A 56,750-nucleotide genomic window follows, 5' to 3' on the forward strand; every position below is an offset into this window, starting at 1 on the left:
CATGGCCGGACTGGACTGGAACGACCATGTCCGCGAACGTTCCTCGGTGCTCACCCGCAGCGGGCGACCGCTGGTGGGTGACGCGACGAGGCTGCGCGAGCGGACCGGGTGGCGCCCTTCGGTGGACTTCCACGGCATGGTGCGCGCCATGCTCGCCGCCGAGGGCGTGCGCCCGGCGGAGCAATCGAGGCCGGTACGCACCGGCGGAACGGATGGATGACGTGCCACTGAACGACGAGAATGTCCTCGCCGCCCACTTGATCTCCGTCGCCGACGGCGTCTACGAGGAGACCTCCGCGCGGATCGGCGAGATCGGCACCGAGGCGGTCGCCGACGCGGTGCTGAAGGAGATCGCCTGGCGCGCGAACTACGGATCCCGGCCGGGGCAGCCGGTCACGGCGGTGTTCGAGCTGACCCACGAGGGCAAACAGCTCGACTATCTGCTCACCTTGGGCGCCGAGGAGCCCGCGATAGCTCCCGGCTCCCTGGAGGATCCGTGGCTGGTGGTGCGGCAAGATCTGGTGGAGCTGCTGCGCGCGGTCTACGGCCCGCCCGACGCGGCGCTCGGCACCCGCGCCATCGCGATCAAGGACGAGCCGGGGCCGGGCAGTTTCGCACCCGACGACCCGTGGCGGCTGGCCCGCGACGCCGCCGCGGTCGCCGCCGACCGGATCGTCACCGCCTGCCGCCCACAGCACTACGACCTCAACGCCCTGTCGCTGCACTTCGGTTCGGACAAGTGGGGCGGCCACTGGTACACCCAGCACTACGATCGGCATTTCGCGCCGCTGCGCGACAGCCGCGTGCGCATCCTGGAACTGGGCATCGGCGGCTACACCGCACCCGATGTGGGCGGCGCGTCGCTGCGGATGTGGAAGCAGTACTTCCGCCGCGGGCTGGTGTTCGGGCTGGACTACTTCGACAAGTCCGGCATCGCCGAGCCGCGCCTGCAACCGCTGCGCGGCGATCAGGGCGACGCGGCGTTCCTCGACGAGCTCGGCAGCTCACTGGGCCCGTTCGACATCATCATCGACGACGGCAGCCACATCAGCGGTGACGTGATCGCCTCGTTCCGGGCGCTGTTCGCGCACCTGCGGCCCGGCGGGCTGTACGTGGTGGAGGACACCCAGACCTCCTACTGGTCGGGCTGGGGCGGCAGCAGCACCGCCACCGACGACCCTGCCACCAGCATCGGTTACCTGAAAACCCTGGTGGACGCCTTGCACCACCAGGAATTCGAGAAGGAATCCGGCCGCGCGACCGGCGCCTTCGACGACTGGATCGGGGCGCTGCACTTCTACCACAACATCGTGGTCGTCGAAAAACGCCGCAACGCCGAGCAATCGGCTCCATCATGGGTGCCTCGGCACACCAATCCGATGGAGTGGATGAAGCCGAAGGAGTGATCGGATGAAGTTTCTTGTCGTGCCGGTGCCCTCGTCGGGCCACCTGCTGGCGATGGTGCCGTTCTGCTGGGCGCTGCGGCTGGCCGGGCATGAAGTGCTGGTCGCCTCGCGCGACGACGTGACGGCCACCGCGCTGCGCTCGGGGCTCAACGCCGTCGAGTTGACCGCGCTCAACGTGCCGATGGACCAGTTGCGCACCCAGGTGAATCCGGGCATGTTCCCGCTTCCGCTGTTCGCCGACCGCGACCTGTCCAGCGGGCAGGGCCTGTGGCAGGTCGCCGCGCAGAACTGGCACAACCATGCCCGCCGATACCTCGAGGCGTTCGCCGCGGTGGCCACCGACTGGCAAGCGGAGGTGATCCTCACCGACCCGCTGGCCACCATCGGCCGGGCGCTGGGCGCGCACCTGGATCTGCCGGTGCTGGTGCACCGCTGGGGCATCGACCCCACCGGCGGCCCCTTCACCGAACGCACCGCCGCGCTCGCCGCCGAAGCGGGCACCCGGCTGGCCGACCCGGTCGCCGTGCTCGACATCTGCCCACCGCGGCTGCAAGCGCCCGACGCCGCGCCGGGCACCCCGCTGGGCTACGTCCCGTTCAACGGCACCGGCGCGCTGCCGCCGTGGCACCGCAACGAGCACGGCCGCAAGCGGATCGCGGTGTGCATGGGCGGCAGCACGCTGGGCCTGACCGGTCCGCGGCCGCTGGAATCGGTCCTCGCGGCGCTGGCCGACATCGACGACGCCGAGGTCGTCGTCGCGCTGTCGGCACCCGACCGGGCCACCGTCGGCGAATTGCCCGGCCATGTGCGGGTCGTGCAAGAGGTTCCGCTGAACCTGTTCCTGCCGAGCTGCGATCTGCTGGTGCACCACGGCGGCTCGACCACCGGTCTCACCGCGGGCTGGTTCGGGTTGCCGCAACTGGTGCTGCCGCAGATGTTCGACCAGTTCGACTACGCCCGCGGCCTGGTGCGCAGCGGGGCCGGGCTTGCCGCCGAGACCCCGGCGAGCCAAGGCGACATCGACGCGCTCACCACTTCGATCCGCACACTGCTGCGCGAACCCGGATTCCGCGCCGCCGCCGAACAGATCGGCGTCGACCTGCGCGCCGCACCCACCGCGAGCGACGTGGTGTCCCAGGTGGTTCCGTTGCTGACCGGGCACGCCACAGCAGCGACCAGATAGACCATCCGCGCGGCCCGGGACCGGGCGACGCGGGAACCGAAAGCCGTAGGTTGCAGATGATATCCAGGACATGGACCAGGTTCCGTGGTTCGCTCGACTACTACGCCGCGATGTACGCGGTGTTCGTCGTCGGCATTCTCGTCCCCGTCGTGATGATCGTGCTCTCGCTCACCGGCCTCCCCGGACCGGTGACCGCCGTGCTCGGCGTCGTGTGCGCGGTGGCGCTGTTCGTGTTGTTCGTGCCGACGGTGCCCGCCGAGTGGCGGGAGGTGGTGCGTGCCAAACCGATCGTGGTGCGGGTGCTGTGGAGCGTGGCCATCCTGCTCGTGGTCGCGGTGCTGGCCCGGTTGACGCAGTTCATCCTCGACGCCGACAATGTCGAGGCCTCGCTGTCGGCCGACGACGACTTCCTGGTGAAGAAGACCCACCTGTCCGGTTACATCAGCGGTGCGCTCATGGCCGAGCACGACCCGGCGAGCCTCTACGACCGCCACCGCTACGAATCACCCCGGGCGGATTCGATCCTGCCCGCGGTGACGCCGCAGGATCGCGACGCCTACCTCTACCCGCCGCCGTTCCTGCTGCTGCCCCGGTTGCTGCTGCTGTTCAGCCACGACTTCGCCACGCTGCGCGCGCTGTATTACTCGCTGTACGTGGCGATCGTGCTGGTGGCGATGTTCGCCATCGCCCGCTGGGTCGGCGGCAGGCAGGGCGGGGTGCTGGCGGCGCTGACCCCGGTGGTGTGGCTCAGCCTGCCGACCCTGGCGACTTTGCAGATCGGCAACATCCACGTGCTGGCGCTGTATGTCGGCGGGGCGGGCGCCATGGTGCTGTTCCATCTGCGGCGCGATATCTTCGGCGGCGCGGCGCTGGCGTTCGCGATCATCGCCAAGGTGTCCCCGGCGATCCTGCTGGTCTATCTGCTGGTCCAGCGGCGCTGGCGACCGGCGGTGTGGACCGCGGTGTTCGGCGTGCTGTATTCACTGGCCACGCTGGCGATCTTCGGCTGGGAACCGTGGCGGCAATTCCTGTCCGACGGCACCTGGCAGCGGCTGGCCAGCGGGGAATTCCACCAGTTCGTGCTGGTGGAGCGAGCCAACCAGCTGGTCAACTATTCACCGTTCGGGCTGCCGTACAAGGCGAACATCATGGGCTGGGACATCGGCGATCCCGTCGGGCCCGCGCGCGTGATCACCAACATCTACACGTTGTTGCTGCTGATGCTGGTGGCGGCTACCGCGGTCCGTATCCACCGGCGGCTGTCGGCCGGGGCGGAAGGGCCGCGGGTGCGCGCCGAGCAGCTGGCCATCTGGCTGGCGGTGCTGACGCTGGCGTCGTTCCGCGCTCCGTTCGGTCCGTGGGTGTACATCGCGGTGGGCGCGGTATGGATGCTGGCGGTGTACGCCGGGCTGATGCGCGGTGGCAAACGCACCGTCGCCTTGCTCACGGTGGCCTGGCTGATCGTCGCGGTCTACAACGAGAACGTCTACTTCACGCTGGTGGCGCAGACGCTCATCTACGTCGCCTGCTTCGTGGTGGCCTGGCGGGCGAGCGCGGGCACCGATCCGGAACCCGCGCCGCCGCAGGAAGACACTCCACGAACCGAACGGGTCGGCGCGGCATGAGCGGTCAGGCCCGGAGGCGGCAGCGCAGCGTGACCACGCAGGCCCCGCTCATGCCGGAAGTAGACACAGCATGAGCGGTCAGGCCCGGAGGCGGCAGCGCAGCGTGACCACGCAGGCCCCGCTCATGCCGGAAGTAGACACAGCATGAGCGGTCAGGCCCGCAGGCGGCAGCGCAGAGGGGACAGTGCATGAGCGACTATTGCGTGATCGGCGCGGGCGCGGCGGGTTTGGCGACCGCGCGTGAGTTCGCCGCGCACGGTTTGGATTTCGAGGTGCTCGAGGCGTCCGACGGGATCGGCGGGATCTGGGACGCACGGCGTCCGGACTCACCGGTCAGCCACAACACGCACGTGATCGCGTCCAAAGGTGTGCAGGCGTTTTCGGGATTCCCGATGCCCGAGGACTATCCGGACTATCCGGGGCACGAGCTCGTGCTGCGCTATCTGCACTCCTACGCCGACGCCTTCGACCTGTGGCCGCGCATCCGGTTGAACACCTCGGTGCAGCGCGTCGAACCAGCAGAAGACGGCTGGACGGTCACCCTGGCCGACGGATCCGAGCGACGCTGCGCCGGGGTGGTCGTCGCCACCGGGCACGACCGCACCCCGCGGCGCATCGATATCCCCGGGTCGGGCACGGTGCCCGTGCTGCATTCCAGCGAGTACCGCCATCCCGAACAGGTGCTAGGCAAGCGAGTGCTGGTGATCGGGGCCGGACAGTCGGCGGCCGACATCCTGTCCGACTGCGCGGTCAACGCCGCGCTGACCCTGCACAGCAGCAGGCGCGGGTTCTACTGCATGCCCAAGTACATGCTGGGCCGCCCGACCGACAGCATGCTGCAAGGCAAGATGTGGCGGCCACTGCGTAAGCGGGCCTTCGAGCGGCTGTTCTCGTATCTGCGCGGCCGCTCCCGCACGTTCGGGCTCCCGGTGCCGGATTTCACCGACGGCATCGTCATCCCGATGCTGGGCGACCAGCTGCATCACCACTACACCCACGGTGACATCACGCCCAAACCGGACGTCACCGCGATCGATGACGACCGGGTGACCTTCACCGACGGCACCGAGGAGAAAGTCGATCTGGTGGTGCTGGCCACCGGGTTCGTGCCGAACTATCCCGTCGTCGACCGGACCCATCTGAACTGGGCCGGTGACAGCCTGCGACCGGGCCTGTATCTCAACATCTTTCCGCCGCACACCCGCGACCTGTTCGTCGTGGGGATGGTGCGGCCGATCGGTTCGCACTGGGATGTCTACGAGAAACAAGCCGAGCTGGTCGCGCGGTACCTGCGGGCCAAGGCGAGCGATCCGCGGCGGGTCGAGCGTTTCGATCGCGCCACCGAGGGCCGCCAGCCCGACCTGTACGCCGGGTTGCGGCTCTACCACGCCGACCAGTACCCGCTGGTGGTGGAGAAGCAGGACTACGTGAACCAGCTGCGCAAGCACGCCAAGCTCTTGAAGTGAAAGGTCGTTCGATGAAAGCACCCGGGCCAGGTCTGGTGGAAACCGGACGCATGCTGCCGAAACTGGCGAAGAACCCGCTGACGACGGTGGGCGCGCTGCTGGAGGGCTACGGCGACGTCGTGCGGGTCAAGGCAGGCCCGATGCTGGTCTACCTCGTCGCGGACCCGGCGATGACCGAGTACGTGCTCAAGGACAACTACACCAACTACCGCAAGAGCCCGATCTACGACGAGTTCAGCATCCTGCTCGGCGAGGGGCAGCTGACCACCAACAACCTGGAGTACTGGCGCACCCAGCGCAAGCTGATCTCCCCGGCGTTCTCCCATTCGCACGTCAAGGGTTTCGCCGACGACATCACCGACAGCGCCGCGGCGATGCTCGACGGCTGGGACGCCGCGGCCGGGCAGTTCCGCGACATCTACGACGACTACGTCAAGCTACTGCTCGCGGTGACCGGCCGGATCCTGTTCGGCTTGGACCTGTCCACCGACACCAGCCAGGTGACCGACGCGATGCGCGCGGCGTTCGCGCTCATCATGAAGCGGGTGAACGCGCCGGTGAAGCTGCCGCAATCCTTCCCGACACCGGAGGCTCGCCGGGTCGCGCGCAAGGTCGGTGAACTCGACGACGTGGTACGCCATCTCATCGCCGAACGCCGTCGCGGCGGTGACACCACCGACGTGCTCACCGCGCTGGTGCGCGCCCGCGACGAAGGCGGTCAGGGCATGCGCGAGGAGGATCTGCTCAACGAGATCAAGACCCTGCTCGTGGCCGGCCACGAGTCCCCGGCCAACGCGCTGTCGTGGGCGTGCTACCTGCTGGCCACCCATCCGGAGAGCCAGGAGAAGCTGGCCGGGGAGGTGCGCGCCGTGCTCGGCGACCGCAGCCCGTCCTTCGCGGATCTGGGGCAGCTGAACTACTGCCGCATGGTGATCGAAGAGACGATGCGGCTGTATCCGCCCGCCTGGATCGTCGAGCGCACCCCCATCGCCGATGACGAGATCGGCGGTTACCATGTGCCCGCGGGCGCGCGAGTCACGTTGTGCATGTACTACGTCCACCGCGACAAGCGGCTGTGGGACGACCCGGAGGAGTTCCGTCCGGAACGTTTCGCCGACGCGGCGGTGGCCGAGCGGCACAAGTTCGCGTTCTTCCCGTTCTCCGGTGGCCCGCGCATCTGCCTCGGCAAAGACATGTCGATGACGGAGATGGTGCTGATCCTGGCCATGACGGTGCAGCGTTTCCGGCTCGAACTCGACCACACCCACCCGGTGGTGCCGCTGGCCTCGGTGAATTTGCGCCCGGAATCCGGCATCCGCATCCGTCCGGTCCGCCGCGTCACCGAGCCCGTTACGACCTGACCGGGGCTGTTCGGCCGCTCCGGCGAGCAGATCCGAAATCTCACCGGTCGGGAATGTCGTGTGCCCGCTGGAGTGTTCAGGAGGCGGGTGATCCGCGCGTGGTCGCCGCTCAGCATGGCAGGGCTGCCGCGTCCGGGCACTTCGGTCGAGGACCGGGCGCACCCGCGGCCCCGGGCCGGGTGATGCCGGTGACCTGGGCCAGTCCCCACACAACCAGTGCGGCAAGGGAGTAGGCCGCGCCGGCCCAGCAGGAGGCCTGCCATCCTCGGGTGCTGTATGCCCAGGTGGTCGTGAGTGCACCGAGGGCGGATCCGAGCGAGTAGAAGGCCATATAGGCGCCTATGACGCTGCTGGCGCGGTGCGGATGCGCCGTGGTCAGCAAATGCTGGCTACCGACATGTACTGCTTGGACGGCGAAGTCGAGGAGAACGATGCCGATGGCGAGCGGCCACAGGGTTGTTTCGGTCCGGGCGATGAGCGACCAGGAGGCGGTGAGTACCACCAGTGCGGATCCGGTGATCGCCTGTGCGTGCCCGGAGTCGGCCCATCGTCCCGCGCGGGCGGCGCCGAGAGCTCCGGCCAGGCCCGCCACTGCGAACAGGCCGATCTGCGTGGTGCCGAAGTTCCACGGGTCGGCGCCGAGGGGCAGGGCCAGCCCGCTCCAGAGGGTTCCGAAGGACGCGAAGAGGAAGAACGCGATCAGGCCTCGGCTCACAAACAGGCGATCGGTGCGCGCGAGCCGCCCCATCGATGCCAGCACCTGCGTGTACCGCGCGCCGGGAGTTCCGCGGTCCGGGTCGAGTGCCGCGCGGACGGTGAGAGCCAGAGCAAGGCACAGTACGGCGAGCAGCGCGTATACCGCACGCCAGCCGACCGTGTCGCCCAAGATCCCGGCCAGGACGCGGACGCCGAGGATGCCGATCACCACTCCGGAGGTGATCGCGCCGATATTGCGGCCCCGCTCGCCCGGCGCGGAGACGGCGGCGACGTAGGCGACAGTCACCTGAACCACGACCGCGAACAGTCCCGCCATCGCCAGCCCCGCGACCGCGACGGCACCGTTCGGGGCGGCGGCCGCGACCGCGGCTCCCGCGGCGGTGAGGACCAGATGCACGGTGATGAGCCGCCGCCGATTCACCACGTCGCCGAGCGGGACCAGCAGGATCAGACCGGCGAAGTAGCCGACCTGCCCGGCGGCGACCAGCCCGCCCAGCGACTCGGGTGCCACTCCCAGGCCGGCGCCCGCTGCTTCCAGAACCGGCTGTATCGCATAGATCGTCGATACGGCCACTGCGCACACCAGTGCCAGGACGAATCGCTGCGGCCTTGTGACTCCTGTCGCCACCACGTCTCCCATATCAGTAGCAAAATGCAACCATTCGAGGATAGGTAATAATGGTTTCGAATTGCAACTGACTGGAGGAGGCTCATGACCACGACGCTCGGTACCGGCCGCGAGTGGACCGATCCCACCTGCCCGGTCGCGCGAACCGTCGACCTCGTGGGCGACCGGTGGAGCTTGCTGATCGTGCGCGACGCCATGGACGGCGCGGCGAGCTTCACCGACTTCCAGCAGCGGCTCGGGATCGCCCGCAACATCCTCACCGATCGCCTGCGCAGGCTGGTCGACCACGGCATCCTCACCACGAGCACCGCCCCGGGCGGCAAGCGGCACAGCTACACACTCACCGGAGCCGGGCAAGACCTCTTCACGCTCGTCGTGGCGTTGCGCCAATGGGGAGAACGCCACACCTTCACCGACGGCGAACCCCACTCCACGCTCGTCGACCGTGACGGCAGCCCCGTCGCCCCCCTGCGCGCCGAAAACCACAGGGGCGAGCGCGTCACCGCGGCGACCACCCGAGTTCGCAAGGTGGGCGAACACGACATCTCGGTGGCGGACGCGTAATCGGCCGCACCGCGACTACGCCGAATCCGTTCCGCGATGCGGCTATCGGAATCCGCGGGTGTTCGCGTTCACGGCCGGTTCCCGGCACGTCTGTCGGCGATCCAACGGCCGGTCGCGGGGGCCACCGCACACAGCAGTCCTGTGCAAGAGAAAAACAGGACGGTGCCGATGAAGACGAAGTCGCTGCCGCGGCTGTCTCCGCTCAGGCTCGCCCCTAATCCGACCAGGCAGACCAGCGTGATGATCCCGGTGCCGACTGCCACGGCGATGCGGCCGGATCGTTTGCGCCGAAACAGTGCGATCGAGCCGCAGATCAGCAACAAGGCCATCGTGGTGGAGATCGCCATGGGGACGAGAAGGTCGAGGGCGACCTCACGCAGCGTCTGGCGGCGACCATATTCGATGTGCGGGGTCGTCAGCTCCATCGCTCCGCTGGCGAGGATCAGACAGAAGACCAGACCGAAGGCGAACGCGACGACGGCGCCGATTCTGGGGACGACGCCGGACGGCCGAGCCGGATCGTAGACGGGTGTGAGCGGTGGCATCGGGGGCAGCGGCTCGGCGCGCCACCTGGGCTCCGAAGGCTGGTTCAGCAAGGTCGGAGCCGACCGCGGCCAAGAGTCGATCGCCGTCGCCGAGTGGGTGGAGCGCTGGTTGACGAAGGTCGGCGCGGGCGGCACGTGGGCAGCATCGCCGCGCAGGGCCGCCGCCGCGGCTGCCGCGAACTCGCCACAGCTGGCGAATCGTTCGTCGCGGTGTTTGGCCAGCGCGCGTGCGATCACATTGTCGAGCTGCCGTGGCAGCTCCGGACGGGTGTCGCTGAGCCTCGGTACCGGCTTGGCGATGTGTCCAGCGACGATCTGACCGGGATTGGTCGAGGGGAAGGGCGGTTGCCCGGCCAGCATCGTGTAGAGGGTGCAGCCGAGGGAATATTGATCGGCGCGGTGATCGACCGGCTCACCGGACAGTTGCTCGGGTGAGGCATAGGCGAGTGTGGCGGTGAACGTCCCGGTTGCGGTGAGCTTGGTATCGGCGTCGAGCAGCCGCGCGATGCCGAAATCCGTGAGCAGAGCACGGGTTTCGCGACCGGCCTCCGCCTCGGCGATCAGGATGTTGGCGGGCTTGATGTCACGATGCAGCACCCCTCGGCCGTGGGCGTAGTCGAGAGCCTTGGCCGTATCACCGACGATGTGCAGGACATGGTCCGGACGGGTGGTCTGCGGGTCGAGCCGGGCGGCGTCGGTGCCGCGGACGTACTGCATGGAGATCCACAGGTGCCCGTCCTGGCTGCCGCGATCGTAGACGCCGACGATTCCCGGATGTTCCAGGCGAGCGACGACATTGGCCTCCAGTTCGAACCGTCTGCGCAGTTCTTCGTCCTCCGACACCGCGCGATTGAGCAGTTTGAGTGCCACCAGTCGCGGCAGCCGCGGGTGGCGGGCCAGATAGACGGTGCCCATACCGCCTTGCCCGAGTACGCCCTCGATCACGTAGTCGGCGAACGACTCGTGCTGCCTCAACATCTTTGACCCCCTTTGGATCCCAGCCCACCCGAACCGTGGGCAGCATATCCGCTTCCGGACCGCAGACCGGGCGGCGCTCGCGCATCGCGTTACGAGCCGATCCCGGATATCGAACGCTGCTCTGGGGTCCCGTCCTGCGACCGCGCTCAGCCGTGTCTTTCGTGGCTGCCGAATCCATGGGCGGCGGATCGTTCGCCACCGGCGCCGTAGAGCGACTGCGGCTCAGCCGAGCAATTCCCGGCTCAACACCAGCAGTTCGGCTGTCGAGAGAACTTCCTCGTCCGACGGTGATTCCGGTGCCATTACCGACGCAGTGGCGGTTCGGGGTGCCGGATCCGCGGCCGGGTGTAGGGGCGCGAGGCGGATGTTCAGTTCGGTGGCCAGCAGCTCGACGGTGGGGCAGCCCCAGATGATGGCGGCGGGGACGTCGATGCCCAGGCGGGCGCTGAGGCGCGCCGACAGTTCCACGGCGTGCACCGAGCCGATCCCGAGCTGGTCGAAGTTCTGCCGTGCGGGCACCCGTTCGGGTGCGATACCAACGACGTGGGCGAGTTCGGCGGTAATAAGGGCGGCGAGGTCGTGCGCGGAGTTGCTTCGCGGCTCGCTGAACGCGGGAGACGCGTGGGCTGGTGCCCGGTCCTGGACCGTAGCGGCCGGATCGACCGCTCCCTGGGTCGTCACCGGCGACACAACCAGCGCGGTCCCGACCCCGGAACCTCGAACATCAGCAGGAGCGGCGTGGTCACCTGGCGGCAAGTCGAACGAAGGCGATCCGATCGCGGCTACACCGGGTTCCTGGACCGGGGCTTGGGGCTGCGCCCAATGCCGCCGGCGCTGGAATGGATAGGTGGGCAGGGATACCGGTCGGCCCGGCGGGTTCACCGCCGCCCAGTCGGGCTCGACACCACGCTCGAACAGCACGCCCGCCGCCTCGAGCAGGTCGCGGTGGGCCACCGTGCCGGGACGCAGGGCCGCGGACAGCACCAGACTCAGCGCCTCGTGCTCGGTGTCGTCTTTCGGCGTGGTCCCGTCGAGGTAGGCGCCGAGGAAGTCGACAACCGCGCCCACATCGTCGGCCACCACCGAAAGCCGTTGCCGGAAGGGTGTTCTCGTGGCGAGGGTATGGGCGAGATCGCCCAGACCGATCCCCGGATTGTGGAGGAGATGCTCACGCAGCCGATGTGCGTGCGCGCGCAGCGCGGTCTCGGTGCGGGCGGACAGCACGACCAGCCGCTGCGAGACGCCGGCCTCGGTTACCGGCTCGGGCGGGGGCGCGGCTTCGACGATGACGTGAGCGTTGGAGCCGCCGAACCCGAACGCACTCACCGCGGCGCGCGCCGGCCGGTCGTGCTGCGGCCACGGCAGCGCGATGTCGGCGATGCGCACGCCGGCCGTCTGAGAATCCAATTCCTCTGGCAGTCGTTGGAAATGGAGGCTGCGTGGGATGCGGCGATGGGTCAGGGCGAGCGCGGCTTTCACCAGTCCCGCCATGCCCGCGGCCGCTTCGGTGTGCCCGATATTGGTCTTGATCGAGCCGACCCTCAGCGGTGCGCCGGGCGCTCTGCCGGTGCCGTAGACCTCGGCCAGCGCCGACAGTTCGGCGCGGTCGCCGACCGCGGTGCCGGTGCCGTGCGCCTCCACGTAGTCGATCGTCGAGGGGTCGACACCCGCTCGCGCGCACGCCCGCCGCAGCAGTTGCCGCTGCCCGTCGGCGCTGCTGGCGGGCATGGAGCGATGTCTGCCGTTGTTGTTGGTGGCGCTGCCCAGCAGGGTGCAGTAGACGCGGTCACCGTCGCGCAGGGCCTGTCGCAGCGGCTTGAGCACGACGACCGCGCCGCCTTCGCCGCGCACGTAGCCGTCGGCGGTGGCGTCGAAGGTGCGGGATCGGCCGCGCGCGGACAACACCCCCAGCGCGGACAATCCGATCGTGGTCTCCGGGATCAGATTCAGTTGCACCCCACCGGCGACGGCCACCGCGCTCTCACCCGCCCGCAGCGCCTGACAAGCCAGGTGCACCGCGACCAGCGATCCCGCGCAGGAGGCGTTCACCGTCATGCTGGGGCCGTCGAAACCCAGGAAGTACGACACCCGGTTGGCGATAACGCCTTCGACATCTCCGGTACTGGTGAACGGTGTGATGGCGGTGGCGCCACGGGCGAGTTTCACGGCGCGATAGTCGTTGAACTTGTTGGCGAAATACACGCCCGTCCGCGGAACCCGGTCGGGGCGGATTCCCGCGTCCTCGAATGCCTCCCAGGCCAATTCCAGCGCCAAGCGTTGCTGCGGATCCATATCGGCCGCTTCGCGTGGGGTGATGCCGAAGAATTCGGCGTCGAAACCGGCGACATCCGCCAGATACCCACCCGCGACCGACACCGTCTTGCCCGCGGCGGCACGGTCGGCGCCGCGATGGTCACCGGACCAGCGACCGGGCGGCGGTTCGTCGGCGATCGCGTCGGTCTCCTCGATCAGCAACCGCCACAACGCTTCCGGGGAATCGGCGCCTCCGGCGAAGCGACAGCTCATGCCGATCACGGCGATCGGCTCGGCGATGTCGATCGCTGTCTGCTGAGGACGGGTGCGCCGCTTGGCTTTCTTCACGCTTCTCGCCTGCCCGCGATCCACCGACCGTGCACCCGTGGAACAAGCGGTGCGGTGAATCTGCCGATCTTGTTGTGGGGTCGGGACATGTGCCGGAGACTTTACCTGTGCTGTTTTCCGAACGCCCCGTTTTCGCTCGGGTGACGTCCGCGCTGGGGGGCGAGGCACGGCGTCGAGAACTCCTCCGTTTCGCCTCCGTCGGTGCCGCCGCGTTCACGCTGGACACCGCGGTGTTCCTGACCTTGAAGAGCACCGCGCTCGAGGCGTATCCGGTCACCGCGAAAGTGGTCGCGGTGCTGGCGGCGATCACCTTGTCGTATGTGCTCAACAAGCAGTGGTCCTTCGACGGGCGCGGCGGGCGGCGCGGCCACCACGAGGCGGCGCTGTTCTACCTGGTCAGTTTCCTGGCCGTCGCGATCAACACCGCACCGCTGTGGGTGTCGCGGTATGTGCTGCATCTCGAGGTGCCCGAGGTCTCCCGTTTCACCCAGAACGTGGCCGACTTCGTGGCCGCGCAGCTGATCGGCACCGCGCTGGGCATGGTGTTCCGGTTCTGGGCATTCGTGCGGGTGGTGTTCCCCGACGAGGTCGAGCGCCCCGGCGCGGGCTGAACCGGCCGGTTGCGCTCATCCTGATGACAACCCTGTCCGGCGTGATCGCCCACTGTGCGGGCCGCGGCGCCCCGCCGCGACACCCCGGCCGCGCGTTCGCACCGCCGCGCGGGTGGTAGGAAAGGGGGCGTGTCCGCAACTGGCGAAGGAATCGACCCGAACAGAAGCTCGCGCGCGGTGTCGGAAGTGGTGGAGCTGGTCAGTACGCTGATCCGCTTCGACACCTCCAATACCGGTGATCTGGCCACCACCAAAGGGGAGCGCGAATGTGCGCAGTGGGTGGCAGACCAGCTGCACCAGGCGGGCTATGTCACCGAATACGTCGAATCCGGCGCGGAAGGTCGCGGCAATGTCTTCGCGCGGCTGGAAGGCGCCGATCGCAGTCGTGGCGCCCTGATGATCCACGGGCACCTGGACGTGGTGCCCGCCGAGGCCGCGGACTGGAGCGTGCATCCGTTCTCCGGCGCGGTGCGCGACGGCTACGTGTGGGGTCGCGGCGCGATCGACATGAAGGACATGGTCGGGATGGCGCTGGCGGTGGCCCGCCAGTTCAAACTCGAGGGGACGGTGCCGCCGCGCGATCTGGTCTTCGCGTTCCTGGCCGATGAGGAGAACGGCGGCAAGTGGGGCTCGCAGTGGCTGGTGGACAACCGCCCCGATCTGTTCGACGGCGTCACCGAGGCGGTGGGGGAGGTCGGCGGATTCTCGCTGACCGTGCCGCGCCCCGACGGCACCGAACGCAGGCTGTATCTGGTCGAGACGGCCGAGAAGGGTCTGGGCTGGATGCGGTTGCGCGCCAAGGCCCGCGCCGGCCACGGCTCGTTCCTGCACGAGGACAACGCCGTCACCATCCTCGCCGACGCCGTGTCCCGGCTGGGCAAACACACCTTCCCGTTGGTGCTGTCGGATTCGGTGGCCGCCTTCCTCGCCGCCGTCGCCGAGGAGACAGGTCTGGAATTCGATCCGTCCAGCCCCGACATCGAGGGTCAGCTGGCCAAGCTGGGCACCATTTCCCGCATCATCGGAGCCACCCTGCGCGACACCGCCAATCCCACCATGCTGCAAGCCGGGTACAAGGCCAACGTGATCCCGCAGACCGCCGAGGCGGTGGTGGACTGCCGCGTGGTTCCCGGGCGGCAGGCGGCGTTCGAACGGGAGGTGGACGAGCTGATCGGCCCCGATGTCGAACGCGAGTGGATCACCAAGCTCGACTCCTACGAGACGACCTTCGACGGCGATCTGGTCGAGGCGATGAACAACGCCGTGCTCGCCCATGATCCGCGCGGCCGCACGGTGCCGTACATGCTCTCCGGCGGAACGGACGCGAAAGCGTTCGCCCGCTTGGGTATTCGTTGCTTCGGTTTCGCCCCGCTGCAGCTGCCGCCGGAACTGGACTTCACCGCCCTGTTCCACGGCGTCGACGAGCGGGTGCCGGTGCAGGCCCTCGAATTCGGCACCCGCGTGCTGGAACACTTCCTACTGCACAGCTGATCCGATCCGCAAGAGAGAGGTTTTCATGACCTACGACCCCTACGACGCGCTTCCGAAGGTGCCGTCGTTCACCCTCACCTCCACCGATGTCACCGACGGTCAAACCTTCGGCAACGAACAGGTCAGCGGCATCTTCGGCGCGGGAGGCAAGGACATCTCCCCGCAGCTGTCCTGGTCGGACTTCCCGGCGGAGACCAAGAGTTTCGCGGTCACCGTGTACGACCCCGACGCCCCCACCGCCTCCGGCTTCTGGCACTGGGCCGTCGCCGACATCCCCGTGAGCGTGACCTCGCTGCCTGCGGGCGCGGGCAGCGGCGAGGAGGGCGGCGCTTTGCCGACCGGCGCGATCACCCTGCGCAACGACGGCGGCTTCCACGGCTTCGTCGGTGCCGCCCCGCCGCCCGGTCACGGCCCGCACCGCTACTTCATCGTCGTGCACGCCGTCGACGTCGAAAGTCTCGGCATCGACGAGAACGCCACGCCCGCCTACCTCGGCTTCAACCTGTTCTCCCACACCCTCGCCCGCGCGACCTTGATCGCCACCTACGAGCAGAACTAGAGCCGTCACGTGATTGTGGCCCTGAGCGAAATGCTCGGGGCCACAGCGCTTTCGCATGCACATCGTGGGTTTTCCAGCGGTTCGGCGGATCTGAACCACTGGTTCCGCGGCACGCTCTGGCGTCCTGTCTGCTTCTGATCGTCCGGCGCAGCGAACGACGAAACCCACGGCGGCTTCTCGCGCCGTGGGTTTCGATCTGCGAGCCTCCAGCCGCGCGGCGACACGAACTCCACCTCGGCGAGACCCGCGAGCCGCCCTAACCCGACCAGTCGGTATTCCCAGGAGTGGGTTCGTTCTCGTCGCGTCGCGACTGCCCGCAAGCGCTACGCTGCCGCTGGACAGCCGCCCAAGTGGGCGCGCGATGGACTGATGAGGGTACGAACTTGATCATTCGCACGGAAACCGCCTGGGTGCTCTTCCTCGCCGGGCTCATCTTCCTGTGGGCGCTGGTTCTCGGTGTGTGGAAATGGCAGGCGATGACCACCTCGCCGGACGGTCTGGCACACCCGTACGTCGACATCGCACACCGTGCCGCACTGCTGTACTCGTTCGCCACCGGTTTGATCGCCTGGTTCGTCGAATTGTCCGGCTGGCCGACGGCGGTGAACGCCACCGCGGCCGGGGCGATCATCGCACTGTTCGTGGTGACGATCGCGAACTACATCCGTCTGGGATTGCAGCGCGAGACCGACAACCAGATGCGCAACCCTCCGCCGTCGATGCGTTTCGTCCTCGCCGCTCTGATCATCGGCGAGATCGGCGGATTCTGCGTGCTCCTGGTCGGCTTCGCCGTAGAGCAGTTGGCGTAGTCCGGCTCACGCCACGAGCAATGTGCGAGTCCGTTCGTTGAAGTCCGCCACCAAAGGGTGCGGACCGAAGGCCACCATGCGCTGCTGTATGTCGCGCACCGCCTCGACGGAGCGGGAGGACTTGACCTTGCGCGCGAGGTCGAGTGTCCGCACACCCGCTGCGTGTGCAGCTTCGAGGTCACGCTTCTGTATGTGGGTCACCGCGAGCGCGGCGTGGGAGAGCGCACCGCGTCGCGCGCGATTCTGTGTGCGGGCGTGGGAGATCGAGTGGCGAGCGTGCGACGCGGCTTGTTCCGGTTGCCCGAGGTCACGGAATGCGTTCGCCCACTCGCCGAAGATGTATGCCTGATCGATGAAGCGCGCCCACTCGGGCTCACGGTCGGGTTCGACACGGGCGAACGCGTTCTCCGCGGCGTTGATCGCGTGCGCGGTAGCGGCCTTGTCGCCGATGACAGCCAGAGAGCGAGCTTCCAAGGTCCACAGGTCCGCCAGGCAGGCGGGCGCATCCACCTTCGACAAACCTTGGCGACCCGCTTGGGCGAGTCGCCTGCCTTCGTGCGGATGCCCGAGCAAGGTTGCCTGGTCGGCCAGCCCGGCGAGCACGTGCGCGCCGAGGGCGGGATCGCGCGACTCCTCGGCCAGGCGAAGCGCCTGGATCAGATACCGCTGCGCCGTGCCGTGTTCGCCGTTGTCGAACGCCATCCAGCCGAGCAGGTAGGTCTGTTCGGCAGCCGCACGGCAGAGCGCCAGGCGGACGTCCTCGCTGTGCGTCCGCCGCAGCAGCGGGTACACGTGCTCGTTCATGTACGCCGCCAGAACCAGCCGGCCTGAGCCGCCGCCCTGCAAGACATCCATCTCCTGGAATGTGCTGAACATGTTCCGCACGGCGGCGACGTCCTCGAGTCGCACCCGCTGCCGCTGATCCGGCAGTTGGTCGAGAGTGTTCAGCAACCAGTCGCGCGACGGCCCGATTGCCGCGACCGCCGCGAACGGAGCCGCGGACAGAAATTTCCTGCGATCCACGTCGGCCCTCCCGAGGTCTGCGACTGCGTTCAGTGTCTGTGTCCACGATGGGCTGTAGAGGAGGGCGCGGTCAACGGCCGGTATTTCGCCCAGACCGAGGTCGTAGGTCGTCACGCGATAACCGAATCGTGCCGAGAACAGGTCGGCGAGGATCGCCGGGACCGGCGGCCGTGGGCGTTCTCCCTCATCCACCCAGCGGCGCACGCTGGAGGCGTCCGGCCTGATCTGAGGTTCGCCCCATTCGAGCGCCAGTGTGCGCACCCGACGCGCCAATTCACCGCGACTCCAACCTGAACGGGCCAGCCACTCGGAGAGATGCATGTTCGCACTGTCCATCACGCCTGCCATTTCGTCACCCGGAGAGGTCGATCCACCACCTTTCAACACCCGCCGCGACCTTACTCGCCGTGACTGCGGGGTGTGTGCTGAATACGCGTCCGGTCAGGGAGTTCCGCGCAAATCACGCGGCAGGCTCGCCTTCGTTGCCGGGGCTGTTTCCGCAGTCCGCGGGACCGGGCGCATCTCCACCGTCGATCGATCTGAGCAGGGGGTTTGATGATGGGCTGGATACCTTTCGGGGATACACCACTGTCCCGGTGTGCCTACTACCGGCAGGTGTGCGACCTGCCCGCGGAGGTGGATCCACCTCAGGTGGGGCGCATCGTGCTACGTATGGGGGTGGCGTGGGCGGTGATCATGCCCGCCACGCTGGGCCAGGATGTGAAGGTCTGGATGCAGCGGCACCACCATCGGATCGGGCCGATCATGTCGCATCCCCGGTCGAAGCGGTGGACGTATCTGACGCAGCCCGACCTGCCGGACGACATCATGCTGTTCGCCGAGATGTTCCGGCTCGACGTCTCGTTGGTGCGCGCCGGCGGAACCGTGGCGCTGCCGGGCCCGGCCGATCGGGGGACCACGTTCCGCGCCTGGGTCGCTCGCCCCGACAGCGCATTTCGTCCCTCCGGAAGCGTCGTGGTGGCCGCTATCCGTGGATGCGTGGCGGAGCGGGTTGCACGACGGAAGCGAGGCTTCACGTATGCCTGAAAGGTATTGCAGGGCATGGAAGGTCTCGGCGCACTACGGGGTCGGCCCCCTCGGGCTCCGGCAGACCGATACGCACCAGAACGCGAAGGAGCGGCGGCGGTGAACGGTGCCGAGCGCCGTGGTTCTCCGCTCCCGTCCGAGCCGGATGTCCATTTGTCGGTGTTCTGGCACGGCGCTCGGATGGATTACGTCGCCTGCGTCACCGCGGCGTGCTTGTTCGTCCAGGAGTGGCGTGCCCGGCACTGGCACGACGCGGTCGAGGTGTCGATGGACGACATCGAGGGTTGTCCGCGATTGCCTTGTGAGCGTTTGTATCTGGAGCCGTGAGGGTTCACCCGGTCAGGAGGGGGCGTCGTAGACCAGGGTGTACCGCCAGAACATGCGACGGCGGATCCGGGCGCCGGGCAGTTCGCGCGCGGCGGCGGCGCGGATGTCGGCGAGGGTCTCGGTCGGCTCGGCGGTGGGTGCCGTCATGTGCGGGGGAAGAGTTTCGGCGCGAGCCGGGTGCTTGATCAGTCCCATGACGGGGTTGGCGGCTATGGCCGGGAGGTCGGCGAGGATGTCGAGGGGTCCGGCGTGGCGGTAGCAGCCGACGATCGCCAGCCGCCCGCCCGGGGCCAGACAGTCGCGCAGTTCGCGCAGGGTGGGCAGCAAGGGGAGGTGGTGCAGGACGGCGACGAGGGTGACGGCATCCCACCGTCGCTGGTGGTCGCGATCGTCGAAGCCGGCTTCGACGACGGTCACCGCGGGGTCATCGGCGAAACGTTGCGCCGCCAGGCGGGCGGTCGCGGGGTCGGGTTCGAGCGCGGTGACGGTGGTGGCGCGCTCGCGCAGCCGGGCGGCGAGGTTGCCTGTGCCGCATCCGACATCGAGGACGTGATGGGCCCCGGCCGCTGCCACCTGGCGTACGACCCACGCACCGTAGTGGTCGTTGTGGCTCCACGGATGTCGCCGATTGAACCGGTCGAGTCGAGACAGCAGCACCGTTCCATTCTCCCGGCGGCCGCGGCGGTCGGCATCCGGGGCCTCGGGGATCGGCGTGAAAAACTGTGGCCCTGGACGAAATGCCCAGGGCCACAGTGCGTTCCTACGAGTTTACTTGACGCTGATCACCCGGTCGGAGGGTTCCTTGGCGTACAGCGCGTCGATCTCGGCCTGATATTTGGCCGCAATGGGGGCGCGCTTGAGCGACATCTTCGGGGTCAGTTCGTCGCCGCCGGGCTCCCAGACGGCGCCGAGGACGGTGAAGCGTTTGATCTGCTCGACGCGGGAGAGTTTGGCGTTGCCCGCCTGGACCGCCGCCAGCACCTCGTCGATGATCTGCCCGCGGGTGGCCAGGGCGGCGATGTCCTCGCCGGTGGCGTCGAGTTCCTTGGCGCGGATGGCGGCGACGTCGGGGTCGAGCACGATCAGGGCGGCGATGTAGGGCTTGGCGTCGCCGATGGCGACGACTTGACCGACCAGCGAGGAGGCTGCCTTCACCGAGTTCTCGATGTTGGTGGGGGCGATGTTCTTGCCCGCCTCGTTGATGATCAGTTCCTTCTTGCGGTCCACGATCCGCAGGTAGCCGTCGGCGTCGAGCGTGCCGATGTCACCGGTGTGCAGCCAGCCGTCGGAGTCGATGGCCTCGGCGGTCTTGTCGGGCATGTTGCGGTAGCCGCGGGTGACGATCGGGCCGCGCACCAGCACCTCGCCGTCGGCGTCCAGGCGCAGATCGATGCCGTCCACCGGGCGCCCGACCGAGCCGGGGCGGGGCTTGTCCAACTCGGTGAAGGTGCCCACGCCGGTGGTCTCCGACATGCCCCACACCTCGCTGACGGTGAAGCCCAGGCCGAGGAAGTACTCCAGGGTCTCCGGCGGGATGGGCGCGGCGCCGGAGGAGGCGACGTGCAGCTGATCGAGCCCGAGGGCGTGGCGCAGCTTGGACAGCACCAGCGTCTCGGCGATCTTGTGCTGCGCGCCGAGCAGGGGACCGCGACCTGTGCCGGCCAGGTCGGCGCGCGCGGCCGCGATTCCGGTGCTGATCGCCCAGTTGGCCAGCGCCTTCTTGACCGGGCTCGGTTCTTCGGCGAGTTTGCCCTCCACTCCGGCCTTGATCTTCTGCCATACCCGTGGGACGCCGAAGAAGACGGTCGGTCGCGCGTCGGGCAGGGCGGCGGCGACCTCGCGCGGGTCGGGCACGGTGGTGATCTGGATGCCGGTGAGCAGGTTGATGGCGTGGGCGGAGATCCGGTCGGCGACGTGCGCGGCCGGGAGGTAGGACACCGCACGATCGTCCAGGCCGACCGGTAGCGGGCCGTTGACCAAGGCGATGATCTGGGCGAGCACGTTGCGATGGGTGATCTCCACGCCCTTGGACGGGCCGGTGGTGCCGGAGGTGTAGATCAGAGTGACCAGGTCGTCGGCGCCGACGGCCTGCCAGGCGGCGTCGAAATCGAAGTCGGCGGCGGGCGCGGCCTCGACCTGTTCGAGGGTGACGGCGCCCTCGGCGGGGCCGTCGACCATGATGATGTGCTCGACCGGCACCCCGGCCGCGGTGATCCGGTCGAGGAAGACCTGCTCGGTCACGACGACTTTGTTGCCCGCGTTGGTGAACAGGTGGGTGATCTGCTCGGGGGAGCTGGTGTTGTAGATGGAGAACGGGGTCGCGCCCAGGTGCAACGCGGCGGTGTCGACGAGGTTGAACTCGGGACGGTTGGTGAGCATGATGCCGACGGTGTCACCGTGGCCGACGCCGAGTCCGGCCAGGCCCGCGGCGATCGAGCGCACCCGTTCGGCGTACTCGCGCCAGGTGTATTCCTGCGTGCCACCCGCCTTGCGCAAGGCGATCTGGTCGGGTCGCAGCCGGGCGGTCTCCTGGAATGCGGCGGGGACGGTGTACACCGTTTTGCCCGACTGGTGCGCGTATCCGATTTCTGTTGTCGTCATATCCCTGTTCCCGATAGCGCTGGCGTGAACCGGACGCCGGTATCCACCGGCGTCCGATCCGGACTCGAATCCTGAGGCGGTGCGGCGAATGCACTGTCAGTCCCTCACGAGTCGGCGCGCCACATGTGGCGCGGCTCACTCATGGTAGCCACAGGAGGGAAGCGGGGTGGGGCAAACTTCAACAATCCTTCAGGCACCGATCAGATCCGGCGCGGGGCCGGGCCCTGGCCTCGGACGGAAGTTCTCACCAGGTGTGATGACAACCGGGTCGGCGGCAAGCGGCTCGTCGGCCGTCGGCGACATGCCGCCCGGCTCGTCGAGTGCCCACGGCGCGGCATCGGTCGGTATCCAGTGCTTGCGCCGGGTGCGCTTGGCTTCCAGATAGTCGCGAGCCCGCTCGCTGAGCGCGCGCGTGCGCAACGGCACCGCGGTGACCCGCAACCCCTCCTGCCGCAGCGCCTCCACCTTGGCGGGATTGTTGGTCAACAACTGCACCGAACGCAATCCCAGATCGGCCAGCGCACGAGCGGTGGTGACATACGTGCGGGCATCGGCCGGGTAGCCGAGTGCCTCGTAGCTGGCGAAGGTGTCCGCGCCGGAGCGCTCACTTTCCCGATAACCCAGCGCCTTGGCGATCAGTCCCGCCCCGCGGCCCTCCTGCTCCAGGTAGACCAGCACACCGCTGCCCGCGGCCTGGATGAGATCCAGCGCCTTGTCCAGCTCCGGCCCACAGTCGCAGTCCTGTGAACGCAGCGCCTCCCCATACAGGCAGCGGGAGTGCACCCGCACCAGGCAGCCGTCGGCGACCGCGCCGAACAGCAGCAGGTGCCCCCGCTCCCCGTCCCCGTTCACCTCCACCACCCGAACTCGCAGATCTTGCCCGTTGCGACGGAACCGATGTTCGGTGTCGGCAGGATCCACAACGTTGGTCAATGCTCCTCCGTAGCGAGTTTGAAGATTCGCTCGACCTCACTCACCAGTGGCATCGACCCGGGGACGTCCCCGATCGATTGCGTCGCCACCATCGCGGCGGTCGCCCAGACGTAGTCGTTGCGTGCGGCGGGGCGGCGCGTCGAAACGAGACGATATACCAGGGCCGCGGAGAAGGCAGCGTGAGCGCCGACCGAGTCCTGCAACGCTGTCGGAAAGGGCTGGAAGCGGTCGCTGACCTGCTCCGACCACACCGCGCACCGGAAATCCCGGATCGCGCAGACCGCGCCGACCCCGAGCGCGCGCAGCCGGGTGGCGGTCTGTTCGGTGTCCGGCGCCGCGCCGTCGGGCGACATCGCCAGCGCCCGCAGGTCGCTGTCGCCGCCGAGGAGGTAATCCACCACACCCAGATGCTGATACAGGTATTGGGGCCGATCCAGCCGCGGCGCGGGGTGCACCACCACCAGCGGCCGGTCGGGCAGTGCGCGCAACTGCGCCATGACCTGCTCGATGACGCCGGTGGGTTGTTCGAAGGTCAGCAGCACCGCATCCGAAGAGGCGATCGCCGAGCAGATGGCCTCGCTGCGTAGATCCTGGGCGCTCAACCGGATTCGCTCGTCTTTGCAGCCGATCGTGCTCGCCGCGCCGGTGCCCGCCACGATCACCGCGGTCACCGGAGTGGGGGCGTAAGGCACCACTTTGACCAGTTCGGTCTCGACACGTTCGCTGCGCAGGTATTCCAGGATGCGGCCCCCGGCCTCGTCGTCGCCGACCGCCGAGATCAACCGCACCCGCAACCCGAGCCGGGCCGCCGCCACAGCGCGCGTGAGCCCCTTGCCGCCGGGATGTTGCCGATAGCTGCCACGCGCGGTGCCGCCCGGCCCCGGGATCCGGTCCACCACATACATATGGTCGATGACCGCGTCGCCGATCACGGTGACCACACCGCGGCAGTCCACTGGATCCGGTTCGGCCGCAACGGTTTCGGCAGCCGCGCCGAAGTCGACGGCGTGCGCGCCGTCGAACACCGAGGCCGTGGCCAGCCGCGTGGCCAGCTCGGTGAACGCCCGGCGCTCGGGAGCCCCGCGCAGCGAACGCACCGTCAACCTGTCCGGAACCGGTTGCGCCCCAAGGGCTTCGTGCAGTACCGCCCACTGCGCGGCGAGGTATTCGCGCCGCTCACCCAGATCCGAGGCGTAGAGCCGTCCGGGATCCACACCGGCGGGCGGGTTTTCGCGCAGCAAACCCAGCGACAGCTCCGCATCCACGACCAGCCGGTCGGTGATATCCAATCGCATGCTCAGATCGCGCACCAGCGGCGGCACCGCTTGTTCCCGGTCGATGCCCGCACGCCGCGCGTACTGCCGCACGGCCAGCAGATCCAGCAGGGGCGAGACGTCGATTTCAGTGCTGCGCAACCGATCCGAACTCAGCCCCGAGCGTTTGCACAACCGGGTGAGGATATTGCGAACGGCAACCATTCCCGAATCCTGCGGGACCATGGCGATGCCACCCTTTCCATCGGCGCGACACAGGAGTGTCGGGCGCATGTTGGCCACGCAAATCGGGTTTAGCCAGCGGGCAAATTGTCAATTACCAAATTACAACGGCAATTGCGCTCGGGGAACGGCAAATGCCACACTGGAAGTGGCGATCCCCATCGCACCACCAGGCAATCGGGAGGGCTGGTGAGGAGAATGATTCTTCAGATACGGCAGCCGCGGCGGCGGCGACACCGCCCCGCCGCATCCGATATCGAGCTGGTGCCGAAGCCGGTGAGGGACTGAACGAGCCCCCGGACATCCCGCGCGACAACGCACCCGTCATCGCCCCGGCGCGCCGGTATGCCGATCACGGACCTCAGCTGCTCCCGGCCACCGCTGTGCGGCGTGTCTGCCGGACCGAACCGTAGCCGCGGCGCACTGCACCGCGACAAGACTTCGCACACCCCCATCGACGCGCAGCCGCGCCTTCAGCCACCGGCTCGCCCGAGGCTGCGGCTTCCCCGGCTGCCGCACACCTGCGAGCCATCCCTCGGACCACCCGGCCCGCCGAGCGGCTTCCTCGGCCCGGGTACCCACCACGGCCGCAGGCCCGGCGGAATTCACGGTGCGGCGCGACCACCGCGCCACACCAGCGGATGCACGACGAGAGGCATTCGTGATCATCGAACTCAGCACCCTGGAGCCGGCCTCACTCCACCTGTCGCACCGGAGACCGCGATGACCATCCACACCACCGAATGGACGATGACCAGTGACATAACCCCGGAATCGGCCTACCGTGACACCGACGCGACCGACTCCTGGCGGCTGAGCTGGTTACCGGACCGGCGGCTGACCCGCGCCCAGGCACTGGCCGGGATGTCGCTGGACGAACTGCTCAGCGACCCGCACGCCGTGCACGACCGCATGACCCAGGCCCGCGTCGAGGTCTATGCCGACCAACTGGGCATCCTGCGCGACCACGCGGTGATCCTGCTCGCCAAGGCCATGGCGGCACGCCTGGGCCGGGAACTGGGACCGAAGGGAGATCCGGCCCCGCCGGGGCACAGCACCCGGCGCGGACGCACCCGCACTGCCGAACCGCCGTTCGTGCACGGCTGAGTCCCGCTGATGTCAGGCGTGCGCTTTGTGCTCCGCGCCGACGGCTTCGCCGATGCTGCCGTACCCGCCGGCGCGCAACCGCTGCGCCAAGCCCCGATGGATCCTGCGCATCCAGAACGGGCCGCCGTAGATGAACCCGGTGTAGCCCTGCAACAGCGTCGCCCCGGCCAGAATGCGCTCCCACGCCTGGTCGACGGTCTCGATGCCACCGACCGAGATCAGCACCAGCCGGTCACCCACCCGCCGGTACAGCCGCCGCAGCACCTCGAGCGAACGGTCGGCGACCGGCGGGCCGGACAAGCCACCGGCACCCATGGCGGCCACCGCGGCGGCGTCGGTGCGCAGACCGTCGCGGCGGATGGTGGTGTTGGTGGCCACGATGCCCGCCAACCCGAGTTCGACGGCCAGGTCGGCGACCGCGTCGATGTCCTCATCCGACAGATCCGGCGCGATCTTCACCAGCACCGGCACCCGCACACTGTCGAGCACCGCCCGCAGCAGCGGGCGCAGCGATTCGACCGCCTGCAGATCACGCAGGCCCGGCGTATTGGGGGAGCTGACGTTGACCACGACAAAATCGGCCAGCGGCCCCAGCAGCGCGGCGCTGACGGCGTAGTCCTCGGCGGCGGCCCGCGGTTCGACGATCTTCGTCTTGCCGATGTTCGCCCCGATCGGCACCCCGCCGCGGCGCGCGCGCAGGCGCTCCGCCGCCGCGGCCGCACCGTGATTGTTGAAGCCCATCCGGTTGATCAGGGCGCGGTCGGCGGGCAGCCGGAACAACCGCGGCGCGGGATTGCCCGGCTGCGCCTGCGCGGTCACGGTCCCGATCTCGGCGAAACCGAACCCCAGCGGCGCCCAGGCATCGACACCGTCGGCGTTCTTGTCGAAACCGGCGGCCAGCCCCAGCGGCGCGGGGAACTCGACCCCGAATGCCTCGGCGCGCAGGATCGGATCGCGGCTGACGAGGACCTTGCTCATCACCCAGCGCAACGGCGCGACCGAGGCGGCCGACCGCATGGCCGCGAAGGCGAGATGGTGGATGCGTTCCGGCGCGAGGAGGAACATCAGTCGGAGTAGCAGGGCGTACATCGGCTCACATTCCGGGTTCGGGCTGGGGTAGTAGGGCGGATTTTCGCCGCCGCAGCAGCACCCGCCTGCTGCCGTCGGTGTAGGCGCGCACCCGCGAGAGTTCCCAGCCCCCGAACTCTGCCTGGATCGCCAGCCGCATGGACGCGCTCACCCGCGTGACATCCGGCGGCAGCCGCAACGGCACGTACTCGTAGTCGTCGCTGGTGGTTTCCCAGCCCGCGGGCAGCGCGCGCCCGCGCCCCCGGTGCGCTGCCGGATCAGCGGATGCCGCGGAATCATCGTCCGCGCGCGGTGTCGGAGCCATCACTGCCCTCTCTTCCGATCGTCCGCACCGATCCGTTGCAGACCGTCGCCGGTCGCGGACCCCACGAACAGATCTCCGGTGCGTTGCTCGACGGCCACCGCGTTCGGCTGCCGGACGGTGGCGTAGCGGCCCACTTCCTTCGGTATACCAGTCGAGAGGTCGAATCCGACGACCTCGTTGCGCTGCGTGCACGTCACCCACACGGTGTCGGACCGTTGATCGTAGGCAACTGCGTAAGGCGAAGATCCTACCGGGAAACGCTGCCGCAACACGAGTGGTCCCGCGGTGTAGACCAGCAGTTCACCGCCCGCGGTGTCGGTGACCACGAACCGGCCGCGCGTGTCGCCGATCAGCCGCGTGGCCCCGTCACCGGCCCGCAGCGCCAGCCCGGGCCGCTGCTTGCCGGGGTCGAACTCGAAGATCGCGCTCTGATGCCGGTCGAGCACCGTGAGCTTGCCGTCGGCTTCGGCGAGTTCGTCGGCGGATACCAGCCCGGACACGGTGCCGACCACCTTCCCCTCCGGCGCCAGCTCCAGCACGCGGCCGTCGGCGGTGCCGACCAGCAACCCGCCGTCCTGCCGGGCGCGCACCGAGCGGACGTCGCCGTCGACGCTCACCTCGGCGATCACCCCGGACGCGAGATCCACCCGCAGCACCCGGCCCGGCGCGGCCGCCAGCATCTCACCCGGCCTGCCCGGCGTGAGACCACTCGCGCGCGCCGGCAACCTCACCGTGCGCACCACCGGCTGCGCGGCGACCGGGTCGAAGACGGTCAGGACGTCACCGTCCAGGCCTGCCAGCAACCCGCCAGCGGAATCGGCGGCCAGCGCGGCGACCGGTCCGGCGGGCAGCACCCGCCCGACCGGCGGCGTCGTCACCGCGGGCGCGGGCGCCGCGGCGGCCGGCTCCCTGGTCGGCAGGTCGGGACCGCCGGGGCCGGAGGAGCATCCGGCCGACAGCACCAGCACCGCCGCACCCGCGAATGCCGAGACGAGCAAGGCGCGAGGGCGCATCCAGCGAACTCCTTCTACCGACGAATCTTCCGCAACCTCACCATCTGACCATGATGACGCAACCGGCCGACCGACCGGGTTCGCCTCGAGCGGAATGTCGGTGACCAGGGTTACGGTGGAGACCCCACCGTCCGATATAGGGAGAACCGGGTTGAAAGCCGACCATTCGTCGGGATTTGCCATCGACGACCTCACCGTCGGCGCGTACGCGCACGGCTTCGGCACCACCGCCGACGGCCACCCCTTCGCGTTCCGCACCATCCGCGCCACCTTGACCCTGGAGGTCTACCGCCGTGACCTCGGCGACGCCGTCCCCGGCCCGGAGGACGTACTGGCGGTCGCCGAAGCCACGGTCACCGACATCGACCTCGACGACGAACGCAGTGTCGCCGCCTTGGTGCGGGATATGATCCCCGACGCCGCGACGATCGACGCCGCCGCACAACGGGACGTCACAACCGTGCGTGCCCTACTCGGACGGCTCAGCTCCGTCATCGAAGGTATGTAGGAAGTGATGACCCACACACGACTCGCCCGCACCGCGCTCACCGCCGCGGGCCTGCTGCTGGCGGTGGCCGCCGCCGCGTGCGACAGCGGAGCCGACGAGGCCGCGGTCGACGCCGCCCGCTCCTCGGCCAACGCCTCGCTGTCGTCCTCGATCGCTGTCTCCTCCAGCGCCGCCCACCCGCCGCTGCCCACCGCCGCCGACCTCGATGCCCAGATCAAGCGGGCGCTGGACCCGGCGCTCCCCGACAGCGAACGCACCGCGCTCATCGAGGACGGGGAGTCCTTCCGTCAAGCCATCCCCGACATGTACAAGGCGCTGCAGGACAACCCGCGCGCCGTCTACGGCGTGACCGATCCGGTGTTCGACAACCACGACGGCACCCTGACCGCCACCATGCGCTTGGACAAGGACGGCACCGGCGCCGCGGTCCGCACCACCGTCGTGCACTTCGTGCTCGTCGACGGCAAGTGGAAGATCTCCCGCACCGACCTGTGCGGCATCCTGCGCTCGGCCGACTACCGCACCCCCGCCTGCGGCTGAGCGGGCCCGCCACGCGATGCGCCGTTCCGGATCACTGCGGTGGGGGCGGTTCGTCCACCGCCACCGCTTCCTCGTCCTGGGCTTCTTCGTGCTGTTCGTCCTGGTCTCCGGCTGGTACGGCCGCGACCTGGCCGGGCGGCTGACCCAGGAGGGCTGGTTCGACGAGAGCAGCGAATCGGTGGCCGCCGCCGAATTGGCCGACCGCACCTTCGGCCGCGACACCGACAGCGACCTGATCCTGCTCTACACCGCACCCGAAGGCGCCACCGTCGACGACCCGGCGGTACGCGGACCGGTCACCGCGCAACTGGCCGGACTGCTGAACGCCTATCCCGACCGCATCCAGAAGATCGACAGCTACTGGGACAGCCCGTTCTCCGCCCAGGCCACCGACACCACCCACACCCATGCCTTCGCCAGCGTCGGATTACGCGGCTCGGGCACCGCGACCGTCGAGAACTACCTGGCGATCAAGGACCATCTCGGCGCCGGACGCGCCGGCGGCGGCCCCGGCGGCACGACCGTGCAACTGGCGGGATTGCAGCCGATCGTCGAAGGCATCAACACCGGAATGCAACGCGACATCAGGCGCGCGGAGATGATCGCCCTGCCGCTGGTGGCGATCCTGCTGTATTTCGTGTTCGGCGGCGTGATCGGGGCACTGCTGCCGGTGCTCATCGGCGGCATGACGATCCTGGGCACCCAAGGCGGGCTGCGGGCACTGACCGACCACATCCAGGTCAACGTCTTCGCCAGCGCCGTGCTGACCCTGGTCAGCCTGGGCCTGGCGATCGACTACGGCCTGTTCACCGTCACCCGCTTCCGCGAGGAACTCGCCGCGGGCCACACTGTCGAAGAGGCCACCGCCCGCACCGTCGCCACCGCCGGACGCACCGTGCTGTTCTCCGCGGCGATCATCGCCCTCAGCCTCGGCGCGCTGTTCATCTTCCCCAACGGGGTGCTGCGCTCGGTGCCGCTGGGCGGCATCAGCTCGGTCCTGCTCGCGGCACTGCTGTCGGTGACGGCGTTGCCCGCCGCGCTGAGCATCGCCGGACACCGCATCGACTTCCTGGGCTGGAAACGCTTCTCCCGCAGCAAGACCGAAGCGCAGATCGACGCCGGATTCTTCTCCCGCCTGGCACTGTGGGCGATGCGCCGCCCCCTGGCGGTCGCCGTGCCGATCGTGCTCACCCTGCTGGCGCTGAGCATCCCGATGCGCCACATCGAATTCGGCGGCCTGAGCGAACGGTATCTGGCCGACGACAACTCGGCACGGGTCGCGCAGGAACGTTTCGACGTCCTGTTTCCCAGCTTCCGCACCGAACCGCTGAAACTGGTGGTGGTCGGCGCCGACGCGCGGCAACTGAGCGACATCCGCTACAGCGCCAACCAGATCCCCGGCCTGACCGGACGCTTCGAGCCCGCCGCACCCACCACCGACGGCATCAACGTTCTGGCCGCCGGGCTGACCGACAAACGCGACGCCGACCGCGTGATCGCCGCGCTGCGCGCCATCCCCGAACCACCGGGGGTGGCGGTGATGGTCGCCGGTGTGCCCGCGCTGGAACGCGACAGCATCAACGGACTGCTCGACGGCCTGCCCCTGCTGCTGGCCCTGCTGGTCTCCGCGGCGCTGGCGCTGATGTACGCGGCGTTCCGCTCGCTGGTGCTCGCGCTGAAGGCCGTGGCGATGAGCGCACTCAGCCTCGTGTCCACCCTCGGCGTGCTGACCTGGGTATTCGTCGAGGGCCACGGGGCAGGGGTCTTCCACTTCACGCCCGGACCCTTGATGTTCGCGGTCCTGGCGCTGATCGTGACAGTGGTGTTCGGGCTGTCCACCGACTACGAGGTGTTCCTGCTGTCGCGGGTGTCGGAGGCACGCACCGGCGGCGCGGACGCCCCCGAGGCCATCCGCTACGGCATCGCCCACACCGGCGGCGTGATCACCTCCGCCGCCGCCATCCTCATCGTGGTCACCGGCGCGTTCGGATTCTCGGACCTGGTGCTGATGAAATACATCGCCTACGGCATGATCGCGGCGCTGATCCTGGACGCCACCGTCATCCGCATGCTGCTGACACCCGCGGTGCTCAAACTCATCTGGCGATAGGAGCACCCGGCGGTCGAGTGCCTCCGTACCCTCCGGCGCCCGCCGCGTCGGCCACCGCCGCGGTGACACACCGATCGCCGGCCCGCCCAGCGATCGGCTCGACGGCGATCGAGCCACCGCGTCGACCCGAACCGCGCGCAGGTCCTCCGGTCGGCCGGTCTGTGCGGGTCAGCGGCGGACGGGAAGCACCAGTTGCGCCCCGGTCACCGGGTGGTCGAGCACTTCCACCGGATGCTGGTAGACGCGACTGAGCAGTTCGGTGGTGAGGACCTCACGGGGTGGACCGTCGGCGGCGATGCGACCGGCGTCCAGTACCGCCACGCGATCGGCGTACGCGGCCGCGATACCCAGATCGTGCAGGACGACGACCACCGCGGCACCGTCGGCGGCGCGGGCGGCGGCCAGGCGCAGCACGGCTTCCTGGTGGCCGAGGTCCAAGGCGGCGGTCGGCTCGTCCAGCAGCAGGGTGGCGGTGTCCTGCGCCAGCACGCGGGCCAACGCGACCCGGGCGCGTTCACCGCCGGACAGGGTGGGGAAAGCGCGGGTGGCGAGGTGTTCGATGTCGGTGGCGGCCATCGCGGCAACGATGTGTTCCTCGTCGAGCTCGCGACGCTCGGTGCGGACCCACGGCGCGCGCCCCATCGCCACCACTTCACGCGCGGTGAAGGGGAAACCGACGGTGTGGGTCTGCGGCAACACCGCCCGCCGCCGGGCCATGTCCAAGGTCGTCCAGTGCGCCAACGGCCGCCCGTCGAGTTCCACCGATCCCGCGCTGGGCGTCAATTCGCCCGCCAGCGCCGCCAGCAATGTCGACTTACCCGCGCCATTGGGCCCGACCAACGCCACGACCTGCCCCGCGACCGCTTCGAAGTCGATGCCGTCGAGCACCCGCCGCGCCTGCCCGCCGCTGCGCCGGTCCACGCTCACCCCCGCCGCGCGCACCGTCGCCTGCCCTGTGCGCGGCCACCCCGGCAACTCGTGCACCATCCGCAACACACTCACCCCACACCTCCCGGCCACCAGCACACCATCGAGGAAGCTGCCCGGCGTCCACCGCGGTCATGTGCCCCACGCACGACAGGGGCGCTCATGCCCAGCCCCCGGAGCGGGCTCGGGTGCGGCGCAACAGCCAGAAGAAGACGGGGCCGCCGATCAGGGAGGTGAGCATGCCCAACGGCAGGTCGGCGTTGTCGACCAGGGAGCGGGCGGTGACGTCGGCGGCCAGCAGCACCACCGCGCCGACGACGGCGCTCAGGGGGATCAGCACCCGATGGGCGGGCCCGACCAGCATCCGCACCAGGTGCGGCACGATCAACCCGACGAACAGGATGATGCCGGTGAACGCGACCCCAGCGGTGGCCAGCACCGCCACCACCACGATCACATTGCGCCGCAAACGCTCCACGTCGACACCCAGGTGACGGGCCGCCGACTCACCGAGCGCCAGCAGATCCAGCCGCGGCGCCAGCAGCACCGCGGCGGCGACACCGACCGCGCTCAACGGCGCCACCACACCCACCGACTCCCACGTGGCCCCGTTCAGCGAACCCAACTGCCAGAACACGATCTGATCGCGGGCGGCGGGGGAGGCCACGAACAGCAGCAGCGCGATCAACCCGCCCGCGAACGCGTTGATCGCCACACCGGTGAGCACCAGCGTCACCACCTCGGTGCGCCCACCCGAGCGCGCCAGCAGATACACCAGCGACGTGGTCGCCAGCCCCGCGACGAACGCCGCCGCCGCCACCGACCAGGCCGCCACGAACGCCCCGCCCACCACGATGACCGTGCCCGCGCCGACCGCCGCCCCCGCCGACACCCCGATCACCCCCGGCTCGGCCAAAGGGTTGGCGAACACACCCTGCAACAACGCACCCGCTGTCGCCAGCGCCGCCCCGACCAGCATCGCCAGCACCACCCGCGGGAACCGCACCTGCCACAGCGTCACCTCACCCGAGGGATGGGCGGGCATCGGCCCGATATCCCACCCGATCCGGTGCAGCACACTGCCCGCCACCTCGACGGGCGTCGTCGGCACCTGCCCGATCGCCGCCGACGCCAACGCCAACGCCACCAACCCGGCCACCGCGACCGCGAACACCAGCACCACCCGCGAACGGCTACGCGACTTCGGCACCGGCGTCACCGACGGCCGCGCCGCGTCGGTCTGCGAAACACTCATGCGTGCCCGGTGCCGTACACCGCCGCGCTCAGCGCCGCGATCACCCGGCCGGTATTGGGGCCGAAACTCAACAGCACCGCATCGGACATGTCCACCACACGCCGGTCGCGCCCGGCCGGGGTCTGCGCGATACCGGGCACCTTCTGCAACCCCTCCACACCCCCCACGGACTTCAACCCGTCCGACATCACCAGCAGCACATCCGGCGCCGCACCGATCATCGCCTCACTCGTGATCGCGGTGAACGGCTCGCTCACCCCCGCGACCGCGCCCGCATCCCGCGCACCCAAAGCCGCGATCAACGCATCCGCACCCGACCCCGGACCGGCGAGCATCGTGATCGCGCTCGACCGCAGATACAGGAACGCGATGGTCAACCGGGGATCCTGCGCGGGCACCGCGGCACTCGCGGCGGCGATCTCGTCGCGGGTGCGCCGCGCCAGCGCCTGCCCCCGCTCCGGCACACCCAACGCGGCCGCGACCGCCTCGATCTGCGGCCCCACCCCGTCCATGGTGCGCTCCGGGTCGAAATAGACCACCGTGACACCGGCCGCGCGCAACTGCTCACGCACCGCGGGCGCGGCGCTGGTGGTGTCGGTCAAGAACACCGACGGCCGCATCGCCAGCACCGACTCCACGTTCAGCGACCCGTTGCCCCCGGCCACGTTCGGCACCTCCCGCACCGCCGGAAACGCCGCCGACGTGCTGCGCCCCACCAGCTTGGGCCCCAACCCCAGCGCGTACACGATCTGGGCGAGGGTGCCGTAACGGTCCACGGCGATGATGCGGGAGGCATCGGCCACGGTCACCTCGGCGCCGTCGAACGACCGCACGGTCACCGGCAGCGCGGGCGTGGGCTCCGGCCCGATCGGCACCGGATCCAGATCGCTCAACGTCGCCGTCGTCGGCCCGTGCCCACCGTGCGAGGACCCGGCGTCGGTGGCACACGCGACCGACCCGGCCAGCAGGCTCGCCGCGAACAGGGCCGCGAGCCCACGCCACCACCCGGTTCGGACTCGGTTCCCACGCCCACCCCCGGTCGCTGCAGTGCTCATGCAGGCAAGGCTAATCCGCGGCGCGCGCACTGACGTCGTCGAGGGCCGCGGCGATCGCCCGCGGCAGCTCCAGGGTCTCGGCGGCCAGCACGCCGGTGAGCTGCCCGATATCGCGGGCGCCGACGATCATGCTCGCGATGCCGGGCCGGTCCCGGATCCAGGCCAGCGCCACCGCCAGCGGCGAGGTACCCAGCCCGTCCGCGGCGGTCACCAGCGCATCCACCACCCGGGTGGCGCGCTCGTCGAGACCACTGCGGATCTCCGCCGCGGTCGCCTCGTCGGCGCCTCGGGAGTCGGCGGGAACACCGTCGCGATACTTGCCGGTCAAGATGCCGCCCGCCAACGGCGCCGAGGCGATCACCCCGACCCCGTGGAACCGCGCCGCCGGCACCACATCGGCTTCGGCACCCCGCGCCAGCAGCGAATACGGCGTCTGCGCCGCGGTCACCGGCGCCACCGCGGCCAGGCTGGCCAGCTGCCAGGCCCCGAACCCGCGCACCCCCGCATACCGCACCCGGCCCGAGCGCACCGCCTGCTCCAGCGTCGAGGCCACCTCCTCGAGCGGCGTGCGCGGATCCCACACCGCCACATTCCAGATGTCGAGGTGATCGGTGCCCAACTCCAGCAGCGTGCGATCGAGTTGACGCAGCAATGCCCGCCGCGAGGTGTCCGCTGTGACCTGCGCGGGCACCGGCACCCCCGCCGGGGGAAACCCCCACGGCGCGGTCCCCGCGCACCCGCTGAGCACCAGCTCGTCGCGTGAGACCAGATCACCCAGCAGTTCGGCCAGGATGCGCTGCGCGGCCCCGCCCGCATAGGCGGGGGAGGTGTCCAGCAGCGTGCCGCCCGCCTCCACGAACGCCACCAACTGCCCCGCGGCGTCCTCGGCGTCGGTGTGCGAACCCCAGGTATGGGTCGCCAGGCCCATCCGCGACACCCGCAGGCCGCTACGGCCCACCGTCCGCTGTTCCATCACCGTGTCCGCGCTTTCGTCACGGCGCCAAGCCTAGAGTGTGGATACGCGACTGGGCGTCCACCAGCACAGTGGGTCGCGCTTCGGTGCGCCCGCGCACCGCCACCCTCGCGGTGGCGGCAGCCCCACAGCCGGGCACGCCGACGCCGCCTCGACACTGTACTGTCGCTGCGAGATCGGGGCGGCAGTCACGACGAAGCGACCGACCGCTGCACCAATGCCCAGGTAGGAACGCGTATTTCGGGCGGAACTGGAGGATGGTTCGTGGTTGGCGAGTCGATGACCTGGGTGCAGGCCTTGGTGCTGGGTCTGGTGCAGGGACTGACGGAGTTCCTGCCGGTCTCCTCCTCGGCGCACCTGCGCATCGTGTCGACGGTCTTCTTCGGCGAGGACGCGGGCGCCTCGTTCACCGCGGTCACCCAGCTCGGCACCGAGGCCGCGGTGCTGGTGTTCTTCGCCAAGGACATCTGGCGGATCGTGTTGGCCTGGTTCGCCGGTCTGCGCGAGCGGGTGGGCGCGCGCGATCGCCGGGAACTGCCGCTGCACGATCAGCCCACCACGAGACTTCCCGTCCTCACCGCCGACCACCGGCGCGTTCTCGACGAGCAGGCCCAGCGCGAACTCGACTATCGAATCGGCTGGTATGTGATCATCGCCACCATTCCCATCGGCGTGCTGGGGTTCTTGTTCAAAGACGAGATCCGCACCGGCGCCCGCAATCTGTGGCTGGTGTCGTTCATGCTGATCTTCTTCGCCCTGGTCATCGCCGCCGGTGAGCACTACGGCCGCAAGGAACGCTCCATCGAGCAACTGACCACCCGCGACGGCCTGGCCATGGGTTTCGCGCAATGCCTGGCGTTGATCCCCGGTGTCTCGCGCTCGGGAGCGACCTCGACCGCGGGCCTGTTCCTGGGCTTGGAGCGCGAAGCGGCCGTGCGGTTTTCGTTCCTGCTCGCCATCCCCGCCGTCACCGCCTCGGGCCTGTTCAGCCTGCCGGACGCGTTCGAACCCGCTGGTGAGGGCCTCAACGCCAGTGGACCGCAACTGCTGGTGGCCACCGTGCTGGCGTTCGCGGTCGGCTACGCGTCGGTGGCGTGGCTGTTGCGTTTCGTGGCACGGCATTCGCTGTACTGGTTCGTCGGCTACCGCGTCGTGCTGGGCGCGATCATCATGGGCCTGCTGGCGGGCGGGGTGGTCTCGGCGACATGATCGCTAGGCTGGCCGCATGACGGTGATCCTGCTGCGCCACGGTGTGTCGACCTCCAACAGCGCCCGCACCCTGGCCGGTCGCAGCACCGGCGTCGAGCTCACCGAGCGCGGCGAGGAGCAGGCCAGGGCCGTGGCCGAACGCCTGGCCGGGCTGCCGATCGAACGCATCGTGCACTCCCCGCTGCTGCGCTGTCAGCGCACGATCGCACCGCTGGCGGAAAAGTTCGGGCTGGAACCGGTATTCGACGACCGGCTGCTCGAGGTGGACTACGGCGAGTGGACCGGCCGCCCTCTCGCCGAACTGCTCGAGGAACCGCTGTGGAAAGTCGTGCAGCGCCACGCCTCCGGCGCGGTGTTCCCCGGCGGGGAGGGTCTGGCGCAGGTGCAGGCGCGCGCGGTCGCCGCGATCCGCGACCACGACCGCGCCCTGGCCGAGCAGCACGGCCGCGACGCGCTATGGGTGGCGTGCACGCACGGGGACGTGATCAAGTCGGTCCTCGCCGACGCGCTGGGCATTCACCTCGACGGCTTCCAGCGCATCGTCGTGGAGCCCGCCTCGATCAGCGTCGTGCGCTACACCCCGACCGCACCCTACGTATGGCGGCTCAACGACACCGGCGCCGACCTGTCCGCCCTCGCCGCGGCCGGCGCGCAACGCCAGGCCGCGACCTCGGCAGCGCCCGGACCGGAGACCTCCGGGCCAGTCCCCGGTGGCGAGCTCGGCAATACCGGCAGTGCGGATAATGGGAATGCGGAGCGTCGAGATTCCTTGTAAACAACCGAGCGGTCGTTGTATGGAATCCCCGCACCGCGGGTAGTCGATCAGGGTCACGTATCAGGAGGTGCATGTGTCACGCGCAATCCATGTATTCCGCACCCCCGATCGTTTCGTCGCCGGGACCGTCGGTGAGCCGGGCGATCGCGCGTTCTATCTGCAGGCGGTGCAGGAGCCGCGCGTGGTCAGCGTGCTGCTGGAAAAGCAGCAGGTCAAGGTCCTCGCCGACCGGATGGGTCTGCTGCTGGACGAGGTCGCGCGCCGCTTCGGCGCGGAAGTGCCCCCGCAGGCCGAGGACGTCAGCGACAACGCGCCCCTGGTCACCCCGATCGACGCCGAGTTCCGCGTCGGCACCATGGGCCTGGGCTGGGACGCCGACGCCGGGGCGGTGGTGGTGGAACTGCTGGCGATCACCGAGACCGAGGTCGACGAGTCGGTGGTGCTCGACGACACCGAAGAGGGCCCCGACGCGGTGCGGGTGTTCCTCACCCCGATCCAGGCCCGCGAATTCGCGCTGCGCTCCACCCGGGTGATCGCGGCGGGCCGCCCGCCGTGCCCGCTGTGCGGGGAGCCGCTGTCGGCGCGCGGGCACATGTGCGTGCGCACCAACGGCTACAAACGCGGTGACATCTTCGGCGCGGCCGAACTAGAGGAGTGATTCGGTGGCCGAGACCGGGGACGGATTCCACAGCGGCGAACTGACGGTGATCGGGCGGATCAGCACCGCCAGCAACGTGACCCTGGTCTGCGACGTGAACGACACCGCCACCGACGACGCGCCGCTGCGGGTGGTCTACAAACCGATCCGCGGCGAACGGCCACTGTGGGACTTCCCCGACGGCACCCTGGCCGGGCGTGAGGTGGCCTCCTACCTGATCTCCGAGGCCGTCGGCTGGGGCGTGATCCCCGAAACCATTCTGCGCGAGGGCCCTTTCGGGATCGGCATGGTGCAACGCTGGGTCGTCGGCGTGGACAACCACACCGACCGCGGCGACCGCCTGGACCTGATCGACCTGTGCCCTGCGGGCGCGGTGCCCGACGGATTCCGTGAGGTGCTGCGCGCGGTGGACGACGTGGGCAACGAAGTGTCACTCATCCACGCCGACGATCCGCGACTGCAGCGCGTGGCGGTACTCGATGTGCTGCTCAACAACGCCGACCGCAAGGGCGGGCACGCGCTGGAAGGGCTCGACGGGCAGGTCTACGGCGTCGACCACGGCATCTGCCTGCACGCGGAGTACAAACTGCGCACCGTGCTGTGGGGCTGGGCCGGTCAACCCCTCGGTGACGGCCTGATCGCGGACATCACCGCGTTCGCCAAGCAGCTGCCCGGCGCGTTCGCCGACACCCTCAGCGAGCACATCACCGACACCGAGATCGACGCGTTGATCGAGCGCACCCAGCAGTTGCTCGACGAACCGGTGATGCCGGTGCCGCGCACCTCCCGCCCCATCCCGTGGCCCGCCTTCTGAACCCGCCGCCGCGCAGGCCGGATTCCTGGCACAGTTGAAGCTTCGAACACCCGGCGCCACGACGAGGAGGACGCGATGCCCCACTCCACTCCGGACCGGGCGGCACCGGCGGTGCGGATCGTCATCGGCGCACCGACCTACCGCATCGCGCTGCACTATGTGCACCTCTACGACAAGAAGCCCTATCCCGATACCGACCTGCACCTCTACGACAACGGTGTCTACTGGTTGAGTTCGGCGGGGGAGAACCACTTCGGCGTCTACGTCCTCACCGAAGGCTCGGTGGACTCCGGGCGGTTCACCATGCGGTTCATCTCTTTGCCTTCGGCGGACTGGGGCGATACGGTCGCTTATCACGAACTCGAGTTCGACGTCGCCCGCGGCGAGTTCACCCAGCTCGCCCTCGCCGACACCGATCCCGACATCCCCGAGCTGGACGGCACGTTCGCGATCACACCCAACACGATCACCGATCCCACCCGCCGCGCGGGCAGCTGATTCAGCGAAACCGAAATCATTGACATCCCACGATTTGCTGGAAGACGCAGGTCGCGACGGGCGAGCGCACCCGCCCGATGGTCGCGGGCACCGGGCCGGGGACCGATGACCCTCACCACACCTTTACCCTCGTAAGCATGCAGTCCTGGTCCGATACCGCCCTCCCCACCGTCCCCGGAGCAGGACCGCCGTTGCGGTTGTACGACACCGCCGACCGTCAGGTACGGCCGGTCACCCCCGGCTCCACCGCGACGATGTACGTCTGCGGCATCACCCCCTACGACGCCACCCACCTCGGGCACGCCGCGACCTACCTGACCTTCGATCTGGTCAACCGCCTGTGGCGCGACGCGGGCCACGACGTGCACTACGTGCAGAACGTCACCGACGTCGACGACCCGTTGTTCGAACGCGCCGCCCGCGACGGCGTGGACTGGCGCGAGCTGGGCGCCGCGGAGACCGATCTGTTCCGCGAGGACATGGCCGCGCTGCGGATCGTGCCGCCGCGCGACTACATCGGCGCCATCGAATCCGTTGACGAGGTCGTGGAATTCGTGCAGAAACTGCTGGCCTCGGGCGCGGCCTACGTCGTCGACGATGCCGAATTCCCCGACGTCTACTTCCGCGCCGACGCCACCGAGCAGTTCGGCTACGAATCCGGCTACGACCGCGCCACCATGGAGCGACTGTTCGCCGAACGCGGCGGCGACCCCGGCCGCCCCGGCAAACGCGACACCATCGACGCGCTGCTGTGGCGCGCGGCGCGTCCGGGCGAGCCGTCCTGGCCCGCCCCGTTCGGCCCGGGACGCCCCGGCTGGCACATCGAGTGTTCGGCGATCGCCTTGAACCGCATCGGCCCGGAATTCGACATCCAGGGCGGCGGCAGCGACCTGATCTACCCCCACCACGAATACTCCGCCGCGCACGCCGAGTCGCTCATCGCCGGGCGCCGCTTCGCCCGCCACTACGTGCACGCCGGCCTGATCGGGCTGGACGGGGAGAAGATGTCGAAATCGCGCGGCAACCTCGTCCTGGTCTCGGCGCTGCGCCGCGACGGCGTCGACCCGGCCGCCATCCGCCTGGGGCTGCTGGCCGGGCACTACCGCCAGGACCGGATGTGGACCGACGCCCTGCTCGAGCAGGCGCGGCGACGTCTGGATCTGTGGCGCGACGCCGCCGCCCGCCCGGCGGGCCCCTCGGCCGCCGACACCGTCGCCCGCGTGCGCCAGCACCTGGCCGACGACCTGGACACCCCTAAGGCGCTCGACGCGCTCGACAGCTGGGCCCGCCGAGCCCTCGACTACGGCGGCCAGGACACCGACGCCCCGGCGCTGATCGCCACCGCCGTCGACGCGCTGCTCGGCATCCGCCTGTAAGAACCGCTCCTCTTGCCCGCATCCCCTCGCCCGTGATGGGGTAGCCGCGTGTGCAAGCTTCCCGGTGCGGGTCTGTTCGGTCCCGGCGGCAAAGTGGCGGCCCTGGCGGCCGGACGACTACGGCCCGCGACCGACCCCGCCGATCCACGCACGATCGCGGCGCGTACCCGGTTCTTCGGCGCCGACACCGTCGACCCCGCCACCGGCGCACCGCGCAGCGACCGGGTCGTGCTGTCGTGGGTCGGCTGCACCACCTACGCCCTGGCCATCGGCGGTTCGGTTTTCCTGCTCGATGCCTGGGTGCCGCGGCTGACCAGCACCGGATACGTCCCGGCCACCCCGCAGCAGTTGGCGGACCTGGCGCCCGCGGCGATCTTCATCGGTCACGGGCACTTCGACCACGCGGGCGACGCGGGCCGCATCGCGCAGGCCACCGGCGCCACCGTGCACGGCACCGCCGAGCACTGCGCGGCGGTCGCCGCGCAGGTCGGCGACCCGGTGTTCCCCACCGTCGCGCACGGTGACGCGCACACCCCGATCGGCACCCGGGAGGACTGCACCGTCGGCGCGGTCGAGGTCACCGTCGTGCGGCATCTGCACTCCGCACGCACCCCACCCGATCCCGCCGGCGGCTCACCACGGTTCTTCCCCCGCCCCGAACCGGGAATCGTGCGCACCCACCCGCCGACGCTCGAAGGCCTGCTGCAAGCGGTGCCGCGGCTGCGTGACGCCGAGGGCGGTGTACTGCTGTACCAGTTCCGGGTACCGGGTCTGTGCCTGGCGTGGCACGACTCGACCGGGCCGCTCACCGAACGCGCACCGCACGTGTTCGACGTCCTGGCCGCGCTACCGGCCACCGACGTGGAGATCGGCGCCGTGCAGGGCTACAACCAGATCAGCAACGGCCTGCGCGATCCCCGCACCTACCTCGAGGCACTGTCGCCGGGACTGTTCGTCCCGTCCCATCACGACAACTGGCTGCCCGGACTCACCGCGAGCGCGGCGACCCACGACGCGCCGCTGCGCGCGGAACTGGACAAGATCCCCGCGGCACGCCGACCGGAACTGCGCGCGTTACACGACCCCGCCGACTACATCCGGCCCCAGCGTCTCACGTTCACGCTGTGACCGCGCACGGCGGCGCCGATACCGGAATCGCCACTCCCGCAAGAACATCGGCGCGGGGGTTCCGGCCCGCATGGCGCGAGCGGCAGCGCGCGACGCGAATCGAATTCTGCTTCGCGCCGCCGCTGCCCGGTCCGCGCCGATCGCACACCGCGCCGATGCGGGTGCCGCATCCGGGCAAGTGTTGCCGCACCGTGTATTTCGGATCGAGCAGCGGCGACCGGGCCTCCTAGGCGGTCAATGCCGCGACGGCAGTGGCGTACATGGTGTTCTTGATCGCGGCGAGGGTGCCGGGATCTTTGGCGCCCAGCGGAGCGAGCAAGGCCACGGCGGTGTCGGTGACCGCTGTTTCGGCGGCGGTGACGTCGACGATGTCGAGGGCCGCGGCGTCGATGCCACCGAAGCGGCGGCCGGTGGTCATCGCGGCGACGGCGCTCTTCGGGGTGAGTTTGGCCTGGATGAGCGCGGCCATGCCGGGGGTGAATCGGATGTGGATGTCGACTTCGGGGAAGCAGAAGTAGCCGCGGTCGGCGCGCATGACGCGGTAGTCGTGGGCGATGGCGAGCATGGCGCCCGCACCGAACGCGTGGCCGGGCAACGCGGCGGCGGTGGGCATGGGCAAGGTCAGTACGCGGGCCAGCAGCGCCTGCACCTGCTCGACGTACCATTCGGCGCGCTCGGCGTGGGCGCCGAGCCAGTCGAGGTCCAGTCCGTTGGAGTAGAACTTGCCGCTCGCGGTGGTGACCAGGCCCTGGGCGCCGTCGGCCACCGCGGTGTCGAGGTGGGCGCCGACCCGGTCCAGGAAGTCCGGGGAGAAACGGTTTTCGTCGCCGCCCAGATCGAGAACGGCGATCTTGTCTTGATAGTCGAGGGTGGGCATTGGTGTTCCTTCCATTGGGGGTCGGTGGTGGGGGATCACAGCGGCGGCGGACCGATGGCGAGTACGGCGCGCACGGCGCTGCGCAGATACTCACGCGCGCGCGGATCAGCCAGCCGGTCACGGCGCAACAGCACGGCGGTGGGCAGATCGACCAGGCACAACGTCATGACGTCGACGGCGTGGCGATCGCCGCGCTGCCACAGCCGGCGTGACAGCCGCACCAGCAGCTCGACCAGGACCGCGTCGGTGGCCGCAAGGTCGGCGGCCACGCTGTCGGGCACCTCGCCCAGCAGCTCCTCGCGCCGCACCGCGAGCAGCAGCCGCGAGGAGTCCGGGTGGCGCTCGGCGAAGACCGCGGGCGCCTCGGCGGCCGCGACCACGGCCTCGACGTCGTCGTCGTGCCGATCCAGCGCCGTGGTGACCAGGGCGGTTTGCAGGTCGAGGAAGCGGCGCGCGGCGCGCAGCCAGGTGCGGCCGAGCAGCTCCGCGCGGGATCCGAAGGTGTGGTAGATCGCGCCGTTGGAGATGCCGGTGGCGGCGGCGACCGCGCGGGTGGTGACCGCGGCGGGGCCGGAGCCGACGGCCAGTGATTCCGCGGCGTCGAGCACGGTGTCGGGGTCGTGGGTGCGGGGGCGGGGCATGCCGACACAATAACAGAGCAGATGCTCTGTTATCGAGCGCGCGGCGGCCGCGGGCGCACCACGTTCGGGCGCTAGATATTTCAGCAGGTAACAGGTACCGAAGAGTCTTCTCGGGATACGCTGCGGTACTTCCCGGGCTCGGTCCGGCCGACGCTACGATGCGGTACTGTTCGGTCCCTCCCCCCTGACCGACCGAAGAGAACGGCGCACGTATGTCACGAGTGGTCACCAAGGAGCAGTACTTCGACACCGGGTTGGAAGTGCTCGCCGAACTCGGCTTCAAGGGTCTCAACATCGGCGTGCTGTGCCGGCGACTCGGCGTCACCAGCGGGTCGTTCTACCACCACTTCGGCAGCTGGCAGGGATTCGTCGACGCCCTGCTCGAGCACTGGGAGAACCGCCAAGTGCGCATCCTGGGCACCATGCCGTTCAACAAGGGCAACCCCGACGACGACATCCGCGCGATGTCCGACCTCGCCGCCGGACTGCACCATGCCGCCGAAGCCGCCATCCGCGCCTGGGCGGCCAACGACGAATCGGTCAACCTCGCCCTCAAACGCGTCGACGAATCCCGCAGGCGCACCGTGCACAAAGCGGTCAAAGGCATCGTCCGCGACGATGACACCGCCGCCGTGGTCACCTCACTGGGCATGGCGATGCTCGTCGGCTACCAGCAGATCGCCGCGGGCGGGGAGAACCTGTCGCTGGACCAACTGCTGGCCGAATACGCGCGCCTGATCTACAGCCACGCCCAGCGCTGACCTTGCTCGGCTAGCCGAGCAGTTCATCGACATAGCACCAACGCCACGCCTCGCCCGGCTCCACACTGCGCATCACCGGATGACCACTGGCCCCGTGATGCTTGGTCGCGTGATTGCCCGGCGAGGAATCGCAGCAGGCCACGTGCCCGCACGACAGGCACATCCGCAGATGCACCCACGCCAGCCCTTCCGCGACGCACTCGGCGCATTCGTCGGGCCCGGCGTGCGCACGCACCAGCGGCGCGTCCCGCAGATGCGCGCACACCTCCTCGGCCACCGGCGCGGCCAACGGTTCCACGCGCTCCTCCTCGGCCTCATCGAAGCGATCGATGATCGACTCCTCCAGATCCAACTGCCCCAGCACATGCTGCAGGATCTGGTAGTCGACCGTGCCCGAATCCCGCACCCGCAACACCGATTCGCGTTCGGCACGCAGCATCGCCAACCGCAGCCGCCGGTACTCCGCGGTGGGCGTCACCAGTTCCGATTCCGCCCGTCCCAGCCGCTCCCACGCCGCATTCGCCTTCCACGAAACGCGATCACGCAACGTCTGCACCACCCCGGGCGGCGTCTCCGCCGTGATCTGCTCGTCGAGCGCGGCCAAACCGGCCGCCGTCGCCTGCTGCAACACATTCGCCTTCTGCAACGCGTCCTCGGCGCGACTGGGCGCACGCAACCGCAGCCACCGCACCAGCCACGGCAGCGACGTCCCCTGCACCAGCAACGTCCCCGCCACCACCACCAGCGCCAGCAGCTTCAGCACGGCCAACAGCGGCGTGTCCTCCGACAGCAGCAACACCGCCGCCAACGTCACCACACCGCGCATCCCCGCCCACGACACCACGACCAGTTCACCGGCCGGCACCGCCGCACCGTTGCCGAGACTGCGCGACACCAGCGAGGAACCGAACACCCAGATCGGCCGCGCCAGCATCGTCACCGCCACCACCGCCAGCGCCGACCACACCAACGTGGCGTGATCGAGATCGCTGTGCCAAGCACCCTCCACGATCCCGCGCACCTGCAACCCGATCAACACGAACACCGCACTCTCCAGAATGAACTGGATCGTCCGCCAATTGATGCGCTCGGCGATCCGCGACGCGGCACTCTGCCAAGCCGGCGCGTTGTGCCCGAGGATCATGCCGCACACCACCACCGCGATCACCCCGGAGGCATGGATGCTCTCGGCGGGCAGATACGCCGCGAACGGCGCCAGGAACGACAGTGTCGTGTCCATCACCGGATCGGTGATGCGCCGCCGCAGCATCGCCAGCAGATACGCCACGGCCACCCCCACCGCCGCGCCGCCACCGGCCGCCAGCAGGAAATCCGCCCCCGCCTCCCACACCGACACCGTGCCCGCCGTCGCCGCCAGCGCGGTCCGCAACGCCACCAGCGCGGTCGCGTCGTTGAACAACGACTCGTCCTCCAGGATCGTCACGATCCGCCGCGGCATCCCGATCCGGCGCGCCACCGCCGTCGCCGCCACCGCGTCCGGTGGAGCCACCACCGCACCCAACGCGACCGCCACCGCGAACGGCACCGGCAACAGCCACCACACCACCAGCGCCACGGCGAACGTCGTGAACAACACCAACCCCACCGACAACAACGCGATCGTGCGCACATTCGCCCGGAAATCCACCAGCGACGTGCGGATCGCAGCGGTATACAGCAAAGGAGGCAGGAAACCGAGCAGAATGATCTCCGGCTCCAGGTGGATCTCCGGCACGAACGGCAGATACGACGCCGCCACACCGCCCACCGTCAGTACCAACGGTTCGGAGACCCCGAACCGGCGCGCCAGCGCCGCCAACGCGGCCGCCGACGCGACGAGAACAACCAAGCCGATCGCGACATGCACGGTGGAATTCTCGCAGAGCGCACGATCGGCAAACCGCCCGCGCGGTAGATGACACGTGCGCGGTCGGCCGAACTACTGTGCCCGGCGCACCCACGCGCCATGCTTGTCGACGACAAGGAGGTAGACATGGAGGAGTTCGCGTCCTGGCGGGCGAACGGACGACGCCACACTCATCGCGGCCACCAGATCTTCTGGCGCGACGGAGGCTCAGGCGCCGACGGGACGCTGGTATGCATCCACGGATTTCCCACCGCCTCGTGGGACTGGCACCGGATCTGGCCCGGTCTGTGCGAACGCTTCGCCCGCGTCATCGCCCCCGACATGATCGGTTTCGGCTGGTCGGCCAAACCCCGCCACTACGACTACCGCATCACCGACCAAGCCGACCTCCACGAGAACCTGCTCCGCGAACAAGGCATCGGCCGATTCCACATCCTCGCCCACGACTACGGCGACACCGTCGCCCAAGAACTCCTGGCACGCGACGCCGAACGCCGCGCGGCAGGCGACGAATCGCTGGTGATCGAATCGGTGTTCCTGCTCAACGGCGGCCTGTTCCCCGAGGCCCACCGCGCGCGGCCGGTGCAGCGACTGCTGGCAGGCCCCCTCGGCCCGCTCGTCGGCGTCCTGGGCACCGAACGCACCTTCCACCGCAGCCTGGCCACCGTGTTCGGGCCCGACACCAAACCCACCGACATCGAACTGCACCAATTCTGGCTGCTGTGGTGCAGCAAACACGGAAAACGCAACGGCCACAAACTCATCCGCTACATGGCCGAACGCCGCAAACAGCGGCAGCGCTGGGTGGGCGCACTGCAACAGGCCCAGATCCCGATCCGGCTCCTCGACGGCGTCACCGACCCCGTCTCCGGCGGCCACATGGCACACCGCTACCGCGAGCTCATCACCGACCCCGACGTGGTGGAACTGCCCCGGATCGGCCACTACCCACAACTGGAAGCACCGGAACAGACCCTCACGGCCCTGCTGGAATTCCACGCCGACCGAGTACACAAGCCCACCGCCTGACTCCCTCCGGCGAACCGTGTTCCGGACCGGCTGCCGGGCCGGTCCGGAACACTATCGTGTAGACGACCGTCGAGGATGGGGCCGCCCCACCCGAAACAGGTTCGCGTGCAAACACTCTCGCGTTCCCACCCGAGCACCGAAGGAGCCGCCGATGCCCGCCGCCGACCTCCACCTGGACACCATCGAACTCGACCGCACCGGGCGAGTACTCACCGCACGCGTCGTCGCACCCCCACTCAACTTCGTCACCCCCGCGGTCGTCCGCGACCTCGACACCCTCACCGCCACGGTAGACACCGACGACACCATCGGCGCGGTCGTGCTCACCGGGGGACTACCCGGCCGCTTCCTCACCCACGCCGACCCCGCCGCCCTCGGCGGCATGATCGACCGGCCACATCCCTTCGTCCCCGCCCGCGCCGCTGCACCGTTCCTGCGCGCCGCCGCGGCCGCGCTCCGCGTCCCCGGCGCGACCGACCTGGTCGAACGCCATGGCGGTGGCCTCGGCGCGGGCCTGGTCTGGGGCCACCGCTGGAAGCGCACCACCTTGCGGATGAACCGCTCCCGCGCCGCCTACCTCGCCGCCATCAACGGACCCGCACTCGGCGGCGGCCACGAGATCGCGCTGGCCTGCGACCTGCGTTACGCCGCCGACGCCGAGCACGTGCGCCTCGGCCAGATCGAGACACTCGCCAACCTCATCCCCGGCGGCGGCGCCACCCAACGCCTCACCCGCCTGCTCGGCGCCGCCAAAGCCATCGAGATCACCCTCGAGGGCACACCCTTCACCGCCCGTGAAGCGCTGCGCCTGGGACTGATCCACCGTCTGCTCCCCGCCGAGGACCTGCTCGCCGAAACCCACGCCACCGCGGCACGGCTGGCCGCCCGCAACCCGATCGCCATCGCCGAACTCAAACGCGCCGTCTACTTCGGCTCCGACAAATCCCTCTCCCGCGGCCTGGACGCCGAACAAGCCGGATTCATCTCCGTCGGCACCACCGCCGCGGCCGCCCGCACCACCAAAGCCTTCTTCGAAGACCTCGACCGTCTCGCCGACACCCCCTTCCTCGCCGACCCGCAACCATGGTTGGACGGCACCCGCGTCGACCAGGTGAGCAAGTGACCGGCCGCGCGGCCGCCGCCCACACCCGCGCGCTGAACCCGGACCGCTACCGGCAGGGGAGGACGAGGCCGACCACGACGCGGTGAACCCATGCGGCAGGTTCACACGAAAGGTCGAACCCTCGTCGCCTTCGCAGGCCTGCTTCCGCCGTATCGCAACGGCGACAGCCTCTTATCGGTCGGCGGCGTGCAGTGGCTTGCGGTGCAGGACCAGCTTGGTGGTGTGCGCCTTGTACGCCTCGGGCGCGTCCTCCCAATCCGCGGTCAGGGTAGTGACCTGCTCGGCGGGGAAGTCCTGCCGGGCAACGAAATCCAGCACTTCCGGCAGGATCGGCCGGACATTCGAGACGCCGATCTTCAGGGTGGCGTCATTGGCGTACATATGCATCAAAGGGACCTTCGTACCGACGGGCAGGTAATAGCCCACCGGCCGGCAGAACCCGCCCGGCGCCAACGACCGCAGCGCGACATCGACACCGGCGGCCGATGAGGTGCCTTCCACAGCGATGTCGTAGTCGCGGCGAGGGATATCAGCGAGCCGGACTCTGCCCTTCGACGCCGTGGCATGCACTCTGGCACCGAGCTTCTCGGCGATCTCGAGCCGCTCGGTCCGGTGATCGACGTAGTCGACCACCTGCGCGCCGTGCCGGACCGCCAGCCCGGCGGCGTACAGGCCGATGCTCTGCGCCGCGCCACCCAGAACGAGGACCTTGCCGTCCGGTCGCACCCGCAGGGCGGGCACCACGCAGCGCCAGGCGTCGGAGAGGTTGTCGCTCGCCGCGGCGACCCGCAGAGGGTCGACACCGGTGGGGATCGGCACCAGCATGTGATCGGCGAAGGGGATACGCAGCAGGTCCGCGACCATGCCACCCCAGGGGCCGCTGGCCGGGCCGAACCCGAACGCGGCCAGGGTCGAGGTGCGTGTGGTGGAGCATTTCGCGGTGAGGCCCAGGCGGCACTCGTGACAGTCTCCGCACGAGACCGCCCAGGGAACCACAACCACGTCACCGCGGCGCAGGGTGGTGATATCCGCGCCGACCTCGATCACCTCGGCGATGCATTCGTGGCCGATACCGAACGGACCCCGGAACGGGACCGGCCCGCAGATGCTGCCCACGACCGGATCGATCAACCCCGCCCGCATACCGAGCTGCATCGCGCGAGACACACGCCGATGGATCGGCAGGGTGTCACCATCACATCGGCCCGCCACGAAGGGACGCACGATCGCATCGCGCGCATCGGTCAGCACGGGTGTGGGCCGGTCCCGCCATTGCAGGTGCCCGGCGCGAACGAGTTGCAGCTCACGCATTCTCGCGCTGCCCCTGCGCCAGTGCGGCCAGCTCCTGGAATTTCACGATGTTCCCGGCAGCGCCCCACGTGCCCTCCGGCTGTTCGCGGATCAGCACCCACACCCGCAGCGCGTCACCCGCGGTGAGACCGGCGGCCGCGAGTATCCGCTCGGTGACCTCCTCGACGAGCCCGGCCTTGCGCCGTTGCGAAAGCCCGCCTTCGGGAACGGTCACCTCCACACGGAACCGCGCCAGGGCGTCCTCCGATGCGGCGAAGCACCCGTCGGCCACCTCCTCGACGCGGCACCACGCTTGCGCACGGAAGAAGGCGGTATCGGGCGCGCCTTCCCACTTCAGCAGGGTTTTCGGCAGCGACTTCATCAGCTCGCCGCGCGCCTGGGCGGTCAGGACTCCGGTGGGCAGGGGCAAGTGGATCATCGGCATCGGCGTTCTCCCTCGTGTCGACCTAATGTCTATAACAGTCGTTATAATCTGTGGACGCTACTATATGACAGATGTCATAGACAAGGAGGAAGCGATGCCGGAATCCCCGGACTCACGCCAAAAGCTCGTGGCCGGAGCGGCCGATATGATCCGGCGACGCGGCCTCAACGCCACCAGCGTGCGCGAATTGGCCAAGCACGCCCACGCACCGCTGGGATCGACGTACCACTACTTCCCTGGCGGCAAGACCCAACTCGCCACCGAAGCGGTCACCTTCGCAGGCGATCTCACCGCGACGCTGCTCGCTCGCGAACTCGAGAACGGACCCGTCCCGGGATTGCGCGCCTTCCTACGGATGTGGCGAAAGCTAGTGGTCGATTCCGACTTCCGAGCCGGATGTCCGGTGCTGGCGGTCGCGATCGAAGACCTCCCCGAAACCGAAGGGGCGCCACACCAAGCAGCGGCCGCCGCCTTCGGCCGATGGACCGACCTGCTGACATCCTCGCTGCGCGAACACGGCGCCGACCCCGCTGATGCCGAACTCACCGCCACGCTGATCGTCACCGCCGTCGAGGGAAGCGTGGCGGTGTGCCGCGCCGAACGCAGCACGCGAGCGCTCGACCGCATCAGCCGAAAGCTCGAACCGATCGTCCAGGACACGATCGCGCGGACGCACGAGGAGAACTGAGCGCGCCGCGATCCACCGGCGTTCGGTACCTCCATCAACCGCAGCCGGTGCAAAATGGCACGACCCGCACCCCTCAAGCAGTCGGCGCGGGCTCACGCTCACTCACGCCGACCTGCTCCCCGGAATCGACCGGCGCCCGAGTCACCGCCACCCAGGTGTTGTTCACCGCCGCCGTCCCCGAGAACGTGTCCGTCAACGCCGGATCGTGCAGCAGGTTCACATTCGCCCCCGGCAACGACGCCGCCACCGTCCACCCGACACCCGGCTCCTGATGCCCCCACCCATGCGGAATCGCCACCGTCCCGACCCGGATATCATCACTGACCTCCACCGGCACCACGATCGACCCGGTCCGCGAACGCACCGTCACCGGCTCACCGTCCCGCAACCCCCGCGCCGCGGCGTCCTGCGGATGCATCAGCGCCGTGCAGCGATCCCGCCCCTTGACCATCGAAGGCACATTGTGCAACCACGAATTGTTGCTGCGCAGATGACGCCGCCCGATCAACTTCAAGTCAAAGCCGTCCACCGGCACGGTCACCGCCTTCCCGCGCTGCGCGTCCGCCAAGACCTCACGCGCCGCCGCCACGAAATCCTCCGGCGCCACCTGCACCTTCCGATCCTTCGTCCCCAGCAACGACCGCAACCTCGGCCGCAACGGCCCCAAATCGATCCCACCCGCCGCCGCACGCGCCTTACCCACGGTCAACCCCTTGCGGCCCCGCCGCAACACCCCGTACGGACCCGCCGCAATTCCGAGCGCAGTGATCCGCATCGGACTCACCCGATCGAACAACCCGTTCAGCACCCGCGCGGTGAACCGACGAGCAGGCAGCGGCACCACCTCGGTGACCAGCCGCGCCATGATCTGCCAATCCTCCAGCCCATCGGCAGGCGGCTCGAACACCCGCGCGTCGAAACGCAAGTTGTTGCGCACACTGAACACCGGGAACAGGATGTTGACGTCCTCCCGCTCCAACGGCGAGATCGGCGGCAGGATGATGTCCGCGTGCCGCGTCGTCTCCGTGATGTACATGTCCACGGCCACATAGAAATCCAGCGAGTCCAGCGCCGCCCCCAGCCGGCCGCGCTGCGGCGTCGACAACACCGGATTGCCCGCATACGTGATCATCGCGCGGATCCGGCCCGGCCCATCGGTCAGCATCTCCTCCGCCAGCGCCGCCACCGGCAACTCCGAACGAAACGACTTGTAGGTCCCGGAACTATCCGTCCACGCCCCGTACCCCACCGGCAGATACTTCGCATACCGCGCCGCATCGATCGGCGGCGTCGCGAACATCTGCCCGCCCGCCCGATCCAGATTGCCCGTCACCGCGTTGATCGTGTTCACCAACCAATGCGTCAACGTGCCGGTCACCTGCTGACACACCCCGATTCGCGCGTACAGCACCGCCGAGGACGCCGCCGCGTGCTCGCGGGCCAACCCGCGAATCGTCTCCGCGTCCACCCCCGCGTACACCGCCATCTGCTCCGGAGACGCCTCGGCCACCAGCGCGCACAACCGCTCCCAGCCGGTGCTCGACGCCCGAATCGCCTTCTCGTCGCAAAGATCCTCGGCGACCAGCACATGCAACATCGCCAGCAGCAGATACACATCCCCGCCCGGCGCCACCGCGACGTGCTGATCGGCCAGCCGCGCCGTCTCGGTCCGCCGCGGGTCGATCACCACGACCTTCCCACCACGCCGCCGCACATCCCGGATCCGCTGCTTCGCATTCGGCATCGTGGTCACCGACCCGTTCGACACCGCCGGATTCGCACCCAGAATCACCAGACGATCGGTGCGATCAATGTCGGTCACCGGCATCAGCACATTCGAGCCGAACATCCGCCACGCGACGAACTCCTGCGGGAACTGATCGATCGACGAGGCCGAGAAGAAATTCCGCGTCATCAGCAATGTCCGCAGCAGCACCGCATACAGCACCGACGAACTATGGGCCGCCGGATTACCGAGATACATGCCGACCGCACTGTTCCCGTGCTCGCGACGCACCTGCCGCAACCGCTGCCCGATCTCCCGGAACGCCTCGTCCCAGCCGATCGGCTCGAATGACGAGCCCACCCGCCGCACCGGCGTACGCAACCGATCCGGGTCATGGTGCAACCCGCCCATCGCCGTCGCCTTCGGGCAGATGTACCCCTTCGACAGCACGTCCTCGGGATTACCCTCGATCCGCGTCACCTGGTCCTCGGAGACCGTGACGAGAATTCCGCAGTGCGCCTCACACAACGTGCACTGCCGGGCGATGGTGGTAGCACTCATGTTCCACAGGCTAACCGGGGACACCACATTCCGTACAGGGCTGTACGTAAGATTGACGCGGGTACACACGCGACCGCTGCGCGCGCGATCCGGGGCTGCGCTGACATCTCCGGGCGCACACCCTACTTTCACCGCCACACAAACCATTTCGGACGTCTACAGACCTCATGATCACGCCGTCCGGTCGGTCGATGACCTCTCGGCTCCGAGCTGAGCGATCAAGGTGAGCATCCGAGACGATTCGCGCCGCCGCGACTCAGCTCCAGGACACCGACGACGACGCGGCCACCGAGAGTCGAGGCGGGGGATCAACCCAGCCCTAACTGTCACTGTGACGATTAGGGCTGCGTTTCAACGGAGGATCGGCAGGGGAGACGAGCTACGCCGTCGGCACCCCGGCGGCTTCACGGGCGACAGGCGCCGGCTTCGTCGCCGCGAATCCCGGCAGGAATCGGTTCACCACGGGAATCATCAGGTGAATCAGCGGGCCGATCCCGAAGGCGTATACCAGCGTTCCGATGCCGACGCTGCCGCCGAGAACGAACCCCGTCGTCAGGACGGTCACCTCGATCGTCGTGCGCACCACCCACACCGATCGCCCGGTTCGCCGCACCAGTCCAGTCATCAGTCCATCGCGCGGCCCCGGACCCATGCCCGCGCCGATGTACAACACACTCGCCACCGCGTTGAGCACGACGGCGGCCCCCATGGCGCCGACCCGCACCGGGAGCAGATCCCACGACGGCAGCCACGCGAGCCCGGCATCGACCGACACGGCGATCACCACGACATTGCTCACCGTGCCCAGGCCGGGCATCTGCCGCAGCGGAATCCAGGCCAGCAGCACCGCGACACCGGTAACCGCCGTGACGGCACCGAAACTGATCGGCACCTGCCGCGCCACGCCTTGATGGAACACATCCCACGGATCCAGTCCGAGCCCCGCCCGGACCATGACGGCCATCGAGAACCCGTACAACCACAACCCGACATACAACGCGATCAACCGACGAACCAGCACCGACTCAGCCTGCCCGCAACTGGACACCACAACCAGAGCCAATCACCGATCACTGGACCTCAAAACAACAACCACCGAAATCAACCGCCACTCCGGAGCAGCCCTCAATTCGTCACTGTGACGTTTATATGCAGCCGGGATATAGACCAGGGGAGGCCACTCTAGGGAAAACCCAAGAATCACCAACCAAGCCAAGAAATGACCGGAAAATTTCCACTAAGCGGACAAACGCGCCAAGGGGGTTCGGCCGCCCGGCAACGAACACCGCCCACCCGAGAGCCCGTAGTCGACCCGACAGCGCCGCGCGGGCAGCGAATGACATGCAGCGGCAACGACGTACCGCGATAAGCCACTCCCACGACCTGCGCCGAAATTGCGCCGATAATCAACATTATGTCAACTAGAGCGTCACCCGGCACCTTCGGACCCCTTCCCTTACCCGAGCGACCCCTACGGCTCGACAGTCAAATGAGACGTATCGGCGAGGCTGAGCATCGCGCGGTTGCGCCAGTAATCGTCGTGCCGCAGATGCGTGATCGCGCCGGGTGCGGTCGAGAACGAGACGAAGCCGACCGCCTCGACCGGCACCATCATCCACGTGGTGACGACGAATGTCAGTGCGTAACCGTGCGTGACGACGATGTGGTCATGGTCCGTGTCGGTCATCAACTCACGCACACACGCCTCCACACGGGTCGCGACCTCACGCCGCGTCTCCGCCCCAGGGATAGGACCGCGATGGTCGAGCCGATCATGATCCGGCGCGGGGACCTGGCGCTGCGCGAGCCACGCGTTCGGCCGACCGCCCGCCTCCCCGAAGCTGATCTCCCGCAGCCGCCGATCCGCCGCAACCGGAACGCCGAGCGCCGCCGCCAGAGTCTGCGCGGTCTCGGTGCACCGAACCAGATCCGACGTCGTGATCCGCACCGGCCGCATCGCTCCGTCACGTCGCCGCACCAGCTCCGCTGCCACAAGGTGGGCATCGCGCCGGCCGCGCGCCGTCAACTCCGAGTCGTACCATCCGCCGACCAGATCATGTTCGGTGTGCTCCGCGTGCGGATGACTGACGACGTACAGGTCCTGCATGCCACTCCCCCTGATTCGATATCCTGCCGCCGAGACGCTGGGCGCGCGCGCCCTCGCCGTCGCCGCCGACGTCACCGTGCGCGCCCAGGCCCTTGCCGACCCACTGTATTGCGGTCGGACCGCATCTCGCATTCCGGTCTCGGCGCCGGACCCAACCCCGAACGTGGTCCGGCGCCGAGATCTTCGAACTCAGGCCAAGACCTCCGCCAGTTCCGCGTGCAGATCGAACAACGCGGGAATCTGATCCGCCGGACGGCGTCCCATACCGCACTCGGTGGCGATGCCGAACGCGGTGACCGCGGAACGGGCGGCTTCGATGCGCTCCAGTGCTCCCGCACGGCCGTCGGTGGCGTGCACCAGGCCCAGGTACAGGTCGGTTTCGGGTGCAAGGACGAGGTCGGCGAGTGGCTTGAAGTAGTCGGCGTCGGTACGTGAGCGTGGGACCGGCAGGTGGAGCCAGTTGACCGGCCGGTCCAGCCCGGCCAGGATCCGGGCGGCGACCGCCGCTAGCCGGCTGGTGTCGGTGGGCTCCGCGAAATGGCGGTGACCGAAATCGCCGTAGCAGAGGTGGTAGCCGAGCGCGACCGCTTCGGGCACCGCGGCGCCCAGCCGGACGAGCCGCTGCCCCACTTCGTCGAGCTGCGTCGGGTAGTCCGACCCGAACCACGAAGGGAAGATCCCCTCGAAGATGGCGAACTCGACTGCGGCATCCCATTGCACCGCGAGGTCTTCGGCCGGGATCGCGGCGACGATAGCGGCGAGTTCGTCGAGCAGACGCGCCTCGTATCTGCGTTCCAACTCCGCCTGCGGTCCCGCAACGAATGCCCCGATCACCGCGATAGGGGTCGGCAAGCTCACCTGGAACCGGATACCCGCCGGAATCGTCCCGTCCTCGCGCAGCTGCCGGAACACCTGCCAGGATTCCAGGGCCGCCTCCGCGTAGCCCAACGGACCGAAGTCGATCGACGCCGCGTCCACGCCGGGCTTGGGCTGCACCCGTTCGCTCGGCCCGTACTCCGGGCTCGGCGGCGGAACGGTTTCCAGGTCGGGATGCGCCTGCATCTTCGGCAGCTGCCACACCACCCAGTTGTCCCGGATCCCGGTCTCACCGTCCGGGATGCGTTTCAAGTGCGGCCCCATCCGCCGCGCCGCTTCCGAGAAGACCGTCCGCGCGTCCGTCAACGGGACACTGCCGCACAGATGAACTCCGCGCCCCTCACCCACCGCAACCTCCTACACATGGCCTACCGCTGATCGAGCCGACCTGCTCGAAACCAGACATTTGCCACATCGATCCCCGAAACTCGGAGCCAGAGCGGGCAATCGATCAGGTCGTACTACGCGATGCAGCGTAGGCGCGCACCGATGGCCCAGATCCCCAGTTCTGGGAAACACTCAGCGATCGGTTCACTGGCGGACACCGGCAAGGCGACTCCCCCTCTCCCCCGGGCGGAACCGAATCGTTCGGCGGCCTTGCCGAACATGCTGTCGGGCAACAAGAATCACGACATGACGGTCGAGCCTCCGGCGGTCACCCTCTACGCCATTCGCCGACCCCGGCATTCACGGGCCGCTCAGGAGGTTGTGTCACATCTGCGAACTACTCATCATGGTCAACGGCCTCCCCGGCTCCGGAAAGTCGACATTGGCCGCGCCCCTGGCACGGGAACTCGGCGCGCACTTGATTTCCAAAGACCTGATCAAGGAGGCGCTGGGTTCCGGGCTCGACGACACCACTGTGCTGCCGAACGTCGGCGCGATCGCGATGGAGGCGGGTTGGGCGCTCGCCGCCGCACTACCCGGCGTGGTCCTGGTCGACTCCTGGTGGTTCAAGCCGCGCGACGCGCGATATGCCGCCACCGGGCTCGCGACCTCCGGCGCAACACGCGCGGTGGAGGTCTGGTGCGCGGTGCCATCCGAGGTTGCCCGTGCGCGATTCCGCGGCCGCACGCGCGCCGATCTCTACCAGGACGACGCGCATCTGGCGCATGATTGGGATCGATGGGCGCGATTGGCCGAACCCCTCGCGCTCGCTCCGGTCGTCACTGTCGACACAACCGCTCCGATCGACTGTCCGGAACTCGCACGCCGGGTGATGGCCGCGGCGACAGTCGCTATCGGCGACGTCCTCTAGCAAGGACATCTGCTATCCGGATTGCCCCGGACTACCGGAGATGCTCCCGGCTCTTTGTTTCTTTTGGATGGTCTGGATTCTTGGGCCCAGGCCCTGATAGGTTTTGCACATATATAGATGCGCATAGGAGCGTACCGCCATCTTTCTTCGCCCCGGTAGAGATGCGAGGCTGATGAAACAGTCAGCGACTG

General features: G+C 69.0%; 53 protein-coding genes (1 of these 53 only partly in view). 29 read left to right on the forward strand and 24 right to left on the reverse strand.

The features are described from left to right. The 6 genes from ABZ420_RS20130 to ABZ420_RS20155 form a co-directional block, all read left to right on the forward strand. Nucleotides 1-220 carry the 3' end of a GDP-mannose 4,6-dehydratase gene (locus ABZ420_RS20130; RefSeq protein WP_357124709.1) on the forward strand. Its footprint begins 728 nt before the window's first position, so the window shows 220 of its 948 coding nt (coding positions 729-948); its start codon lies beyond the left edge, outside the window; it ends in the stop codon at nucleotides 218-220. Nucleotide 221: 1 nt separating this feature from the next. Next, nucleotides 222-1,406: a class I SAM-dependent methyltransferase gene (locus ABZ420_RS20135; protein ID WP_357124712.1), complete on the forward strand. Its 1,185-nt coding sequence runs from the start codon at nucleotides 222-224 to the stop codon at nucleotides 1,404-1,406. A 4-nt stretch (nucleotides 1,407-1,410) separates the two neighbouring features. Beyond that, nucleotides 1,411-2,589, forward strand: a complete 1,179-nt coding sequence (locus tag ABZ420_RS20140) for a nucleotide disphospho-sugar-binding domain-containing protein (protein WP_357124714.1) — start codon at nucleotides 1,411-1,413, stop codon at nucleotides 2,587-2,589. Nucleotides 2,590-2,645: 56 nt separating this feature from the next. After that, the gene (locus tag ABZ420_RS20145) at nucleotides 2,646-4,214 is read left to right on the forward strand and encodes a glycosyltransferase family 87 protein (protein WP_357124717.1); all 1,569 of its coding nucleotides are present in this window, start codon (nucleotides 2,646-2,648) and stop codon (nucleotides 4,212-4,214) included. A 188-nt stretch (nucleotides 4,215-4,402) separates the two neighbouring features. Then, nucleotides 4,403-5,680, forward strand: a complete 1,278-nt coding sequence (locus ABZ420_RS20150; protein WP_357124719.1) for an NAD(P)-binding domain-containing protein — start codon at nucleotides 4,403-4,405, stop codon at nucleotides 5,678-5,680. Nucleotides 5,681-5,691: 11 nt separating this feature from the next. After that, nucleotides 5,692-7,041 carry a cytochrome P450 gene (locus ABZ420_RS20155; RefSeq protein ID WP_357124721.1) on the forward strand — a complete coding sequence of 450 codons (1,350 nt, stop codon included), beginning with the start codon at nucleotides 5,692-5,694 and terminating at the stop codon, nucleotides 7,039-7,041. Between the two features lie 109 nt (nucleotides 7,042-7,150). On the opposite strand, the gene ABZ420_RS20160 is transcribed toward ABZ420_RS20155, so the two are convergent. Next, nucleotides 7,151-8,386 (reverse strand): MFS transporter, encoded by a 1,236-nt coding sequence (locus ABZ420_RS20160; protein ID WP_357124723.1) that lies wholly within the window; start codon nucleotides 8,384-8,386, stop codon nucleotides 7,151-7,153. Nucleotides 8,387-8,470: 84 nt separating this feature from the next. On the opposite strand from ABZ420_RS20160, the gene ABZ420_RS20165 reads away from it, so the two are divergent. Then, nucleotides 8,471-8,950: a helix-turn-helix domain-containing protein gene (locus ABZ420_RS20165; RefSeq protein ID WP_357124725.1), complete on the forward strand. Its 480-nt coding sequence runs from the start codon at nucleotides 8,471-8,473 to the stop codon at nucleotides 8,948-8,950. Nucleotides 8,951-9,018: 68 nt separating this feature from the next. Here ABZ420_RS20165 and ABZ420_RS20170 read toward each other — a convergent pair whose 3' ends face one another. Both ABZ420_RS20170 and ABZ420_RS20175 read right to left on the reverse strand, forming a co-directional pair. Further along, nucleotides 9,019-10,473, reverse strand: a complete 1,455-nt coding sequence (locus tag ABZ420_RS20170; RefSeq protein WP_357124727.1) for a serine/threonine-protein kinase — start codon at nucleotides 10,471-10,473, stop codon at nucleotides 9,019-9,021. 222 nt (nucleotides 10,474-10,695) lie between these two features. After that, nucleotides 10,696-13,074 (reverse strand): beta-ketoacyl synthase N-terminal-like domain-containing protein, encoded by a 2,379-nt coding sequence (locus ABZ420_RS20175; protein ID WP_357124730.1) that lies wholly within the window; start codon nucleotides 13,072-13,074, stop codon nucleotides 10,696-10,698. 107 nt (nucleotides 13,075-13,181) lie between these two features. Here ABZ420_RS20175 and ABZ420_RS20180 point away from each other — a divergent pair, with 107 nt between their 5' ends. From ABZ420_RS20180 to ABZ420_RS20195, 4 genes are all read left to right on the forward strand, one after another. After that, nucleotides 13,182-13,685 carry a GtrA family protein gene (locus ABZ420_RS20180; RefSeq protein ID WP_357124733.1) on the forward strand — a complete coding sequence of 168 codons (504 nt, stop codon included), beginning with the start codon at nucleotides 13,182-13,184 and terminating at the stop codon, nucleotides 13,683-13,685. A gap of 129 nt (nucleotides 13,686-13,814) precedes the next feature. After that, nucleotides 13,815-15,176 carry a M20/M25/M40 family metallo-hydrolase gene (locus tag ABZ420_RS20185; protein ID WP_357124736.1) on the forward strand — a complete coding sequence of 454 codons (1,362 nt, stop codon included), beginning with the start codon at nucleotides 13,815-13,817 and terminating at the stop codon, nucleotides 15,174-15,176. 25 nt (nucleotides 15,177-15,201) lie between these two features. Then, complete coding sequence (locus ABZ420_RS20190) at nucleotides 15,202-15,735, forward strand: YbhB/YbcL family Raf kinase inhibitor-like protein (protein WP_357124739.1); 534 nt, start codon at nucleotides 15,202-15,204, stop codon at nucleotides 15,733-15,735. Between the two features lie 389 nt (nucleotides 15,736-16,124). Continuing rightward, entirely contained in the window at nucleotides 16,125-16,544 is a 420-nt protein-coding gene (locus ABZ420_RS20195; RefSeq protein ID WP_357124981.1) for a hypothetical protein, read from the forward strand. Between the two features lie 6 nt (nucleotides 16,545-16,550). Here the strand turns inward: ABZ420_RS20195 and ABZ420_RS20200 are convergent, their stop codons facing one another. Beyond that, complete coding sequence (locus ABZ420_RS20200; protein WP_357124742.1) at nucleotides 16,551-17,888, reverse strand: hypothetical protein; 1,338 nt, start codon at nucleotides 17,886-17,888, stop codon at nucleotides 16,551-16,553. Nucleotides 17,889-18,182: 294 nt separating this feature from the next. Between ABZ420_RS20200 and ABZ420_RS20205 the strand changes: the two genes are divergently transcribed. Next, entirely contained in the window at nucleotides 18,183-18,614 is a 432-nt protein-coding gene (locus ABZ420_RS20205) for a DNA-directed RNA polymerase subunit beta (RefSeq protein ID WP_357124744.1), read from the forward strand. A 99-nt stretch (nucleotides 18,615-18,713) separates the two neighbouring features. Next, the gene (locus tag ABZ420_RS20210) at nucleotides 18,714-18,941 is read left to right on the forward strand and encodes a hypothetical protein (RefSeq protein WP_357124747.1); all 228 of its coding nucleotides are present in this window, start codon (nucleotides 18,714-18,716) and stop codon (nucleotides 18,939-18,941) included. Between the two features lie 12 nt (nucleotides 18,942-18,953). Here ABZ420_RS20210 and ABZ420_RS20215 read toward each other — a convergent pair whose 3' ends face one another. The 4 genes from ABZ420_RS20215 to ABZ420_RS20230 all read right to left on the reverse strand — a co-directional run bounded on the left by ABZ420_RS20215 (nucleotide 18,954) and on the right by ABZ420_RS20230 (nucleotide 23,953). Next, the gene (locus ABZ420_RS20215) at nucleotides 18,954-19,598 is read right to left on the reverse strand and encodes a class I SAM-dependent methyltransferase (RefSeq protein WP_357124750.1); all 645 of its coding nucleotides are present in this window, start codon (nucleotides 19,596-19,598) and stop codon (nucleotides 18,954-18,956) included. A gap of 111 nt (nucleotides 19,599-19,709) precedes the next feature. Then, nucleotides 19,710-21,542, reverse strand: a complete 1,833-nt coding sequence (locus ABZ420_RS20220) for a long-chain fatty acid--CoA ligase (protein ID WP_357124753.1) — start codon at nucleotides 21,540-21,542, stop codon at nucleotides 19,710-19,712. 189 nt (nucleotides 21,543-21,731) lie between these two features. Further along, complete coding sequence (locus tag ABZ420_RS20225; RefSeq protein WP_357124756.1) at nucleotides 21,732-22,475, reverse strand: GTP cyclohydrolase II; 744 nt, start codon at nucleotides 22,473-22,475, stop codon at nucleotides 21,732-21,734. Next, nucleotides 22,472-23,953 (reverse strand): PfkB family carbohydrate kinase, encoded by a 1,482-nt coding sequence (locus tag ABZ420_RS20230; RefSeq protein WP_357124759.1) that lies wholly within the window; start codon nucleotides 23,951-23,953, stop codon nucleotides 22,472-22,474. The genes ABZ420_RS20225 and ABZ420_RS20230 overlap by 4 nt, the downstream gene beginning before the upstream one ends. Nucleotides 23,954-24,694: 741 nt before the next feature. Here ABZ420_RS20230 and ABZ420_RS20235 point away from each other — a divergent pair. Continuing rightward, on the forward strand, nucleotides 24,695-25,078 hold the full coding sequence (locus ABZ420_RS20235) for a hypothetical protein (RefSeq protein WP_357124762.1): 384 nt from the start codon (nucleotides 24,695-24,697) through the stop codon (nucleotides 25,076-25,078). 12 nt (nucleotides 25,079-25,090) lie between these two features. Here the strand turns inward: ABZ420_RS20235 and ABZ420_RS20240 are convergent, their stop codons facing one another. The 3 genes from ABZ420_RS20240 to ABZ420_RS20250 are packed head-to-tail and all read right to left on the reverse strand — an operon-like array spanning nucleotide 25,091 to nucleotide 27,484. Further along, nucleotides 25,091-26,167, reverse strand: a complete 1,077-nt coding sequence (locus ABZ420_RS20240) for a quinone-dependent dihydroorotate dehydrogenase (RefSeq protein ID WP_357124765.1) — start codon at nucleotides 26,165-26,167, stop codon at nucleotides 25,091-25,093. Nucleotides 26,168-26,171: 4 nt separating this feature from the next. Continuing rightward, entirely contained in the window at nucleotides 26,172-26,471 is a 300-nt protein-coding gene (locus ABZ420_RS20245; RefSeq protein WP_357124768.1) for a DUF5703 family protein, read from the reverse strand. Then, a complete protein-coding gene (locus ABZ420_RS20250) occupies nucleotides 26,471-27,484 on the reverse strand; it encodes a hypothetical protein (RefSeq protein WP_357124770.1) in 1,014 nt (337 codons plus the stop codon). The genes ABZ420_RS20245 and ABZ420_RS20250 overlap by 1 nt, the downstream gene beginning before the upstream one ends. 151 nt (nucleotides 27,485-27,635) lie before the next feature. Here ABZ420_RS20250 and ABZ420_RS20255 point away from each other — a divergent pair, with 151 nt between their 5' ends. The 3 genes from ABZ420_RS20255 to ABZ420_RS20265 are packed head-to-tail and all read left to right on the forward strand — an operon-like array spanning nucleotide 27,636 to nucleotide 30,642. Further along, nucleotides 27,636-27,992, forward strand: a complete 357-nt coding sequence (locus tag ABZ420_RS20255) for a hypothetical protein (protein ID WP_040867041.1) — start codon at nucleotides 27,636-27,638, stop codon at nucleotides 27,990-27,992. A 6-nt stretch (nucleotides 27,993-27,998) separates the two neighbouring features. Next, nucleotides 27,999-28,532, forward strand: a complete 534-nt coding sequence (locus ABZ420_RS20260) for a hypothetical protein (protein ID WP_063052947.1) — start codon at nucleotides 27,999-28,001, stop codon at nucleotides 28,530-28,532. A 16-nt stretch (nucleotides 28,533-28,548) separates the two neighbouring features. Beyond that, nucleotides 28,549-30,642: an MMPL family transporter gene (locus ABZ420_RS20265; RefSeq protein ID WP_357124775.1), complete on the forward strand. Its 2,094-nt coding sequence runs from the start codon at nucleotides 28,549-28,551 to the stop codon at nucleotides 30,640-30,642. A 168-nt stretch (nucleotides 30,643-30,810) separates the two neighbouring features. Here the strand turns inward: ABZ420_RS20265 and ABZ420_RS20270 are convergent, their stop codons facing one another. The 4 genes from ABZ420_RS20270 to ABZ420_RS20285 all read right to left on the reverse strand — a co-directional run bounded on the left by ABZ420_RS20270 (nucleotide 30,811) and on the right by ABZ420_RS20285 (nucleotide 34,852). Next, on the reverse strand, nucleotides 30,811-31,629 hold the full coding sequence (locus tag ABZ420_RS20270) for a heme ABC transporter ATP-binding protein (protein WP_357124984.1): 819 nt from the start codon (nucleotides 31,627-31,629) through the stop codon (nucleotides 30,811-30,813). Between the two features lie 100 nt (nucleotides 31,630-31,729). Further along, on the reverse strand, nucleotides 31,730-32,824 hold the full coding sequence (locus ABZ420_RS20275; RefSeq protein WP_357124778.1) for an iron ABC transporter permease: 1,095 nt from the start codon (nucleotides 32,822-32,824) through the stop codon (nucleotides 31,730-31,732). Then, entirely contained in the window at nucleotides 32,821-33,879 is a 1,059-nt protein-coding gene (locus ABZ420_RS20280; RefSeq protein WP_357124781.1) for an ABC transporter substrate-binding protein, read from the reverse strand. Before ABZ420_RS20280 ends, ABZ420_RS20275 begins: the two co-directional genes overlap by 4 nt. A gap of 10 nt (nucleotides 33,880-33,889) precedes the next feature. After that, complete coding sequence (locus tag ABZ420_RS20285) at nucleotides 33,890-34,852, reverse strand: aldo/keto reductase (RefSeq protein ID WP_357124784.1); 963 nt, start codon at nucleotides 34,850-34,852, stop codon at nucleotides 33,890-33,892. Nucleotides 34,853-35,131: 279 nt separating this feature from the next. Between ABZ420_RS20285 and ABZ420_RS20290 the strand changes: the two genes are divergently transcribed. The 7 genes from ABZ420_RS20290 (at nucleotide 35,132) to ABZ420_RS20320 (ending at nucleotide 41,310) form a co-directional block, all read left to right on the forward strand. Beyond that, the gene (locus tag ABZ420_RS20290) at nucleotides 35,132-36,061 is read left to right on the forward strand and encodes an undecaprenyl-diphosphate phosphatase (protein WP_357124987.1); all 930 of its coding nucleotides are present in this window, start codon (nucleotides 35,132-35,134) and stop codon (nucleotides 36,059-36,061) included. Nucleotides 36,062-36,077: 16 nt separating this feature from the next. Continuing rightward, nucleotides 36,078-36,836: a histidine phosphatase family protein gene (locus tag ABZ420_RS20295; protein ID WP_357124787.1), complete on the forward strand. Its 759-nt coding sequence runs from the start codon at nucleotides 36,078-36,080 to the stop codon at nucleotides 36,834-36,836. A gap of 73 nt (nucleotides 36,837-36,909) precedes the next feature. Next, the gene (locus tag ABZ420_RS20300; RefSeq protein ID WP_039798216.1) at nucleotides 36,910-37,494 is read left to right on the forward strand and encodes a DUF3090 domain-containing protein; all 585 of its coding nucleotides are present in this window, start codon (nucleotides 36,910-36,912) and stop codon (nucleotides 37,492-37,494) included. A gap of 4 nt (nucleotides 37,495-37,498) precedes the next feature. Beyond that, entirely contained in the window at nucleotides 37,499-38,308 is an 810-nt protein-coding gene (locus ABZ420_RS20305) for an SCO1664 family protein (RefSeq protein ID WP_357124790.1), read from the forward strand. A 75-nt stretch (nucleotides 38,309-38,383) separates the two neighbouring features. Continuing rightward, entirely contained in the window at nucleotides 38,384-38,806 is a 423-nt protein-coding gene (locus tag ABZ420_RS20310; RefSeq protein WP_062970549.1) for a hypothetical protein, read from the forward strand. A 137-nt stretch (nucleotides 38,807-38,943) separates the two neighbouring features. Continuing rightward, nucleotides 38,944-40,182, forward strand: a complete 1,239-nt coding sequence (mshC, locus tag ABZ420_RS20315; protein ID WP_357124793.1) for a cysteine--1-D-myo-inosityl 2-amino-2-deoxy-alpha-D-glucopyranoside ligase — start codon at nucleotides 38,944-38,946, stop codon at nucleotides 40,180-40,182. Nucleotides 40,183-40,230: 48 nt separating this feature from the next. Next, on the forward strand, nucleotides 40,231-41,310 hold the full coding sequence (locus ABZ420_RS20320; protein WP_357124796.1) for an MBL fold metallo-hydrolase: 1,080 nt from the start codon (nucleotides 40,231-40,233) through the stop codon (nucleotides 41,308-41,310). A 226-nt stretch (nucleotides 41,311-41,536) separates the two neighbouring features. Here ABZ420_RS20320 and ABZ420_RS20325 read toward each other — a convergent pair whose 3' ends face one another. Both ABZ420_RS20325 and ABZ420_RS20330 read right to left on the reverse strand, forming a co-directional pair. Then, nucleotides 41,537-42,187: an enoyl-CoA hydratase-related protein gene (locus tag ABZ420_RS20325; RefSeq protein WP_357124798.1), complete on the reverse strand. Its 651-nt coding sequence runs from the start codon at nucleotides 42,185-42,187 to the stop codon at nucleotides 41,537-41,539. 35 nt (nucleotides 42,188-42,222) lie between these two features. Continuing rightward, nucleotides 42,223-42,828, reverse strand: a complete 606-nt coding sequence (locus ABZ420_RS20330) for a TetR/AcrR family transcriptional regulator (RefSeq protein ID WP_357124801.1) — start codon at nucleotides 42,826-42,828, stop codon at nucleotides 42,223-42,225. A gap of 212 nt (nucleotides 42,829-43,040) precedes the next feature. Here ABZ420_RS20330 and ABZ420_RS20335 point away from each other — a divergent pair, with 212 nt between their 5' ends. Continuing rightward, nucleotides 43,041-43,589: a TetR/AcrR family transcriptional regulator gene (locus ABZ420_RS20335; RefSeq protein WP_357124804.1), complete on the forward strand. Its 549-nt coding sequence runs from the start codon at nucleotides 43,041-43,043 to the stop codon at nucleotides 43,587-43,589. Between the two features lie 10 nt (nucleotides 43,590-43,599). On the opposite strand, the gene ABZ420_RS20340 is transcribed toward ABZ420_RS20335, so the two are convergent. Then, the gene (locus tag ABZ420_RS20340; protein ID WP_357124807.1) at nucleotides 43,600-45,456 is read right to left on the reverse strand and encodes a Na+/H+ antiporter; all 1,857 of its coding nucleotides are present in this window, start codon (nucleotides 45,454-45,456) and stop codon (nucleotides 43,600-43,602) included. Nucleotides 45,457-45,582: 126 nt separating this feature from the next. Here ABZ420_RS20340 and ABZ420_RS20345 point away from each other — a divergent pair, with 126 nt between their 5' ends. Both ABZ420_RS20345 and ABZ420_RS20350 read left to right on the forward strand, forming a co-directional pair. Then, entirely contained in the window at nucleotides 45,583-46,485 is a 903-nt protein-coding gene (locus ABZ420_RS20345; protein WP_357124810.1) for an alpha/beta hydrolase, read from the forward strand. Nucleotides 46,486-46,636: 151 nt separating this feature from the next. Beyond that, complete coding sequence (locus ABZ420_RS20350) at nucleotides 46,637-47,608, forward strand: enoyl-CoA hydratase/isomerase family protein (RefSeq protein ID WP_357124813.1); 972 nt, start codon at nucleotides 46,637-46,639, stop codon at nucleotides 47,606-47,608. Between the two features lie 171 nt (nucleotides 47,609-47,779). On the opposite strand, the gene ABZ420_RS20355 is transcribed toward ABZ420_RS20350, so the two are convergent. Together ABZ420_RS20355 and ABZ420_RS20360 are read right to left on the reverse strand one after the other, a co-directional pair. Continuing rightward, entirely contained in the window at nucleotides 47,780-48,919 is a 1,140-nt protein-coding gene (locus tag ABZ420_RS20355) for an alcohol dehydrogenase catalytic domain-containing protein (RefSeq protein ID WP_357124816.1), read from the reverse strand. Further along, on the reverse strand, nucleotides 48,912-49,343 hold the full coding sequence (locus tag ABZ420_RS20360; RefSeq protein WP_357124819.1) for a tautomerase family protein: 432 nt from the start codon (nucleotides 49,341-49,343) through the stop codon (nucleotides 48,912-48,914). Before ABZ420_RS20360 ends, ABZ420_RS20355 begins: the two co-directional genes overlap by 8 nt. 94 nt (nucleotides 49,344-49,437) lie before the next feature. Between ABZ420_RS20360 and ABZ420_RS20365 the strand changes: the two genes are divergently transcribed. Beyond that, nucleotides 49,438-50,031: a TetR family transcriptional regulator gene (locus ABZ420_RS20365; RefSeq protein ID WP_357124822.1), complete on the forward strand. Its 594-nt coding sequence runs from the start codon at nucleotides 49,438-49,440 to the stop codon at nucleotides 50,029-50,031. 73 nt (nucleotides 50,032-50,104) lie between these two features. On the opposite strand, the gene ABZ420_RS20370 is transcribed toward ABZ420_RS20365, so the two are convergent. The 4 genes from ABZ420_RS20370 to ABZ420_RS20385 all read right to left on the reverse strand — a co-directional run bounded on the left by ABZ420_RS20370 (nucleotide 50,105) and on the right by ABZ420_RS20385 (nucleotide 55,649). After that, nucleotides 50,105-52,318 carry a molybdopterin oxidoreductase family protein gene (locus ABZ420_RS20370; protein ID WP_357124825.1) on the reverse strand — a complete coding sequence of 738 codons (2,214 nt, stop codon included), beginning with the start codon at nucleotides 52,316-52,318 and terminating at the stop codon, nucleotides 50,105-50,107. 379 nt (nucleotides 52,319-52,697) lie between these two features. Further along, on the reverse strand, nucleotides 52,698-53,339 hold the full coding sequence (locus tag ABZ420_RS20375) for a hypothetical protein (RefSeq protein ID WP_357124828.1): 642 nt from the start codon (nucleotides 53,337-53,339) through the stop codon (nucleotides 52,698-52,700). A 450-nt stretch (nucleotides 53,340-53,789) separates the two neighbouring features. Then, a complete protein-coding gene (locus tag ABZ420_RS20380) occupies nucleotides 53,790-54,425 on the reverse strand; it encodes a histidine phosphatase family protein (protein ID WP_357124831.1) in 636 nt (211 codons plus the stop codon). Nucleotides 54,426-54,614: 189 nt separating this feature from the next. Continuing rightward, nucleotides 54,615-55,649: a hypothetical protein gene (locus ABZ420_RS20385; RefSeq protein ID WP_357124834.1), complete on the reverse strand. Its 1,035-nt coding sequence runs from the start codon at nucleotides 55,647-55,649 to the stop codon at nucleotides 54,615-54,617. 385 nt (nucleotides 55,650-56,034) lie between these two features. On the opposite strand from ABZ420_RS20385, the gene ABZ420_RS20390 reads away from it, so the two are divergent. Further along, on the forward strand, nucleotides 56,035-56,559 hold the full coding sequence (locus tag ABZ420_RS20390) for an AAA family ATPase (RefSeq protein WP_357124837.1): 525 nt from the start codon (nucleotides 56,035-56,037) through the stop codon (nucleotides 56,557-56,559). Nucleotides 56,560-56,750: the final 191 nt, after the last annotated feature.

The sequence above is a fragment of the Nocardia sp. NPDC005745 genome, from assembly GCF_040630775.1.
GTDB lineage: Bacteria > Actinomycetota > Actinomycetes > Mycobacteriales > Mycobacteriaceae > Nocardia.

Bases quoted from the DNA above. Each gene is read 5' to 3' on its own strand.
- ABZ420_RS20145 (WP_357124717.1), top strand. From the start codon at position 2,646: ATGATATCCAGGACATGGACCAGGTTCCGTGGTTCGCTCGACTACTAC.
- mshC (WP_357124793.1), top strand. From the start codon at position 38,944: ATGCAGTCCTGGTCCGATACCGCCCTCCCCACCGTCCCCGGAGCAGGA.
- ABZ420_RS20140 (WP_357124714.1), top strand. From the start codon at position 1,411: ATGAAGTTTCTTGTCGTGCCGGTGCCCTCGTCGGGCCACCTGCTGGCG.
- ABZ420_RS20220 (WP_357124753.1), bottom strand. From the start codon at position 21,542: ATGACGACAACAGAAATCGGATACGCGCACCAGTCGGGCAAAACGGTG.
- ABZ420_RS20350 (WP_357124813.1), top strand. From the start codon at position 46,637: ATGCCCGCCGCCGACCTCCACCTGGACACCATCGAACTCGACCGCACC.
- ABZ420_RS20280 (WP_357124781.1), bottom strand. From the start codon at position 33,879: ATGAGCACTGCAGCGACCGGGGGTGGGCGTGGGAACCGAGTCCGAACC.
- ABZ420_RS20285 (WP_357124784.1), bottom strand. From the start codon at position 34,852: ATGGAACAGCGGACGGTGGGCCGTAGCGGCCTGCGGGTGTCGCGGATG.
- ABZ420_RS20240 (WP_357124765.1), bottom strand. From the start codon at position 26,167: ATGTACGCCCTGCTACTCCGACTGATGTTCCTCCTCGCGCCGGAACGC.
- ABZ420_RS20325 (WP_357124798.1), bottom strand. From the start codon at position 42,187: ATGCCCACCCTCGACTATCAAGACAAGATCGCCGTTCTCGATCTGGGC.
- ABZ420_RS20365 (WP_357124822.1), top strand. From the start codon at position 49,438: ATGCCGGAATCCCCGGACTCACGCCAAAAGCTCGTGGCCGGAGCGGCC.
- ABZ420_RS20260 (WP_063052947.1), top strand. From the start codon at position 27,999: ATGACCCACACACGACTCGCCCGCACCGCGCTCACCGCCGCGGGCCTG.
- ABZ420_RS20165 (WP_357124725.1), top strand. From the start codon at position 8,471: ATGACCACGACGCTCGGTACCGGCCGCGAGTGGACCGATCCCACCTGC.
- ABZ420_RS20265 (WP_357124775.1), top strand. From the start codon at position 28,549: ATGCGCCGTTCCGGATCACTGCGGTGGGGGCGGTTCGTCCACCGCCAC.
- ABZ420_RS20390 (WP_357124837.1), top strand. From the start codon at position 56,035: ATGGTCAACGGCCTCCCCGGCTCCGGAAAGTCGACATTGGCCGCGCCC.
- ABZ420_RS20355 (WP_357124816.1), bottom strand. From the start codon at position 48,919: ATGCGTGAGCTGCAACTCGTTCGCGCCGGGCACCTGCAATGGCGGGAC.
- ABZ420_RS20345 (WP_357124810.1), top strand. From the start codon at position 45,583: ATGGAGGAGTTCGCGTCCTGGCGGGCGAACGGACGACGCCACACTCAT.
- ABZ420_RS20380 (WP_357124831.1), bottom strand. From the start codon at position 54,425: ATGCAGGACCTGTACGTCGTCAGTCATCCGCACGCGGAGCACACCGAA.
- ABZ420_RS20245 (WP_357124768.1), bottom strand. From the start codon at position 26,471: ATGGCTCCGACACCGCGCGCGGACGATGATTCCGCGGCATCCGCTGAT.
- ABZ420_RS20190 (WP_357124739.1), top strand. From the start codon at position 15,202: ATGACCTACGACCCCTACGACGCGCTTCCGAAGGTGCCGTCGTTCACC.
- ABZ420_RS20360 (WP_357124819.1), bottom strand. From the start codon at position 49,343: ATGCCGATGATCCACTTGCCCCTGCCCACCGGAGTCCTGACCGCCCAG.
- ABZ420_RS20155 (WP_357124721.1), top strand. From the start codon at position 5,692: ATGAAAGCACCCGGGCCAGGTCTGGTGGAAACCGGACGCATGCTGCCG.
- ABZ420_RS20235 (WP_357124762.1), top strand. From the start codon at position 24,695: ATGACCATCCACACCACCGAATGGACGATGACCAGTGACATAACCCCG.
- ABZ420_RS20370 (WP_357124825.1), bottom strand. From the start codon at position 52,318: ATGAGTGCTACCACCATCGCCCGGCAGTGCACGTTGTGTGAGGCGCAC.
- ABZ420_RS20150 (WP_357124719.1), top strand. From the start codon at position 4,403: ATGAGCGACTATTGCGTGATCGGCGCGGGCGCGGCGGGTTTGGCGACC.
- ABZ420_RS20170 (WP_357124727.1), bottom strand. From the start codon at position 10,473: ATGTTGAGGCAGCACGAGTCGTTCGCCGACTACGTGATCGAGGGCGTA.
- ABZ420_RS20310 (WP_062970549.1), top strand. From the start codon at position 38,384: ATGCCCCACTCCACTCCGGACCGGGCGGCACCGGCGGTGCGGATCGTC.
- ABZ420_RS20230 (WP_357124759.1), bottom strand. From the start codon at position 23,953: ATGGTTGCCGTTCGCAATATCCTCACCCGGTTGTGCAAACGCTCGGGG.
- ABZ420_RS20290 (WP_357124987.1), top strand. From the start codon at position 35,132: ATGACCTGGGTGCAGGCCTTGGTGCTGGGTCTGGTGCAGGGACTGACG.
- ABZ420_RS20270 (WP_357124984.1), bottom strand. From the start codon at position 31,629: ATGGTGCACGAGTTGCCGGGGTGGCCGCGCACAGGGCAGGCGACGGTG.
- ABZ420_RS20250 (WP_357124770.1), bottom strand. From the start codon at position 27,484: ATGCGCCCTCGCGCCTTGCTCGTCTCGGCATTCGCGGGTGCGGCGGTG.
- ABZ420_RS20335 (WP_357124804.1), top strand. From the start codon at position 43,041: ATGTCACGAGTGGTCACCAAGGAGCAGTACTTCGACACCGGGTTGGAA.
- ABZ420_RS20275 (WP_357124778.1), bottom strand. From the start codon at position 32,824: ATGAGTGTTTCGCAGACCGACGCGGCGCGGCCGTCGGTGACGCCGGTG.
- ABZ420_RS20200 (WP_357124742.1), bottom strand. From the start codon at position 17,888: ATGCATCTCTCCGAGTGGCTGGCCCGTTCAGGTTGGAGTCGCGGTGAA.
- ABZ420_RS20330 (WP_357124801.1), bottom strand. From the start codon at position 42,828: ATGCCCCGCCCCCGCACCCACGACCCCGACACCGTGCTCGACGCCGCG.
- ABZ420_RS20295 (WP_357124787.1), top strand. From the start codon at position 36,078: ATGACGGTGATCCTGCTGCGCCACGGTGTGTCGACCTCCAACAGCGCC.